Here is a 55526-nt window from a genome sequence, read left to right as displayed (position 1 = left end):
GAACACCAGTCCGCCGCGGAGGCTGCCCAGGCACAGGGCGTACGCGGCGGCTTTGAACAGGAGGACGGCCAGGAGGGCACCGACCCGACGAGGAACCAGCAGGCGGCCAGGGAGATCGGAACGCCGATGAGCGCGCTGAAGAACAGGACTTTGCGGTAACCGGGCGTCCGCAGGAGATCTCGCAGTCGGTCGGCCTCGGTGGGCTCCTCGGGCTCTTCGGAGGTGGCCGGGCGGGCTTTCGGCGCGGTCATGGATCCTGTCGTTCCGGTCGGCCCGCTTGCCGCGCCCGTAGCGCGCCGATCGCCGGCACTACGGCCGGCGAGCGCAGGAGCGGCAGGCGTGACGGCCCATGGCGCCACTGGTGCACACGGGTCTTCGCACCACCCTCTGGCTCCGCGATACGGCGCTGGAGAACTGCCAGGTCGGTGCGGCGCCCATCCGCGGGCGACTCGTCGTGTGAAGGATCCGGCAGGCCTGAGTGGGGTTCCATACGGATCTCCTGCAGAACACTCCGCGGGCGGCCGCGAGCGGCGGAGCATCCGCCGCCCGTCCAGCAGACGCTCCTGTGGGGCCTCGCTACCTGGGCCCGGCGACGCCGTCACGGCCGCCGCGACGGCCACAAGCCGGAATCCGGAACGCCGTCACCACGTGCGGCTCCCTCGTCAGGACGGTTTGACGTCGGCCGCCTACGCTGATCGGGGCCGCCCAGTCCACTTCATCCGCGGCGTGACAGTGCCCTGAGTGTGGTCGGCCGGGCTGAAAGGGGTCTGCAAATGGACGACTATCCTCTGATCGAGGACCATGGCCTGATCGGTGACCTGCAGACCGCGGCCCTGGTGACAACCGATGCGACGATCGACTGGTTCTGTTGTCCGCGGTTCGATTCGCCCAGCGTCTTCGGCGCTCTGCTCGACCGGAGCAGGGGCGGCCACTTCACCGTGCGGCCGACCGCGGGGACGTACACCACCAAGCAGCTCTACCACCCGGACACCGCAGTTCTGGTGACGCGCTTCATGACCGAGGCCGGGGCGGGGGAGGTCGTCGACTTCATGCCGGTGACCGGAAAGACCGCGACCGACCGGCACCGTATCGTCCGCATGCTGCGCTGTGTCCGCGGCAGCATGACGTTCGAAGGAGAGATCGCTCCGCGCTTCGACTACGGCCGTAAGCCGCACGAGCTGCACCGCACGGAGCACGGTGCTCTGTTCACCTCGGAGGACCTGGACCTCGCCGTCCATCCCGTCCGTGAGCCGCAGGACGAACGGCTGTTGAACGTCCTCACGGCCGACAAGAACGACTTGCGCTTCTCCCTGACCCTGCGTGCGGGGCAGCAGCGCGGCCTGGTCCTGGAATCGTCGCCCGGGGGGCCTCCGCACGAGGTCCGCGTGGAGGAGTTCGAGCGACTCTTCGACGAGACGGTTCGTTTCTGGCGTTCCTGGCTGGGGCAGTCCACCTACTCAGGCCGCTGGCGGGAGGCGGTGGAACGTTCGGCTGTGACGCTCAAGCTCATGACGTACGCGCCGACCGGCGCCATGGTCGCCGCCCCCACTACGGGACTGCCCGAGCAACTGGGCGGAGAGCGCAACTGGGACTACCGGTTCACCTGGATCCGCGACGCCTCGTTCTCGGTGTACGCCCTGCTGGGCCTGGGATTCAGGGAAGAGGCGGCCGCGTTCATCAACTGGCTGCACGCCCGCGTGAAGCACGAAGCCGGCCAGGGGGACGGCACCGGGCCGCTGAACATCATGTACAGGGTCGACGGCTCCGCCGACCTGGTCGAGGAGACACTCGAGCACTGGGAGGGGTACCGCGGCTCCGCCCCGGTCCGCATCGGCAACGGGGCGGCGAGCCAGCTTCAGCTGGACATCTACGGCGAGGCGCTCGACAGCATCTACTTCGCGCATCAGCACGGCATGCATCTCGACAACGGGGGCTGGAAGGCCCTGCACACACTGCTCGACTGGCTGGTCGATCACTGGGACCAGCCCGGCGAAGGGTTGTGGGAGACCCGCGGCGGCCGGAAGGACTTCACCTACGGTCGTGTGATGTCCTGGGTGGCCTTCGACCGTGCCCTGCGGATCGCTTACGACGACGGCCGTCCCGCGGCCGGAGGACGCTGGGTCGACGCGCGGGACGAGATCTATGCGCAAGTGCTCGACCGTGGTTGGGACGCCGGGAAGCAGGCCTTCGTGCAGCACTACGGCGACGATGTGCTCGACTCGTCGCTGCTGCGCATGCCGACGGTCGGCTTCATCATGCCGGACGACCCGATGTGGAAGTCCACCTTGGACGCGATGGAAGGCGAGCTGGTCAGCGACAGCCTGGTCTACCGCTACAACCCGGAGGCGTCCCCCGACGGGCTGCGCGGCTCCGAGGGAACCTTCTCCCTGTGCACGTTCATGTACGTCGACGCGCTGGCACGGGCCGGACGTACGGACATGGCCAGGTTGGTGTTGGAGAAGATGCTCACGTACGCGAACCATCTGGGCCTGTACTCCGAGGAGATCGACCTGACGGGGCGGCAGTTGGGTAACTTCCCACAGGCCTTCACGCACCTGGCACTGATCGACGCGGCGATCACCCTGGACTCGATGCTGCAGGGCGCGCGGAGGGATCAGCCGTAGGCGGCAGCGCCACCCGTGTGTCTCAGTGCGGTGCGTGGGTGGGTGCGGGCCCGAGGAGTACGAGGACCAGCCCGACGGCCAGGCTGAGGAAGAACTGGCCCAACTGGTACCCCCGGCCGGCGTCGACCTGGTGCAACGTGGCCACCGCGTGGAAGGTCAAGGCACCGAGGGCGGAGAACACGGTCTGGAACAGGACGGGGAAGCCGGTCCACATGATGATGAGAACGAAGATCAGCCAGACGTTGTTCACCTCCCATACGGGGGCCATGGCGTGGTCGATGAGCCACCGGGGACGCCGACCGCGTTCCGTGCCTCCGGCCGTCAGGTCCCAGAAGCCGGCTCCGTAGTCCGTGCCGCCCGCGCACGCGTACGCGGTGACGGCCAGGAGCAGCACCACGGCGATGAGGTCGGCGGTCACGGGCCATCACCGCCGGATCGGCCGGCTCCGGGGCCGGCGGCGGGCGCGTCACCCGCGGGAACCGAAGCCCGCGGCCCGTAAGGGATGTCGGCCTCCGGCGTGTGGGTACCTGCCACGGCCTGCAGCTCATCGGCGAGCCGCCAGCGCGTGCGCATCTTCAACAAGACGGCGAGGAACGAGCCGAAGAGGAACACGTACACCACCATCACCGCACCGAGCATGATCCACAGGCTGGTGGAGCGAGTCGAGGTCACGGCCTCGGCGACCCGCATGTTCTGGTAGACGATCCAGGGCTGGCGCCCCACCTCGGTGGCGATCCAGCCGCACTCGACGGCCACGACGGACCCGGCACCGGCACAGGCCGCGGAGCGGTAGAACCACTTCGAGGCGGGCAGGCGGCGGTGCCGCAGCCAGACGAGCCCGTACCAGAGGGCGAGCAGTACCAGCACGGACCCGATGAGGACCATGATGTCGAAGGCCCAGTGGGCGATGGTCGCCTGCGTCGCCGTGGGGCGCTGGTCCGCCGGGACGGAGGTGAGCCCCACCACCTCGGTGTGCGGACTGAATCCGGCCAGTACCGAGTCGAGCAGCGGGATCTTGATGCCGCCCGAGACGGTGCCGTCCTCGTTCAGCCGCCCGAAGAGGTATTCCGGCACGCGGGTGTCGGTTTTCCGGACGATCTCCATCGCGGCGAACTTCACCGGCTGCTTGTGGAACACCGACCGGGCGATGGAATCGCCGAGGATGAACTGCACCGGTGCGGCGACAGCGGCGCTGGTGAACGGTACGGCGAAGCCGAGACGGTGGAGTGGTCCCGGCGGCCGCGCAGCCAGCCCGTGGCATAGACACCGGCCACGATGAAGCCCGCGGTGAGAATCGTCGCTACGACGCCACACCGAGGGGCACCAGGATGATGTGGGAGGCCAGAGTGAAGGCCATGAGTTCCCGGGCCGGCAGGAGTTGGGCCGGGGCATCAGCCAGCAGGTGGAGCGAGGTGGCCATTCGTGCCATCGCCGTTCGTGGATGTGAAGGCCCGGGAGAGGGTCATCCGCCGGTGGCGAAGCCCGGGAAGAGGGTCATGCCGCCGTCGACGTACAGGGTCGTTCCCACCACGTAGTCCATGAGGTCGGAGGCGAGGGCGACGACGGCGTGGGAGATGTCGTCGGGGTCCCCGATCCGGTCGTACGGGATGAGCCTCAGGAGGTCCTTCTGTGCCTCGGGCGTCTCCCAGGCGGCGCGGTTGATCGGCGTCTTGATCGCTCCCGGGGCGACTGCGTTGACGCGGATCTTCTCCGGCGCGAGTTCCTGGGCCAGGGTCTGCATCATCATCTGCACGCCGCCCTTGGAGGACGCGTAGTTCACGTGACCCGACCAGGGGATGATCTGGTGTACGGAACTCATGCAGACGATCTTTCCGGCGGAGCGGGAGACCTCGGGGACCACACCTCGACGCCGGAACTCCTTGGCGGCCTCCCGTGCACACAGGAACTGACCGGTGAGGTTGACGTCGAGGACCTTCTGCCACTGAGCGAGGGTCATCTCCGTGAACCGGGCGTCACGTTGCAGTCCCGCGTTGGCCACGAGAACGTCGATGGTGCCGAACTCCTTGACCATCCGGTCCATCATGGCGACGACCTGGTCCTCCCGGGACACGTCAGCCTCGTAGGCCGCCGAGCGCACCCCGAACGAGGCGATCTCCTCGGCCACCTCTTCGGCGGCCTCCCGACCCGCCACGTAGTTCACGACCACGTCGGCGCCGGCGCGACCCAAGCCGATGGCCGTGGCCTTGCCGATGCCCGAATTGGCGCCGGTGACCAGAGCCTTCTGGCCGTGCAGCAAACGGGCCGGGATCACACCTTGCGGCGCTCCCACGGGGGAATCCATGCCGTCCTGCCTCCTCGCTGCGCGGTTGCGCTGAGTCCGGCGCCAGCTGTGCCGGGCGGCATCACGCAATCACCCGGTGGGACGGTAGGCATCTCCTCGGAATCGCCTCTAGGCCGTTGGGTCCAGCATCTTCGTCCAGACGGACCAGCGGACCAGCGGCCGGTCGTCGTTCTCAACCCAGTTCTCAGCCCAGCCGGGCCAAGAGGTGGTCGCCGACCCGGAGAGCATTGGCGATGGCGGTCAGGGACGGGTTGACCGCGCCGATGCTCGGGAAGAAGCTCGTGTCGACGACGTACAGGTTGTCGAGATCGTGGGCCTTGCAGTTCACGTCCAGCGCGGAGTCGGCGGGATCGGTTCCGAAGCGTACGGTGCCCGCCTGGTGCGCCGTCGCTCCGATCGGCATGCCTTTGTGCAGGTAGATGCTGCGGGACAGCAGATGGTGCTCGTGCATGCCCAAGTGGCCGAGCATTCCCTGGAGTTTGTGCCTCAGGCGCTTCAGGCCTTCGATGTTGTTCTTCTCGTCGAGAGCGAGCCGGATACGGGCGTCACGGTCGAGGGTGACCCGGCTGTCCGCCAGTGGCAGGTCCTCACCGCAGAGCCAGAAGTCGACGGCATGATGTGCCAGTACCTCGAACGGCATGTCGGGTGCCACCGCACCGGCCCAGCGGGGGGCCTCGCCGTGGATCTGTTCGGCGTCCGACTTGCCCAGCATCTGGATGCCGCCCAGCGGGAAGTCCCAGTCGTCCGCGCCGAGGTACCAGTCGTGCAGGGCCAGGGTCTTCTGGAACTGGGTGTCGTTGGGTTCCTTCGACACCGCCATCAGGGCCAGGTTGTTGTGCCGCATGTAGAACCGGCCGACCACGTCGGAGCTGTTCGCGAGACCACGGGGGTGGTGCTCGTTCGCCGAAGCCAGCAGCAGCGCCGCGGAGTTGACCGCCCCGCAGGAGACGACCACCACGTCCGCCGTGAACCGGACCTCCGAGCCGTCGGGGAGCCGGCCGACGACTGCGGTGACACTGCGTCCACGGGCATCGGTCTCCAGGCGCACCACCTGCGTGTGCGTGACCATCTCGACTTCGGGGTGTTCCAGAGCCGGCGCGACACAGATCACCTCGGCGTCGGACTTGCCGCGCACCAGACACGGAAAGCCGTCGACCCGGTTGCACCGGATGCAGACACTGGAGTGGGTGGGCCGACCCCCGTTCTCCTGGCTCAGATTGACGCCGATCGGCAGGTGGAACGGGTGCAGGCCACGCTTCTCGAGGTCGTCGCTCAGCTGCTGGATGCGCGGCTCGTGCTCCACGGGCGGATGGGCGTACTGTGCGCTCACGGGCCCCTCACCGGGATCCTCACCGTGCCGTCCGTGGACGAGATACAGGTGCTCGGCCTGCGTGTAGTACGGCTCCAGATCCTCGTACCGGATCGGCCAGGCGGGAGAGACACCGCTGTGATGACGGAGCTCGCCGAAGTCCTCGGGCCGCAGCCGGAAGAGGGCTGCCCCGTAGAACTTGGTGTTTCCGCCGACGTAGTAGTTGACCTCGGGCGGGAACTCGGTGCCGTCCTTGTCGAGCCAGAACTCCGGGGCTCGGTACTTGCCCCTGACGAACACGGCGTTCGAGTCCCAGTTGTCCCGCTCACGCGGCAGGTAGCCGCCACGTTCGACGAGGAGGACGCGTTTGCCCGACGGCGCGAGACGATGCGCGAGGGTCCCCCCGCCGGCACCGGTGCCGATGATGATGACGTCGTAGTGAGGGGCGTCACCCACGGCGACCACCGTCCTTGGGATCACGGCCCCGACCTGGTGTCAGGTACCTGGCGCGCCCCGATGGGCGAGGGTCGAGCGGCCCCACCTCCTTCGAAAATATCCACCTTCCCCATGGACGGCGACCGGAGCGGCGTCCCCGGTGAGGGCCCTCACAGCACCGCGATCGGGTTCACAGGCGACCCTGTGGCTCCGGTCAGCCGCAGAGGGGCGACCACACACAGGAAACTCCAGCGGCCGGCCCGCGCGCAGGCCGGGAGGAGGTCCTCGAACCGCAGGTAGTCCATGAGGTGGATGCCCATGGCGTGGATGGCCAGGACATGAACCGGGAACGCGACGCCTTCCACCGCGCTGGGCGCGGTGTCGTTGTTGCCGTCTCCGCCCAGGGCCGTGACCTGTCGATCGGCCAGGAATTCCACGGCGGTCGGGTGAAGGCCCACCCGTGCCTCGGCCGCGTTCCACGGCCCGAGTTCGGTGCGCCGAAGCCGATGCCCCACTCTGACGAACAGCAGGTCGCCCGGTCCGACGCGGACCCCCTGCGTGGCTTCAGCAGCCGTCAGATCGCCCGAGGTCACATGGTCGCCCGGTTCCAGCCAAGGGACGCCGCGCAGCCGTGGAATGTCCAGCAGTACACCCCGGCCGACGATGCCGTTTTCGAGCAGGTCCACTGAGAGCCTACGGGCGCCCGCGGCCGTCACGCTGCTCGCGGGCACGCCGCCGTAGAGCTCTCCGTCGAAGATGACGTGACAGAGGGCATCGAGATGGCTGTCCGCGTCGCCGTGCACGTTCATGGCGAAGCGGTCCGTGGCGAAGTGCAGCGCGGCCGAGCCGATATCGCTCGGGCTCGGTCCGGTCATCCGGTGCACCGCCGGCTCGGGATCGTCGGGGCCCTGAACGGTTTCGATCGGAGCTGCCAGCGACACCGTGCGTCCTATGCGGACTTGCGCAGCAGCCGCTGTCACGCGCGCGGGAGTCAGATGGCGGAGGGCGCCACACCGGCCGTCCACCGTCGGCTGCGCCGCCTGGCCCCGTAGGCGCTCGTAGAGCTCCCGGAAATCGTGCGCTGTCATATCGCCGGCTGGGGTCGGCTCCGCGGACGGTGTCACGAGAACGCCCATGGGCTCAGGCCCCACTGGAGCACGTGGGTCGCTCCGGGCTGCAGGACGGTGAGGTCCGTGCCGCTGCGGAGGGCGTCCGGTGGACAGGACATCGCTTCCACGGCGACCCCCCGCCGCCGTTCGGGTTCGGCCAAAGTGTCGCCCGTGTAGACCTGCACGTAGCGGGTCCCCTCGCCGAGCCAGAGATCGACGCCTTGAAGTCCGGAAGGGTGCGCCAGCCGCACGATCGCCCGCCCGTCAGGGCCGCGGTCGAGTCCGGTGAAGGCGGTGTCCAGTCGCAGATCGTTGATGGGGCGCGCGGCGCGGAAGTCGTACGGGGTGCCGTCGACCGGCTCCCGGCCGATGGGCAGGCCTCTGTCGTCGGTACGCAGCAGGTACCGGGCGGGAACGGTCAGTACGGCGCTGTCGACGAGGTCGGTGCCGACCGTCAGATAGGGATGCTGCCCCACTCCGTAAGGTGCGGGCTCTGTACCGGTGTTGGTGGCGTGGACGGCGGTCCTGAGCCCGTCCGGGCCCAGCCGGTACTCGACACGGACATCGAGGAGGAACGGATATCCCGGCTGGGGGCAGAGCGTCGTGCCGAGCAACACCGAGTCATCGGTGCGGGCGAGCAGCTGCCACAGGGTCCAGCGAAGCAGTCCGTGGATCGCGTTGCCCTTCTCCACTTCGCTCAGGGGGAGTTGCAGGCTCCTGCCGTCGAAGCGGTAGCGTCCGCCGCCCACGCGGTTCGGCCAGGGGACGAGCAGTTGCCCCCGCCCGCCCGTGATGGCGGACCCCGTGGAGAACCCGTCAAGCACCGGTCGGCCGTTCACGAGGTATTCACGCAGGGCGCCGCCCAGCTGGACCACCACCGCGCTCTGGTCTCCCCGGACCAACCGCCACGACGCGCCCGTGGGGCTGGGGGACGAGGAAGGGCCGTCGGGCGCAACGGCGTGAAGGGCCCGCTCCGTGTCCGACTCGGGCGCCGGTGTCCCGGCAGCGGATTCGCGTGGCATCAGCGACAGCACCGCTGCGACGACCGCCTCCGGAGGCTGGTCGATCTCCACCACCAACGGGTGCTCGTCGGGCTCAGGTTCCTGGAGAACCGCGAGCTGGCTGTCCAACAGGCCCGCAGGGAAGAAGTGACCGTGCCGCGCGGCCAGCCGGGCCTCCAGCAGCTCGTGCGAGCCATGCAGATACACCAGAAGAACTTCGGGGCGCCCTGCCAGGAGCGTGTCCCGGTAGACCCGCTTGAGAGCTGAACAGGTCACGACGGCCTGCAGCCCGGCCGCGATCTCCCGGTCCATCCACTCACCGATCGCTTCGAGCCACGGCGCCCGGTCGCTGTCGGTGAGGGCATGACCCGCGGCCATCTTGGCGTGGTTGGCCTCGGAGTGGAACTCGTCCGCGTCCCGGTACTCCCAGCCCAGTCGCTCGGCGAGGAGACGCCCCACCGTCGACTTGCCTGACCCGGCGACGCCGACGACGAGCACCATCTGCGGCGGCTCCCCCGTCGCTGTTTCGAGTGCCATGAGTCCCGGTCCCGGACGTCAGTCCCTCGTCGTCCGGGGAGCAACGCAAATCCCCCGGACGACGAGTGCGTCGATGGTGATGATGACGGCGGCGAACACCGGCAAACCGCTGCCGTGTGTTTCCTCTCGCCGACCAGGTGCTCTCGTCTGGGTCGTCATGACAGCCTCTTCTGTCGTCTGCCCGCCGAGGTGTCTTCGTCCGGTGGGTCGGATACTTCCAATCTGACCCCCGTCGTCCCCCGACGCATGTCGGCGAGACGTAAAGGCGGGTCGCCAGGCCCACGTGTGCACGGTGCCATTCCGCCCTGAATCGCGCGGTTCACGGCTGACAAGCCTTTGCCATGGCGAGGACTTGCCATCATGAGGCCTTCACGCCGCCGTCACCGGGTCGACAGACCCATCGCATGCTCTCGCCCCGTCACTCATCAGCCTTCCGCCGCAGGCGCTGGCAGCTGGTCACGGGCGTCGATGCCATCCGTCATCGATTCCTCCAGGTGCAGCAGGCGGCCCGGACGCAGGTCCGCTCCTTCATCACCGCACCGTTCGTCGCCCTGCCTCCCGACGAGAACACGGCCGAGCCCATGGCGCTCAACCGTGGAGTGCTCTTCCGAGCCGTCCTGGACCGTGCCGTGCCGGCAGAGCCGGGCATCGTCCAGGACGCGATCGATTCCGTGCGCAACGGGGTGCAGTTGCGCGTCGCGGACCACCTGCCGATGAAACTCGTGCTGGCCGACGCCGAACTCGGCCTGGTCCCGCTCGCGGTCACACCGGCGGGAGAGCCCGGCGCCGTGCTGCTGCGCCGCAGTGGCCTTCTGGACGCCCTGGACGCGCTGTTCGAGACCGTATGGCGCACGGCCCATCCGCTCGAGTTGTCGGGCACGGGAGGCGGCTGGACGGACCCGCTGTGAACGTGGCCGGAGTGACGGCGCGGCCGTCCCGGCACCTCTTCAGGCGAGGACGTTGACGGCCCGGGCGACCACGAGCCCGAGAATGAGCAGGGACACAAGGGACTGAATGCCCATGGCGATCTTGGCCCAGGGCGCCAGGGGCATCACGTCGGTGGGGCTGAAGGCGGTGGCGTTGGTGAGCCCGAGGTAGAGGTAGTCGATGAAGCGGGGCCGCCAGTCTTCGCTCGCCAAACCGGGGGAGAGCTGCTGGGGAAAGGCGAGCGCGGGCGTGGGGGGCATGTGGTGACCACGGGCCGCGGGCCCGCCGCTGTCGAGTTCGAAGTACAGCAGGGCGAAGGCCAGAACGGTGCAGGCCCACACCGTGCCGCCGGTCTGCAGCAGGCTGGTGGCGGAGCTGGTCTCCTTGCCGTTCCGGATGATGTCGTCGACCAGCTGGAAGGTCGACCAGACGGCGCTGAGCGCGAGAACCCCCACCAGGGCGATCGACGCGGTACGCAGGACGGCCGAGCGCCGGCTGATGAGGCCCGGGTCTCCGGCGATGAGCGTGAGCAGCAGCAGTCCCTCGATGGCCGGGAGCACCCAGCGAGGCGCCAGACGGAGGTCGTCGGGGAGCAGGATGGTCAGCACCATGGCGGCCATGACGGCCGCGGCCATCGGCCACCGGGCCTCACCGACGGGCTCGTGCGGACGCGGACTCTCGGTTGGCTTGGGGACGCGTCCGGTCACGGTGGCGGGCCTTTACGGTCGAGTACGGAGTGGGTGTCGCCGTCCTGCTCTCGGAAGATATAGCGGGCCGGTGCGCGGGCGGCGGACCTCACGCCTGTGTGCCGTGACCCACGACGCGACATCACCGACCCCGCCTGGCGCACCCAGGTGTGCCGGTCTGTGCCAGTGGCCGCGTTTCCTGGCGGGGGAGTGGCTGGGGCGGTCAGGGCGATCGGCTCCCACGCCGAGTCGCTGAAGCAGCCCCGAGACAGCGTCTGTCAGTCGGCCCGTTTCGATTGCGAAGTCCCGGGCGAACGCGAGGCCTTGGCGCAGGCAGCCCACAAGCAGGTGCCGGCCCCCGTCCGTGCCGGTGCCACTGCGCTTCGAGCGCGGCAAGAGCTCGCCCGGCGGCCTGCTGCCAGTCGCCCGGGCTCCGGCGGCCGTCATCGGTGTGATCGTGGCGGTGCGTAGTGTGGCGCGGATCAAGGCGTGCAGCCGGTGCGGCCAGATGTTGAAGGGGAGTGGCGTACGAAGGGTCGCTGGAAGGCCAGGCGTCGCGCCGGGAACATCCGGTCCTCCCGGCACGGTTGCATCGACCGAGGGACCGGCGCCGCACGGGCGGGGAACGCGGAGGCCAGAAGGTCGTCCGCCCCACCAGGATCCGGGCCCCCGATCGCGGTACGCCGCCGCGCACTCGGACCGAGACGTATTTCTGCAGGAGGACTGTTTCATGACCGACCGGCCTTTGACGCTGATGGCAGTGCACGCCCACCCCGACGATGAGGCCACCGGAACCGGAGGGGTCCTCGCGCGGTACGCGGCGGAGGGCATGCGCACGGTTCTCGTGACGTGTACCGACGGCGGTTGCGGTGACGGGCCGGGGGGTGTCAAGCCGGGCGGTCCCGGGCACGATCCGGCAGCCGTCGCCTTGATGCGCCGTCAAGAACTCGAGGCGAGCTGTGAGGTGCTGAAGGTCAGCGATCTGGAGATGCTGGACTATGCCGACTCCGGGATGATGGGCTGGCCGAGCAACGACGCCCCCGGATCCTTCTGGCAGACCCCGGTGGAGGAAGGCGCCGCCCGACTCGCGGAACTCATGCGGCACTACCGGCCCGATGTCGTTGTCACTTACGACGAGAACGGCTTCTACGGCCACCCCGACCACATCCAGGCCCACCGCATCACGATGGCGGCGCTGGAGATGACCGCGCTGACACCGAAGGTGTACTGGACGACGATGCCCCGCTCGGGGATGCAGCGGTTCGGGGAGATCATGCGCGAGTTTCATCCGGACATGCCGGAGCCGGATCCTGCCGAGGCCGCCGCGATGGCCGAGATCGGCCTCCCCGACGATGAGATCACCACGTGGGTGGACACCACCGCGTTCAGCGGTCAGAAGTTCGACGCGCTGGCCGCACACGCCAGTCAGGGCGAGAACATCTTCTTCCTCAAGATGGGCAAGGAGAGGTTCGGCGAGTTGATGGGCATGGAGACCTTCGTACGTGTCAAGGACGCCACCGGCGCGGACGTACCCGAGAACGACCTCTTCGCCGGACTGCGCTGATCCGCAACAGGCCCCCCGGCCCTTGACAACGGGCAGGGCCGGTGAAGGAGCCCGTCCACTCCCGGACGGCGTGGACGTCCACGAGCTGTCCAGCACGGACCGTGCCGGGCCCGCGCCGCCGGGATGAACTGCCAGGTATCCGGCGGTGGTCGACGAGCGCTCGACGTCTCGGGTACGTCCGCTCGGCGATCTCGACGTCCCTCTCGTAAGCGGGTCGTTGCCGGTGCCTGACTTTCGTTGTCGGGCTGCTTGTCCGACGAACCGCGCGGCCGAAGGGACAGGCCGGTGCAGGATGGGCTCACATTTCGACCAGCTGGTTCGTCGAACGGGAGAAGGACAACGGAGAAGGACAACTGCGACCAGGAGAAGCGGGCACCATGGACATTCGCTCCGAACAAGCCGAACCAGGTCGCGACGCCGCCGCCGCGCGGCGGTACACGATCGTGAACGAGCAGGGGCCGCTGATCAATCTCGCCTACCGCCTCCTGGGTTCTCTCGCCGACGCGGAGGACGCGGTCCAGGAGGGCTACGCCCGGTGGTATGCCCTCGCACCAGAGCAGCAAGACGCCATCGGTTCGCCGGGTGCGTGGCTGAGCACCGTCGTGAGCCGCGTGTGCCTCGACGTGCTGGGCTCGGCTCGGGTCAGGCGCGAGCACTATGTCGGCGAGTGGCTCCCCGAACCGGTGCCCGACGCGAGGGAGTGGTCTGGCAGGCGGCCCGGCGCCGAGATCGACCCGGCGGACCGGATCACGCTCGATGAGTCCGTCGACATGGCCTTCCTCGTCGTGCTCGACTCGATGACCCCCGCCGAGCGGGTGGCGTTCCTCCTCCACGATGTGTTCCGCTACCCGTTCACCGAGGTCGCGGAGATCGTCGGACGCACGCCGGCGGCCTGCCGCCAGCTCGCGTCGTCGGCGCGCCGCCGCATCGGCGACGCACGGCCGATCGAGACGTCGGGCACCCGCGCGCGGGTCGTCCGCGATTTCAAGCGGGCCTGGGAAGCCCAGGACATCCGGGGCCTCATCGAACTTCTCGATCCGTCGGCGACCGCGACAGCCGACGGTGGCGGGCGGGTCGCTGCGTCACTCACCCCGATCGAAGGCGGCGCCGAGATCGCCCGGTTCCTCATCGATCTCGCGCGACAGGCGGGCACCTTGAATCTGCTGGAGCGAACCGTCAACGGCCAGGCAGGACTGGTTGCCACCGACCAGGGAAAGACGGTCGCGGTGTACGCATTCGAGATCACCGGCGATCACATTCAGCGGCTCTGGGTCGTGCGCAACCCCGTGAAGCTCCGTGTCTGGATGCAGCGCTGAATGTCCTCACCGGCACTGCTTTGGGGCGCCCGGCGTCGCCCCTGACATTCCCGGCCGCTGTGTCGTCGTACTCGTGAGATGCCTGAGCCCGACCTGGAGGAAAATGTGGACGCATCAACCAAGGCCGTCCCCTACTTCGCGTTGCACCTCATCGTCGACGACGTCGATCGCAGCATCACCTGGTACGAGGAGGCACTGGGCGCCACGGTGACCCGCATCCTGCGACTGCCGGATAAGTCCATCGCCACTGCTGACCTGGACGTTCACGGTCTGCCCGTCGCCATGGCTGCACCCGTACCTGGCACCGCGCCGGCCAGCCCCTCCTCGAGCGGTACCTCAGTGGCCGCCTACCGGCTCAGGGTCCAGGACGCCGATGCGGCGATGAGGCAGGCCCTCGCTGCCGGCGCCGCCGTGAGCGCTGAGGTCCACGACGCGTTCTGGGGTGTGCGTACGGGAGAGGTGCTGGACCCTTCCGGCCACCGCTGGGCATTCGACCAGCATGTCCATGATGTGCCGGTGGAGGAAATCGAAAGCCGCCTGGCTGAGCTCCTCTCGGGCCAATGACGGAACAGGTCACGTTCGGCGGACCTGCATGCGGGTGCAGGCCGGCTCCGTGCCCCTGTAGTAGCTGGTGGTGCGCGTACTCGGCCCGCCCGAGTTGGCCGTCGCGCAGCGAGGTGTGGCGCAGGCGCACATGCTCGAGCCCCAGCGCGGTATAGAGGGTGGTGAGGGCGGGGGAGCCGGCGCTTGGTCCGGGCAGGGCGCGGCCACGGGCGGAGCCGGTGCGGTCGGCGTAGCGCACCGGTGGCGTCAGTGCCCGGCACACCTGACCCGCTTGGCATGACGAGACATGTCGCGCTGTCAGCGGCGCTCCTGCCGACCCACGTCGACCATCCGGTCGGCGGTCCGGTCGACCAGCCACGCGGTCGCCGGTGTCACCGCCAGCGCGGTGCACCAGCCGCCGAGGGCGTCGGTCGGATAGTGCGCGCCCAGGGCGACCTGCGCCCAGCCCATGGCGGCACCGGCAACCAGCGCCGCGGAGAGCAGGAGTATCGTGCCGGCCGCCCTGCCGACGCCGAACCGGCCGGTCGCCAGCAGCGCCATCACGAGGGCGAACGCGGTGGCGAAGGCGGTGTGCCCGCTCGGGTAGGACAGGTTGCCGTCACCGTGGATGGTGCGCCCCACCAGGGGCTTGAGCCACCTCGTCGTTCCCACGGTGGTGCTGACCGCGGCAACGACGAACACCGCGGCGCGACGACGCCGAAGCAGCAGGCAGACCATCACGGCGGCGACCACCAGCGCGGCTGCTCCCGCGGGTGCCCCCAGGAAGTCCATGGCCAGAGCGACGCGCCGCCACGGCGGCCGCACACTGTCCGCCGTCGGTTGGATGATCCTCATGTCCACCCTGCCAGGCTCACTGTGGCCGGCGTACAAGACCCCGAGCACGACGACGACCAGCGCGGCAAGAGCCGCGATCAGCCCGAGCCACGCGCGCAGCGACGGGGGCAGCACGGCGGGCTCCGGCCGACCGGTTACTTCCAGGTCCGCTCCTGCCAGGCGATCCAACGCGAGCCTCCCGTCGTGTAGCTTCCCTGAGATCAGATCAGATCTACCATCTTGACGTACGAAGATGTACGAGCCGTGCCAGAACAACTCCGCATGGAAATAACGGAGTTAAAGGGTAGGGGCGCCTGGCGGGTAGGACGGGCGACAGCGGGGGTCCCTGCGCTCAGAGCTGGCCATGGGCTAGCGCTCGGCACCACCTGTGCGCCCTGTGTACTCCGATTCGCCGCTGTCGATGCAGCGGAAAGGGTCGAGATGGCGACCGGGTGGATGAATCCAGTGCACTGACCGGGAAGGTTCACCGGTTGGCGTGCACACCGGAGCCTCCCTCCGTGGACGAGGGAGAGGTTCGGGTCGTCGTGCGCAAGTTCGACGGCAGTCTGCCCCAGCGGCCAGCGCCACTACCCCGAGAGCGCGGTCGACCGGGTCCAGCTGATCCAGCAGCTGTACGCCGCCGGGCTGTCCGGCAAGACAATCGTCGAGCTCATGCCGTGCATCATCGACGGCCGCGCAACTCCCACCCTGCTCAAGCGATTGGCGGCCGCGCGTGAGCATGTCGACCAGCGCATCACCGATCTCGTACACGCCCGTGACCGGCTCGACTCGGTCATCACCGCCGCCACCAGCAACATGCTCACCGGCGCTTCCTGCCGGCAGGAAGCAACCGCCTCGGTCCAAGACTGACGGACGCTGTTGATGACGGTTGGGTCTATCGATCCAGGAGACCAGCATGATGACCGCTGTCGGCCTCTCATGTTCGTTCTCACTGCCGGACAGGCAGGTGATGCACGCGCCTCCACCGATGTCATGGCCTGCCTGCGCGTTCCAAGCTCCCCCCGTGAACGGGATCATCCAGGAAGGCTCTGACGCCGTGATCACACCAGACACCACAAGATCGTTTCATGCCTGGTCAGCGGCCCCGGGGGCGAACTCCCCGGTTCGCGATCTTGGCTACTCTCCCTTCATGACAGACCAACCACTGGGCATCCCTCCGCACGACACGGCCGTAGTGATCGCCCATGAGATCTACGGTGTCAACGACCACATCACCGGCGTTGCCAAGGCCCTTGAGCCGTACCAGTGTGATGTCTTCACGCCGAGTTTCCTGCCGTCAGGCGCCGTGTATCCCCGGGAGGAGGAGTCCAGGGCATACAGCGAGTTCATGCGGGCTCCTGGTGTGACGAGGATGAGCGAGGCGCTCACAGAGTTCACCGAGGGGCTGCGCGAGCGCTATCGGAGAGTGCTCTGCATCGGCTTCAGCGTCGGAGCCACCAGCGCCTGGCTCACTTCCGGAACAGGTGCGGTGGACAAGGCCGTGTGCATCTACGGATCTCGGATCCGTGACCACCTGGATGTCCAGCCGGCAGCCCCGTGCCTCGTCGTCTTCGCCGAGCAGGAGCCGAGCTACTCGGTGCCGGCAGTGGCCGAACGTCTGGCGGCCCACGCGGATGTGGCGACAGAGATCTATCCGTGCAGCCATGGCTTCTGCGACCCTGGCAGTCCCAACTACTCCGCCGGGCACAGCCATCAGGCGTGGAACTCGACCACCCGTTTCCTGGGGCTGTCCCAGCGGAATGGGGAGCTGTCCGGCTGAGACAGACGAGCCGTGCGACCTGATGAGGATCTCCGAAATTCACCAGGACCGCTCATTGTCCCCAGTTGATTGCGCCATGAACGAACGCAGCATGGTCGCAGCCAGTTGCCCGGCTCGGGGCACGGACCCCGAGCGGGAGGTCCGCTACAGGCAGGGCGTCCGGCCACGGCAGCGACTACTCCAGCCAAGCACCGTCACGCATGATGACCCTGCCGCTCAACTCCGGCTCTCCGCGCCAAGCGCGTACCACCTTCGGCGCTATGCGTAGATACACAAAGGGGCCGTCCTCCATGCGCGGGTCCCAGCCGAACTTGCCGGCGAATGCGTCCGCTGCGCCCGTCGGCACGTCCTGATCCGTGAAGCACTGCGCCTCCCCGTGGAGCAGTACGACATCGAAGGTGTCCGGTAGTGACAGGCGCACCCGAGGGTCCGTGCGTACGTTCCGCACCGTCGCGGACGTCGCGCTCGTGCACACCCATACCGCTTTCCCGTCCCATGCGAACCACAAGGGAACCTGATGGGGGCCGTGATCGGGATGAGCTGTCGCCACCCAGGCATCCCGCTCCGTGGCAAGGCGGTCGAAAGTCTCGCGCCTACGTTCGGCCATCGAGCGGTGAACGACTCTTCTGTTCTGCATAGCCGCCGACGCTAGTCAGCAAGATCGGAAAGCACATGGGGCTGTGGCCCTACATCCCTTGGCCGATATCCACGTCCGTCTCGGATGGGAACGAAGGTGGGCGGGGTGGCCTTGCCGATGAGTTCACCGTCCTCGAACGGTCTACCCAGCGACACGACCGTTCTCGACAGGAGTGCCATGTCCACCATCCAGCCAGTGATCGTGACTGCCGACCAGGACGTTCTGCTCGGCTTCTATACGAAATTGTTCGGCGCTGAGGAGATCTTCCGGGTACCGGCGGAAGGCCCGGCCTTCTACCGCGGCTTGCGCATCGGTGACACCGACCTCGGGCTGGTGGCCAAGGAGAACCCGGGGACTGGGGCGGCGTCGCGGATCCTGCTCAGCATCGGTGTCGACGACGTCGACGAGACGCTCGGCCGGGTGGCGGCACTGGGCGGCTCGGTCCGCGGTGGCCCCAACGACATGCCGTGGGGACAGCGCGTCGCCCACATCCAGGACCCCGACGGCAACCCGGTGAACCTCACTCAGCCGATCCCTGCCCGGTGAGGCTGTTCCGGGGCGTGTGCTGATCGTGGGCGACCTGCGGTAGAGATCAATTGTCGGTAGTGGCCTCGATGTTCGTCGGGACGAGCAGCGCGAAACAGGTGGGTGGCGCGGGGCAGGGTCAGTACGGAGCTTGGTGAGGTTCGGCCAGACACCTCACGTTGCCAACGCGTCGAGCGGCGATGGCGAGTCGCCAACGGCCGACCGCCGGCACAGCAGGTACCCGGAATGCGGTGCGCTTGTCGATCCGCCGGGTGATGGCCCAGGCGGGTCACTCGTCGTGGCCGGCATCGTCCTGCAGCGCCGGACTCAGGCCGGCCTGTCCGAGGATGGCTCGTGCTCTCGGGTGGGCGTGGGTGACGACGAGTCTGGTGTCGACCGAGCGGGCCACGACGGCCGCCGCGTGCAGGGCGCTGCAGCCGTCCGCGTTGAGGTAGGTCACCTGCGAGAGGTCGACCTCCAGGACGTCCGGGCCCTTGGCGAGCGCGCCGAGCAGACGCAGCCGAACGGCTTTGACCGTGACGGCGACGAGCTCTCCGTGGGGCCGGACCACCAGCCGCACTTCGGGTGTCACCGGGTCAGGCCTTCTTGACCACGCTGGACTTGAGCTGCATGGGGCCGAAGCCGTCGATTCTGCAGTCGATGTCGTGGCCGTCGACGCCGTCCTCGATGAGGCGGATGTTGCGGACCTTTGTGCCTGCCTTGATGCCGTTCGGGCTGCCCTTGACCTTGAGGGTCTTGACGACGGTCACGGTGTCGCCGTCGGCGAGGGTGTTGCCGACCGCGTCCTTGATGACACGGGCACCCGCTTCGGCGTGGGCTGCCGTGTCGTCGGACGCCGCGGACCACTCGTGGCCGCACTCGGGGCAGACGAGGAGCGCGCCCATCTCGTAGGTGTAGGCGCTGGAGCACTGGGGGCAGGGGGGAAGCATTTCGGTCACCGGCCGAGTGTACGGAGTGACTAGCGGAATTGCGAAATTTAGCAATTCATTAGAAGGTACGAGGTCGTGTCCGTGGTTGCCGCAGGGGGCCTCGGGCACGGCCGCCTGTCGTGTGCGCGCCTCGCAGAGGGGCGAAGGTCGGGGAGAGGGTTTCGTGTCTGTTCCGCTGTACCAGGCCAAGGCCGAGTTCTTCCGGATGCTCGGTCATCCCGTACGGATACGCGCTCTGGAACTGCTCCAGGACGGCCCGATGCCGGTGCGCGACCTGCTCGCGGCGATCGAGGTGGAGCCCTCCACGCTGTCTCAGCAGCTTGCCGTTCTGCGCCGCTCGGGCATCGTGACGTCCCAGCGCGACGGCTCCACGGTCGTCTACGCGCTCGCCGGCGGCGACGTCGCCGACCTGATGCGGGCCGCGCGCCGCATCCTCACCGAGATGCTCTCCGGGCGGAACGAACTCCTCGCTGAACTGCGCGACGCTGACCAGGATCAGGCTGTGGAGGTCGCAGCCCGGTGAGATCGGTCATCGGCTACCGGCTCCTGAGCCCGGTCCGCTCCCTGCTGCCCTCCCGCTCCGACCTGGCCCAGATGGGCCGAGACCCCCGCCGTGACCTGCTCGCCGGGCTCACGGTCGCCATCGTCGCGCTGCCGCTCGCGCTTGGCTTCGGCGTCTCCTCCGGTCTCGGAGCGGAGGCCGGTCTGGCCACCGCCGTCGTGGCCGGTGCGCTTGCCGCTGTCTTCGGCGGATCGAATCTGCAGGTGTCCGGCCCGACCGGCGCCATGACCGTCGTCCTCGTCCCGATCGTGGCTCAGTACGGCCCCGGGGGTGTGCTCGCCGTCGGGCTGATCGCGGGCTTCATCCTCGTCGGGCTCGCGGTGCTGCGCACCGGGAAGTACATGCAGTACGTTCCGGCCCCCGTCGTCGAGGGCTTCACGCTCGGCATCGCCTGCGTCATCGCACTGCAGCAGGTGCCGAACGCGCTGGGCGTCGCCGAGCCGGACGGCGACAAAGTCATCGCCGTCACCTGGCGGGCCGTTGCAGAATTCGCCAAGAGCCCGAACTGGACTGCAGTGGGCTTCGCCGTCGCGGTCGCCGTGATCATGCTGGCCGGCGCGCGCGTGCGCCCCACGGTCCCCTTCTCGATCGTCGGCGTCATCGCCGCGACCGCCGTCGCCCAGGTCTTCCACCTCGACGCGGCCAAGCCGATCGGTGACCTGCCCGCCGGACTTCCCGCTCCCTCGCTCGGATTCCTCGACCTCGGCGCGCTCGGCTCCCTCCTCGCCCCCGCCATCGCCGTGGCCGCACTCGCGGCCCTGGAGTCCCTCCTCTCGGCATCCGTAGCCGACGGCATGACGGTCGGCCAGAAGCACGACCCGGACAGGGAACTGTTCGGCCAGGGCCTGGCCAACATCGCCGCCCCGCTGTTCGGTGGCGTCCCGGCCACCGGCGCCATCGCCCGCACCGCGGTCAACGTACGTACCGGCGCCACCTCCCGCCTCGCCGCACTCACCCACGCCGCGGTCCTCGCGGTCATCGTCTTCGCCGCCGCCCCGCTGGCGTCGAGGATCCCCTTGGCGGCGCTGGCGGGTGTACTCATCGCGACCGCGATCCGTATGGTCGAGGTCGGCTCGCTCCGCGCGATGGCCAAGGCCACCCACTCCGACGCGATCATCCTCGCCCTGACCGCCGTGGCCACCGTCTGTCTCGACCTCGTCCACGCCGTCATCATCGGCCTCGTCGTCGCCGGTGTCCTCGCCCTGCGCGCGATCGCACAGCAGGCCCGCATGGACCAGGTGCCCCTCGACAAGGCAGACCACAGCGCCGAGGAACATGCACTGCTCGCCGAGCACATCGTCGCCTACCGCCTCGACGGACCGTTGTTCTTCGCCGCCGCGCACCGCTTCCTGCTCGAACTGAGTGAAGTGGCCGACGTCCGCGTCGTCATCCTGCGGATGTCCCGGGTCACGACCATGGACGCCACTGGCGCCCTCGTCCTCAAGGACGCGGTGGAGAAACTGAGCCGGCGCGGCATCGCGGTCATGACCTCGGGCGTACGGCCCGGCCATCGCCAGGTCCTCGACTCGGTCGGCGCGCTCGCCCTGCTGCGCCGCGAGGACGGCGAATACGCCACCCCACCCGAAGCAATCGCCGGCGCCCGCACCTTCCTGGAGTGCGTCGGAGTGCTCTCCGCCATCGCCGGCCAGAGCGCCCGAACTGCCCGCGAGGAATCCGCCTGATGACGGCAAGTCCCGCCCCGCGCCGCCTCGTCGAGGTCTCCGGAGCCGAGGCCCTCCACCTCTTTGAGGGGAGCCGAACCGGACGCGTCGTCCACGTCTCCAAGGATGTGCCCGCGATCCGCCCGGCCTCGCATGTGTTCGAGTACGGCCGCCTCATGGTGCGCACTCCGGTGCCGGAGGCCGCCCTGCACGGCGTGGCCGCCATCACGTATCACGTGGACGACATCCGTGCCGCGATCGGCACCGGCTGGAGCGTTACGGCCACCGGCCCCGTCGAGGTGATCGACGACCCGGGCCGGGCGGCGCACTACCGACGTACGCTGCCCGGCTGGACGTACGGCCCGCGCGACACCCTCATGCGGATCCACCCGCAGTCGGTGAGCGGCTTCCGGCTCGCCCGCGCCGAGGAGGTCCAGTTGTGATGGCATCGGAACTGGGCGAGCTGCCCTGCCGGCATGTGCTGACCCTGCCCGCCATGCCCGCGGCAGTACGGATAGCCCGCGAAACCACCGAACAAGTACTGGCCGAATGGGGCGTCAACCACCGCCATCCGGCCGTCGACCCCGCGCTGCTGATTCTCTCCGAGCTGGTCACCAACAGCGTCCGGCACGCCGCCGAGATCTCCCCACAGCTCACGGTCCTGTACGCCGCGAGCGCAGACACCTTCGCCTTCGGCGTCCATGACCGGCACCCCTACCAGCCCGCCCTCTACGGCGTTCTCACACAGACGGGAGGCGGGCTCGCCACCGTCGTCGAGCTCACCCTCGGCCTCGGCGGCAGCGCGGTTGTACGACCGGACGCGGACCGCGGCGGCAAGAGCATCTGGATCACCCTGCCCCTGTGACCCGCACAGGGACTGGGACCAGGCAGTACTCGAAAGGCAGTTGACGACGTGACCATTGAATGGCGCTACCGCATCGAGCAGGACCTCGGCGTCCTCTCCGTGGCCGGACATCTCGGCCCTGACGCCACCCATCGCTTCAACGGCGCGGTCGGCTGGGTCCTCGCCCGCGGCACAGGACCGGTCGTCGTCGACCTCACCGAGCTGCGCGGCTGGTCCACCGAGGGCCAGCTCGCGATCATCGACGCCGCCCGGCAGCTGGCCGGCAGCGGCCGCTCGCTGGAACTGGCCGCGATCCCGGCCGACGGCTCCCTCGTCCCCAACGGCGACTGCCCCGCCATCCCCGTCCACAGCGACCTGCTCACAGCCCTCGCCGCACACGCGTCCCTCGGTACCGGGAACGAGGATGCGCAGGAGTGGCGTACCGAGGGCTGGTCCACCTGAGGGCCGTGCCCGCCGTCGGCCGGCTCAACTGCCGTACAAAGGGGCCCATTTGGCTGTCTCGGCCTAACAGCGGTCCCCCCGGGGCGCGCCTCTGCCGACAGCTGGAGAGTAGGCCGACTGCCGCGCAGGCTGTCCAGCCCTACCAGGTCGGTGTGACCTCAGCGCGGGCAGGCCCTGTCGGGTCCGACAGCGGCCCGGAAGCACTTGAGACGGCAGACACCACTCGAGCTGCGTGCCCTTCGCGCCACGCCGACGTGGGACTCGTACGGAAAACACCCCTGCTATCATTAGTAATTGCTAATGATAGCAATTATCGAGTTCATCAGCCTGGCCGTCACAGGCGAGGATGGCCCCATGCAGACGATTTCTGGGCGGACACGATGGACGCAGCGCTCACGGCGCCGAGCCGTATGGCAGCCGCGCATCGACGAGGGCAACAGGAGGCGCTTCGGGTGAGCACGCCCCTGTACCAACTCAAGGCCGAGTTCTTCAAAACGCTCGGGCACCCCGCCCGGATCCGGGTCCTGGAACTGCTGAGCGAGCGAGAGCACGCGGTCGCCGAGATGCTGCCCGAGGTGGGGATCGAGCCCGCCCACCTGTCCCAACAGCTGGCCGTACTGCGCCGGGCGAACCTCGTGGCCACCCGCAAGGAGGGCTCGAACGTCTACTACCGGCTGACCAGCCCGCACGTGGCGGAACTACTGCGGGTCGCCCGCACCATCCTGTCCGGGGTCCTGACCAACCAGGCTGAACTCCTCGCCGACCTCAAGGCGGCGTCGAGCGAGCCGAACCAGCCGTCCTAGACGGCACCTGATCGGCGACCGCCTCTCTACGCGATGGACAGTGCACAGGCGGCGAGAGGCGGCCGCCTTCACGTGCGCGGCAGTGCAGCGTTCATGGTCATGGCGGGACGTGAACACGGCGGCGACCGTTTCCCGGACGGATACGCCATCGAGCACCCAGACTTGCCTTGTCACTTATCGTCGGGCGGGCGTCAGTTCGAGAATCAACTCCATGGCGTCGTCGAGAAGTTGTGTCTCGCTCTCGCTCATGGCCGGGTCTGCTGCCCGTCTCTTCCTGGCTTCCGTGAGGCATCCGGCGTCAGTGTCCGCCAGAACGACTGCGGGGCCGAGGTGGGTGAGCAGTGCCCCGAGCACGGCGCCGGCCAGCGTCGTCGGGCCCGTGGGGGCGACGGCGGCCTGCGCCAGGATCAGTGACGACATTCCCCGGTCCAGTCCGGGTGGCCCTTCCTCGGTGTTGCGCCAGTCGATCACCACTGGCCCTTCCGGGGTGAGCATCACGTTGTCAGGGTGCAGGTCGAGGTGGAGAACGCGGTGGACGGGATCGGCGGAGGCCCGTGCGCGAACGGAGTGCAGGCGGTGCAGCAGCTCGGCGAGCGTCGCCCCTGCTTCCTCGGCCGTGATCGTGTCCTGCAGTAATGCCTGCAGCATGGACGGCCCCCGCAGGCGCTGCATCACCAGGTCGGTGTGCGGTGCCGTGCCGGGTCCGGCGCCTGCCGGATCCCGGAGGCGGGGCACCGGATACCCGTGCTCCGCGAGATGGGCCATCACGGCTGCTTCGGTGGTGGCGTCGGCGCCATCGCGGTATCGGCGAAGGACCCAGTGGTCATCAATGGCGAATACGTCCGCGCTGCGGCCGGAGCCGAGTAACTCACCCGTCTGCATGCCCAGACCTTACCCGTCTGCGAGAACGCCTACTTTCTCAGTGCGCCGTGGCTTGATGCTCTTCTTGTGGGCGGGAGGCCGTCCCCGCCAACTCAGCCCTGACGACGGGGACGGGACCGGTCGGGCTGTTCGCGGGGAGGGACGTCACTCCGCCCACGGAAGCGGGATCTTGTTGTCGCTGCCCGGCATCATGGCCTTACCCCGGACGACCATGGCGACCAGCGCCTCCGCGGGGCCGCCGAAGGCTTTGAGCTGCCGCACCGCACCTGCGGAAAGGATGAGCGCCTGGCCGGCCTTGACCTGTTCGGTCTTGCCGTCCACCTCGACCTCGAACTCGCCTGACAGGGGCATCCACACCTGCTCGCGGTCGATGATGTGCACCGGGGTGGATGCGTCCGCGCCGAGCCGCACACGCCAGGTGCTCACCTCGGCACTGCCTTGGCTTGGACCCGCCAGGCCGGACATCGAGCCGGCTGGCGTAGTGGTCGTCCGCTGCTCGCTCTCGCTGATCACGTACATGGATCCTCCTGAGTCAAGCTCCTTTACTTGCGGCGAGTAAAGCTACTTTATATGTGTGTGTCAAGATGAACCGATGGAGACCCGCGATCCACTCGAGCCCGCCGAACTCACCTTCCTGCTCGGGATGGCCTTCCAACTGCTCCTCTCCGAGTTCGTGAGCCGTCTGGACGCCGTCGGCTACGCCGAACTCCGCCCCGTGCACGGCCTGGTCTTCCAGGCACTCCACGGTGCCGGTGCCACGAGCAGCGAACTCGCCGAGCGCCTCGGGGTCACCAAGCAGGCCGCCGGCCAGATCATCGACGACCTGGAGAAGCGGGGGTACGTCGAGCGTCAGCCGCACCCCGCAGGCGGTCGGCGCAAGCTCGTCGTGCTGACGGACAAGGCGTTGAAGCACCTGGCCGTAGCCGGAAGGACCCTGCGCGAGCTGGAGGCGCAGCTGACCAAGCAGCTTCACGAGGTCGGCCTGGAAGTTCCACGAGCTGAACTCGCGGCCATCATCCGAACCTTCGCAGGAGAGTCGATCCCGCCGTTGCGCCCCGTTTGGTGATCAGGAGCGGCGCACACACTCTGCCTTGGGAAAGTCGACTCCGGTCACTCAGGCACTGGCCGCCTCCGGAGCCGACCGGCTCAGCTGGGCAGTGACCAGACCGGGCAATCTCCCACAGGCGCCGCCGCGCTCGCCCGTCAGCATCGGCATGACCGGCGGCGGCCGCCTGCGTCCGCCTCCCGCAGCGCGGATCCAGTCCCCGTGCCCCGTTGCCCTGCCTGAGGAACCGATAACTCGTAGAGTTGTACGCCGAGTTCGGGACGGTTCGGGTTCTTGCCATGCCCGCCGGTCAGCCTTGCCGGGACAGGGGCTCAACAGCCTTATGCCCCGGCAGGCGCCCGCTGCCGTCGCCAGGCTGTGCACTACTGCTCGGGGGAGTCTTGTACGACGCGTTCATTTCCTACAGCCCCAGTGCAGAACGACGCCGCCGTCCGCACGTATGACCTGGCTTTCGCCCCTGACGGCAAGTCACTGGCTGCGCTCACCACGAGCGGGATTTCCCTGTGGGACGTGAGCGATGGCGGCCGCCCTCGTCTGTTGGGACAACCCGTCGCGGTGAGCGCGGTGGGCCAGATCGTGCCGAGGATGGCCATCTCTTCGGACTGGACCACAGCCGCCGTCACGACAAAGGCGGAGGAATTCGTCGCCCTGTGGGACTGGAGCAACCTCGGCAACACCCGCACCCTGGGCGAGCCCCTGGCAGACACCGCTCGCGCACAGGCGTTGGCGTTCTCTCCGGACGGGCGCACCCTGGCTGTGACAGGCGACAATCGACTCGCACTGTGGAACATGGACCCGGTCCAGAACATTCGCCGGCACATGGTGCGCGAGGCCTGCACCCGCGCCGACGGCGGACTCACCCCCGAGCAATGGAACTTCTACGCGCCCGGACTCGCCTACCAGGACACCTGTGCCCACCATTGACGCGCCCATCCAGGCCGAAGCCCTGGCTGTGCCGTCCCGCACCGGAACAGTGCCTAGGCGAATGTCAGCGTGACCGCGCCGGAGATCCACGTGAGCCCGGTGGGCGTGCCGCAGGCGGCGAGGTCGGTGTTGAGCAGCGTCACCGTCTGCACGGCGGCGGAGCCTGCCCCGACCCCGCTCGTCACTGTGCCTGTCCGAAAGTCCACGGTCCCGAAATCAGGGTGTGCCTGACGGTCGGTCAAGGCTGGTGCTCGGTGGTCAGGGGCGGAAGCCGTCGATGGCCAGTTCCATGAGCCGTTCGGCCTGGGCTGTGCCGTCCGGGGTGTCGGGGGTGCGCCACAGGCAGCTCACAGGGCATCTCCGACGCCCGCGAACTCGATCGGATCAAGGCAAGCATCCCCGGCTACGCCAACCTCTGACCTGATGCCGGCGCCACCGGGACGCTCGGCTTCTGGCGCGGGGCCAGCAGATGCTGTCCCTTTCATCGGTGATGGCCTGCGGATCGCCGGCCGTCACAAGGCCCAATCGGCGGTGTATCCGGGGCTATTGACGTTGCTGACGTCTCCGAGTGTCGGTTCTCTGTCGACGTTCGCGCCGCCGGAGCGTACAAACGGGATCTAGGGCACGCACCATCCACAAGGGCCGGTGAAGGCACGCTAACGAGGCATCAAGTCGCTGGTCATGAGCGATACTTGACCGTGGCGCGGCGCGCATCGGCCGCGCGCCCGGGAGAGGGGGAGGTGCCGGCTCGTGACAGTGATCAAGGCGGGAGTGCACAAGCCGGAGGTCCGGTTGCGCTGGGACCCCAGCCCTCTGGGGGAGGCGCCGAGACACCTCGACATCGTGGCCGCCACGTACGCGACGCATGCCCCCTACGGGGCGCCGGTGTACGTGGTCCACTCGGAGAGCAGGTCCCCCGACGGCACGATCAACATGACCCGCCACAGCGAGACCGGCCAAGGGTTCGGATTCGTCGAGGTGATGGTCCTGGAACTGGACCGCCTGGCATCGTCCTACGGACGGGTCGTCGTCGGTGTGGTGATCCACCAGGACGGCGGACGGCGCACGTTCGGCGACATCGCACACGCCGGTGCCGTGATCGTCGAGAAGTACTCCGAGCTGATGCTCGATGACTTCACCGGGGTGTCGGCGGCCACCGCCGCGACCCTGGGGGAATTCACGCGCGACGCGACGGGGCAGTGGGAACTGCACGCACGGGTCCAGGGGTTCGACAGTGACCCCATCGAATTTCCCCGGCAGATGGGCGCGTCGGGCCGGGGATAGGCAGCGGCGGCATCGCTCGATGGGGCGGGTTCGCCGGTGACCCCGGAAGGAAATTCCCGTCCCTGATCAGGTAGCGAGTCCGGCAGCCGGCGTCTTCGAGGTCCATGACGAGATTTTTCGCGGCCTGGACAAAGCCGCCGCCCACTGCCGCCGAATCTCTGGCTCAGGCCTACGACGCCTCAGCCGTGGATGTCTTGGGTCGGGACGTTGCCCGGTCGGTGGCCGTCGGGAGCGTGAGGACCATGGTGAGGCCGCCGCCGGGCGTGTCTTCGGCGGTGAGGGTGCCGCCGATGGCTTCGGCGAACCCTCGTGCGACCGCGAGTCCCAGGCCGACGCCGGCCCCGCTCGGGGCGTCTCCGTAGCGCTGGAAGGGTTCGAATATGTGGTCCTTGTCGCTGTCCGGGATGCCGGGGCCGCGGTCCACGACGCGGAGTTCCACCCGGTGAGAGAGGGCGCTCGCGGAGACGAGGACCGGTACGCCTGTGGGGCTGTGTTTCACCGCGTTCTCGACGATGTTGGCGACCGTGCGCTCGAGCAGCCCCTTGTCGATGGTGACCACGGGGAGCGTCTCGGGGATGTCCAGGACGACCGTCGTTTCGGGGTCGGGGATGCCGCCCAGGGCCATCGGGACCACCTCGTCGAGGTCCACCTCGCGGATGAGCGGGGTGACCGTGCCGGTCTGGAGGCGGGACATGTCGAGAAGGTTGCCGACCAGGTGGTCGAGACGGTCGGCCCCCGCTTCGATCGCCTCCAGGAGCTCGGCCTGGTCCTCCTCCGACCACTCCACGTCGTCGGAGCGAAGAGAGGAGACCGATGCCTTGATGCCGGCCAACGGTGTGCGCAGGTCGTGGCTGACGGCGGCCAGGAGCGCGGTACGGATGCGGTTGCCTTCGGCCAGTTCCTTGGCTTGACCGGCCTCCGTCCGCAGTCGTTGGCGGTCCAGGACGACAGCGGCCTGTGCGGCGAACGCCGCCAGAACCCGGCGGTCCTCGGCGGGCAGCACGCGGCCGGACAGGGCGAGCGTCATGTGGTCGCCGACGGGCATGTCCACGTCGGCGTCCTCGGGCCGTTCCAGTACGGCCCGAGGGCCGATGCTGCCCGCACACGTCCACGGATCGACGTCGCTCGTGCGCTCCAGCAGTGCCACCGACTCCATGGCGAACGTCTCGCGGACGCGTTCCAGGAGGGCCTCCAGACTGGTTTCGCCGCGCAGCACACTGCCGGCGAGGAAGGAGAGGATCTCCGACTCTGCCCGCAGGCGGGCCGCTTGGTGAGTTCGGCGGGCCGCGAGGTCGACGACCGAGGCGACCGACACGGCCACGCCCACGAAGATCGCAAGGGCGAGGATGTTCTCCGGGTCGGCGATGGTGATCCGGTGCACCGGCGGGGTGAAGTACCAGTTCAGCAAGAGGGAGCCGAAGGCGGCCGAGGCAAGTGCCGGGAACAGTCCGCCGAGCAGCGCCGCGGCGACGGTCAGCGACAGGAACAGCAGCACGTCGTTGGCGAATCCGAGACCCGGCGCGGTGGCACTGAGCAAGAGAGACAGCAGCGCGGGGCCGCACATACCCGTAAGCCAGCCCCACATGGTCCGGGCGCGGCCGAGCCGGGCACGTGGCACGGCGGACAGGCCGCGCCCCTTGCCCGCCTCGTCGTGGGTGATCAGGTGTACGTCGAGGTCGGGGCCGGACTCCCGGGCTACCGTGGCGCCGACGCCGGGGCCGAAGACGTACTGCCACCCCTGGCGGCGGGACACTCCGAGGACGATCTGCGTGGCGTTCACGCCCCGCGCGAAGTCCAGCAGGGCCGACGGGATGTCGTCCCCCACGACGTGGTGGAACGTGCCGCCCAGGTCCTCGACCAGAGTGCGCTGGAGAACGAGTTCCTTGGGCGAGGCGGAGGCCAGTCCGTCGCTGCGCGAGATGTACACGGCCAGGACCTCACCGCCCGCGCCCTTCTCCGCGAGCCGGGCAGCACGGCGGATCAGGGTGCTGCCCTCGGGGCCTCCGGTCAGCCCGATCACGATCCGCTCCCGCGAACCCCAGATCCTGGAGACCCGGTGCTCGCTGCGGTACTCCGTCAGGTACTCGTCGACCCGGTCCGCGACCCAGAGCAGGGCCAGTTCGCGCAGGGCGGTGAGGTTGCCGGGCCGGAAGTAGTTGGAAAGGGCCGCGTCGACCCTGTCGGGCCGGTAGATGTTGCCGTGGGCCATCCGCCGGCGCAGCGCCTGGGGCGACATGTCGACCAGCTCGACCTGGTCCGCGCGCCGAACGACCTCGTCGGGCACCGTTTCCTGCTGTCGGACTCCTGTGATCGACTCGACGATGTCGCCGAGCGACTCCAGGTGCTGGATGTTGACGGTCGACACGACGTCGATGCCCGCCGCGAGCAGCTCCTGCACGTCCTGCCAGCGCTTGGCGTTGCGGGAACCGGGGATGTTCGTATGGGGCAACTCGTCCACCATGGCCACTTGGGGGCTTCTGGCGAGTACCGCGTCCACGTCCATCTCGGTGAAGACGGCGCCGCGGTATTCGAGTTCCTTGCGTGGGATCTGTTCCAGGCCGTGGAGCATCACCTCGGTGCGTGGCCGGTCGTGATGCTCCACGAAGGCGACGACGCAGTCGGTGCCCCGCTCCATGCGGCGGTGTGCCTCCGAGAGCATCGAGTAGGTTTTGCCGACGCCCGGAGCGGCACCGAGATAGATGCGTAGTCTGCCGCGTGCCATCTTCACCGGATTCCTCCGAGGATGCCCCGGCCTTCAGGCCGGGAAGGAATCGGACTCCTGCGGAGCAGGGCAGGAGAAGCCGATTCGCCGGCAGGGCGGATCGGCGTGTACCCGCCGGGGTGGTGAGGCAGCCCCCGTTGGATCAGAGCTCTCAACTGTCAGTCCTCCCAGACAGGTTGTTGTTCATGACGAACGCGGCGCAGGAGACGGCAGGTGTCGGGCATGCCCGCTACACCTTCCGCCTTCGCGTGTCGTCCGCCGCAACTGGCGCTCTCGAAGCGGAATGGGCGCGGTGCCGGTGGCTGTGGAACGAGTGCTGCGCCCGCTCGAAGAAGGCGCACGCCGAGAACGAGAAGTGCGGTCCGGCCCGGCTGGACAAGATGCTGACCGAGGCGCGTGCCTGCATGGGCTGGCTGCGTGAAGGCTCCAGCGTTCCTCAGCAGCGGGTGATACGCGATTTCGCGAAGTCGCGGGCGAAGGCGCTGAAGGACATCGAGGCCGCTTTGCCGATGCGGCAGCGGGCCGGGATGCCCAAGTACAAGAAGAAGCACCAGGACGACCTGTCGCTGATCTACACCCAGCGGGGTTGTCGGCTCATGGACGGCCGCCTGCACCTGGCAGGCGGCCTCGCCGTGACGGTCGTGTGGTCGCGTGCTCTTCCCCAGCCTCCCTCCAGCGTCCGTGTCTACCGCGACAGCACCGGAGTTTGGTACGCGTCTTTCGTCGTGGCGAGGATGACCGAGACACTGCCGGGAACCGGCCGGGTGATCGGGATCGACTGGGGTGTGAAGGAGATGGCGACCACCACCAGCGACGACCACGACCTTTCGCACCCGCAGCACGGGAAGAGTGCTGCCCAGCGCTTGGTGCATTATCAGCGGATGATGTCCCGGCGTAAGCCGAAGCGTGGATGCGCCGGGTCGAAGGGCTATCGCGAGGCGAAGGGGCAGACGGCGAAGCTGCACAAGAAGGTGGCCCGGCAGCGTCAGGACACCGCCCGCAAGTGGGCCAAGAAGGTCGTCCGCGACCATGACGCCCTGGCCGTGGAGGACTTCCGGCCGAAGTTCCTTGCGAAGTCCACCATGGCGAAGAAGGCCGCTGACGCGGCGATCGGCGCGACCAAGACAGCCCTGGTCGAGATGGGCCGTAAGCACGGCCGGTCCGTGCACCTGGTACACCCGGCGCACACCACGATGGAATGCGCAGACTGCGGAGCGAGAACCAAGCACGCGCTGCCTCTCTCAGAACGAACGTATACGTGCACCACGTGCGGGGTGTCCCGGCCTCGGGACAAAAACTCAGCCCGTGTGATGCTCGTCCGGGCTGGTCTCTGTCCCGGCTAGTGCTGATCGTGTAAGACCTGCATCCCCGCCGGGGATCAGGCCGCGTGAGCTAGGAATCCCCCTGATCTAGCTGGGGGAGGTTTCAAGTCTCTCGTCTCTACGTCTCTGTGCCGTTACGTCGGGGGTGGGGCGCGCGGGGATGAGTGGGGTCAGTTCTCGAAGCGATATCCCATGCCGGGCTCCGTGATGAGATAGCGGGGGTGGGAGGGGTCCGACTCCAGTTTCCGGCGCAGTTGGGCCATGTAGACCCGCAGGTAGTTGGTCTTGGTGCTCTGGGAGGCGCCCCAGACTTCCTGGAGGAGCTGTTTCTGCGTGACGAGGCGGCCGGGGCTGGAGACCAGGATCTCCAGCAGCTGCCACTCCGTGGGAGTCAGGCGTACGTCGCGGCCGGCACGGGTGGCCTTCTTGGCGAGCAGGTCGACGGAGAAGTCGTCCGTGGTGACCAGGATGGTGCCGTTGGCGACGGGCACGTTCTCCGTTCGGCGGACAGCGGCCCGCAGCCGGGCGAGGAGTTCGTCCATGCTGAACGGTTTGGTGATGTAGTCGTCGGCCCCGGCGTCCAGCGCGGCGACCTTCTCGTCGGAGTCGCGGCGCGCGGACAGCACCAGGATCGGAACGCGGGTCCAGCCGCGCAGAGCCCTGATGACGTCCACGCCGTCCATGTCCGGCAGCCCCAGGTCGAGGATCACGACATCCGGTTGCCGGGTGGCGGCGAGTCGGAGCGCGGTGGCGCCGTCCGGCGCGGCGTCCACGCCGTACCGGCGTGCCTGCATGTTGATTACGAGCGCCCGTACGAGCTGTGCGTCGTCCTCCACCACCAGTACCCGCGTCATCGGTGTGCGCCTTTCCAGTCGGCGGTGGTCGTGTGTCGGGTCGTGCACGCTGGATGCCGGTGTGCCGGTGTGCCGGTGTCGGTTCGTGGCCGTGGGAGCCGGCGGATTCGGGCGGTTTCCCCGGTCGCCGACTCCCACGTGATGGGCGTAAGACCATCAGCTCTTCGCCACGAGTTCCTTGAGCGCGATGTTGAGTTCGAGGACGTTGACGGTGGGTTCACCCATGAAGCCGAGGGTGCGGCCGTCGGTGTGCTCGTCGACGAGCTTGTTGACCTGGGCCACGGACAGCCCGTTCTTCTGGGCGACGCGGTGGACCTGGAGGCCGGCGTACTCGGGGGAGATGGCCGGGTCGAGTCCGGAGCCCGACGATGTGACGGCGTCCGCGGGGATGTCGGACTTCTTGACCTTGTAGTCGCCGACGGAGTTGTCCTTGATCACGGCGTTCTGGGCGGAGAGGACCTGGGCGCAGAGCGTGCCCTCCTCGGACTTCTCCGTGCACTTGCCGTTGATCGCGCCGTTGTCGCCGGACAGGTTGGTGGCGCCGGACAGGATCAGCTTGTAATGGGTGTTGACGCTGTTGGTGCCCAGACCGTTGGACGGACGCGGCTGGAACCACTTGAGGTCCGGCTCCGCGGTCTCCTGGCCCTTCTTCAGCGGCAGGTCGTAACGCTGGCCGATGAGGGACGAACCGACCACCTTGCCCTCGGACTTGATCTCCGAGCCGTTGGCCTTGTCGTGGAAGAGGGCCTGCGCCACGCCGGTGACGGCGAGCGGGTAGATGACGCCGCAGACGACTGTGAGGACGAGGAGGGCGCGCAGTCCCGCTCCCAGCAACCGGGCTGTGTTCGTAACCGAGTTGTTCATGGGGATCAGCCGATTCCGGGGATGAGGGAGATGAGCAGGTCGATGATCTTGATGCCGATGAACGGGGCGATCAGGCCGCCGAGTCCGTAGATTCCGAGGTTGCGGCGCAGCATCCGGTCGGCGCTCATCGGCCGGTACCGGACCCCCTTCAGGGCGAGGGGTACCAGCGCGATGATGATGAGCGCGTTGAAAATGACCGCGGACAGGATCGCGGAGTTGGGCGAGGACAGCTGCATGATGTTGAGCTTGTCCAGGCCCGGGTAGACCGCCGCGAACAGCGCCGGGATGATCGCGAAGTACTTCGCGACGTCGTTGGCGATGGAGAACGTCGTCAACGCGCCCCGGGTGATGAGGAGTTGCTTGCCGATCTCGACGATCTCGATGAGCTTGGTCGGGTTGGAGTCGAGGTCGACCATGTTGCCGGCCTCCTTGGCGGCCGACGTGCCCGTGTTCATCGCCACGCCGACATCGGCCTGGGCGAGGGCGGGGGCGTCGTTGGTGCCGTCGCCGGTCATCGCGACCAGCTTGCCGCCCGCCTGCTCCCGCTTGATGAGCGCCATCTTGTCCTCGGGAGTGGCCTCCGCGAGGAAGTCGTCGACGCCTGCCTCCTCGGCGATCGCCTTGGCCGTCAGCGGGTTGTCACCGGTGATCATGACGGTCTTGATGCCCATGCGGCGCAGCTCGTCGAACCGCTCGCGCATGCCTTCCTTGACGACGTCCTTGAGGTGGATGACGCCGAGCACGCGGGCGCCGTGGGAGTCCTCGACCGCCACGAGCAGCGGCGTTCCGCCCGCCTCCGAGACGGAGTTGGCGAGGGTGTCCGCGTCCGGGGCGACCTGGCCACCGCGCTCCCTGACCCAGGTGATGACGGAACCGGCGGCTCCCTTACGGGTCTTGCGGCCGTCGACGTCCACGCCGGACATGCGGGTCTGGGCGGTGAAGGCGATCCATTCGGCGCCGGCCAGCTCGCCCTGGTGGCGTTCGCGCAGCCCGTACTTCTCCTTGGCGAGGACCACGATGGAGCGGCCCTCGGGGGTCTCGTCGGACAGCGAGGACAGCTGGGCGGCGTCGGCGAGTTCGGCCGCGGTCACGCCCTTGACGGGCGCGAACTCGGCGGCCTGGCGGTTGCCGAGGGTGATGGTGCCCGTCTTGTCGAGGAGCAGGGTCGACACGTCGCCTGCGGCCTCGACGGCCCTGCCGGACATGGCGAGGACGTTGCGCTGGACGAGGCGGTCCATGCCCGCGATACCGATCGCGGAGAGCAGTGCGCCGATCGTCGTCGGGATGAGGCAGACGAGCAGGGCCACCAGCACGACCATGCTGAGGTGCTTGCCGGCGTAGTCCGCGAACGGCGGCAGGGTCACCACCGCGAGCAGGAAGACGATGGTGAGGGACGCCAGGAGGATGTTGAGGGCGATCTCGTTGGGGGTCTTCTGGCGGGCCGCGCCCTCGACCAGGTTGATCATCCGGTCGATGAAGGTCTCGCCGGGCTTCGTCGTGATCTTGATGACGATGCGGTCGGAGAGAACCTTCGTGCCGCCGGTGACGGCGCTGCGGTCGCCGCCCGACTCCCGGATGACGGGGGCCGATTCACCGGTGATGGCCGACTCGTCGACGGACGCGACACCCTCGACGACGTCTCCGTCGCCGGGGATGATGTCGCCCGCCTCGCACACCACCAGGTCACCGATGGTCAGGGCGGTGCCCGGCACCTGCTCCTCGCTGGTGCCGTCCTTGGACAGCCGGCGCGCGATGGTGTCGGTCTTGGCCTTGCGCAGGGTGTCCGCCTGCGCCTTGCCGCGGCCCTCGGCCACCGCCTCCGCCAGGTTCGCGAAGATCACGGTGAGCCAGAGCCAGGCGCTGATCGTCCAGCCGAACCAGTCGGACGGGTCCTTGAAGGAGAACACGGTCGTCAGGACCGAGCCGACGAGCACCACGAACATCACGGGCGACTTGACCATGACGCGCGGGTCGAGCTTGCGCAAGGCGTCCGGCAGCGACTTCAGCAGTTGCTTGGGATCGAAGAGACCCGCGCCGACCCGGCCCTCGCCGGGCTTGTGGCCGGTGGGCACGTCGCTGTGCGGCGCCCGGGTCGGAGTGGCTGTGGACATCGCGCCCTCTTGGCTTTCTGTACGGGACTCTTCTGTGCGCGTGGTCATGACGCCAGCCCCTCGGCGAGCGGACCCAGCGCCAGGGCCGGGAAGTAGGTCAGGCCGGCGATGATCAGGATCGTGCCGACGAGGAGGCCCGTGAACAGGGGCTTCTCCGTGCGCAGGGTGCCGGCCGTGGCGGGGATGGGCTTCTGCTCGGCGAGCGAGCCCGCCAGAGCGAGGACGAACACCATCGGCAGGAACCGGCCGAGCAGCATCGCGAGGCCGATCGTGGTGTTGAACCAGTTGGTGTCCGCGCTCAGACCGGCGAACGCGGAACCGTTGTTGTTCGCGCCGGACGTGAACGCGTAGAGGATCTCGGAGAATCCGTGCGCGCCGGAGTTGAGCATGGAGTTCGGCGGGGTGGGCAGAGCCATCGAGATCGCAGTGAAGACGAGCACGAGCGCCGGGGTGATGAGGATGTAGCAGGCCGCGAACTTGATCTCGCGGGTGCCGATCTTCTTGCCCAGGTACTCGGGGGTGCGGCCGACCATCAGACCCGCGATGAACACCGCGATGATCGCCATGATCAGCATGCCGTAGAGCCCGGAACCGGTGCCGCCGGGTGCGATCTCGCCGAGCTGCATGCCGAGCATCGTGATGCCGCCGCCGAACCCGGTGAACGAGGAATGGAACGAGTCCACCGCACCGGTCGACGTCAACGTCGTCGACACCGCGAAGATCGACGAGGCACCGACCCCGAAGCGGTTCTCCTTGCCCTCCATCGCGCCGCCCGCGACGTCGAACGCCGGGCCGCCGTGGTGGAACTCGGTCCACATCATCAGCGCGACGAACCCGACCCAGATGGTGGCCATCGTCGCGAGGATCGCGTATCCCTGCTTCAGCGAGCCGACCATACGGCCGAAGGTGCGGGTGAGCGCGAACGGGATGACGAGGATCAGGAAGATCTCGAACAGGTTCGTGAACGGGCCCGGGTTCTCGAAGGGGTGGGCGCTGTTGGCGTTGAAGTAACCGCCGCCGTTCGTGCCCAGCTCCTTGATGGCCTCCTGCGAGGCGACCGCGCCCCCGTTCCACTGCTGCGAGCCGCCCATGAACTGGCCCACGGAGTGAATTCCGGAGAAGTTCTGGATCGCGCCGCACGCCACGAGGACGATCGCGCCGATCACGGAGATCGGGATCAGGATGCGGATGACGCCACGCACCAGGTCCGCCCAGAAGTTGCCGAGCTCACCGGTGCGGGAGCGGGCGAAGCCCCGGACGAGGGCGACCGCGACGGCGATGCCGACGGCCGCGGAGACGAAGTTCTGCACGGCGAGGCCGGCGGTCTGTACGACGTGGCCCATGGCCTGCTCGCCGTAGTACGACTGCCAGTTGGTGTTCGACACGAACGAGGCGGCCGTGTTGAACGCCTGGTCCGGGTCGATCGAGGAGAAGCCCAGCGATCCGGGCAGTGAGCCCTGCAGCCGCTGCAGGAGGTAGAGGAACAGGACGCTCACGGCGGAGAAGGCCAGGACACCGCGCAGATAGGCGGGCCAGCGCATCTCGGCGCTGGGGTTGGCGCCGATGCCCTTGTAGATCCACTTCTCGACACGCAGGTGCTTGTCGGAGGAGTAGACCCCGGCCATGTAGTCGCCGAGCGGCCGGTAGGCGAGTGCCAGGGCCGCTATCAGCGCGAGGAGCTGGAGCACACCAGCGAGTACGGGGCTCATATCGGTGCTCAGAACCTCTCCGGGTAGATGAGGGCGAGGACCAGGTAGCCCAGGAGGGCGACGGCCACGATCAGGCCGACGATGTTCTCGGCAGTCACAGCTTCGTCACCCCCTTGGCGACGAGAGCCACCAGCGCGAACACCGCGATCGTGGTGATGACGAAGGCCACGTCGGCCATCGCGAGCTCCTAGATATGAGGTAAGGAAATGAGCTGACGAGATAGAGGAAAGCTCGTTCCTGGCCGGATTCGGCCGCCGTTGACGCCTCCCATACGACAACCCGTGTGCCTTTGACGCGTCTCTTACGGGGCGTCGCGCGCCGGTGGGAATCCGGAGCCGTTGAGCAGGGCCATGCCCTGCCGGCGTGGGCCTCGCTCTGCGCGCCTGTGCCTGATCATGCCGACGTGCGCCATGGTGAAGCCGACGAAGTCGCCGATGGCGAAGAGCGGTACGAGGGTGTTCGTGTCGCCGCCCGAGAAGACCAGTAGCGCGGCGGAGACCAGCGCGAGCGCGAGGGCGCCGCGGCGGTGGACCTGGCGGTCGGCCTTCAGCGCGCACACGTGCGGCAGGTGGTTGTCCCGGGCGAGCGGCTTGAGCAGCACCGGGGGCCCGCCGAACGACGTGTTCGCGGACAGGACGAGCAGGATCATCGTCGCGAACTGGACGACGTAGAAGGCCCAGTTGTGGCCGAGCGAGGCATCCGCGAGCTCGACCGAAGCGCTCGCCACGGCGTTCGGCAGCCCCGAGTTCCAGCGCATGGCGGCCGAGTTCCCCGACGACATCGTGTCGTACCCGCACATCTTCGAGCAGATCGACGTATGACACGGCAGCTGTAGCCGCGTGACGGGGGTGATGTCCTCGTGCTCAGCCCTGCGGGCGGGCGATCAGTATCCAGTTCCGGATCTCCTGCGGCACCTCGCGCAAGCCCAGCCCCTGAGCTGGTTCTTTGTCTTCGGCCGTCACGTAGAGTGACCGTGGCGCTTTGGGTGCCGGTGCGGTGGCCTCGAACAGGGTTCGCACTCGCTGTGAGGGTGCGGCGTTCACCGGTCGCTATGGCGGCCTTCGCGCGATCGTGTGCCGTGTCGAGTCAGGCACGCCGGACGGTCTGTTCCTCGCGTCCCTGACCGGGCTGAGGCGAGTGCAACGGTGAACCCACCGGAGCCGATCACGCAGACCCTTCGGTCTCGAGCCGGCAGCGCACGTCGACGACGCCTTCCACGGCATGGGTGAGACGTGCTGCGACCGGAATCAGATCGCCGTCCCGTACCTGCCCCGTCAGTGTCGCAGTGCCATGGGTGACGGTGACCTTGACGCGTTTGCGGGACACCGGAAACAGATGGTTCACCACCGTGCGGCGAATCTCGTCGGCGAGTTCGTCGTCGGAGCGGAGGAACACCTTGAGGAGGTCGGCGCGGCTGACGATGCCCTGGAGCGTCCCGTTGGCGTCGACGACGGGAAGGCGCTTGATGCGGTGGTTGGCCATGAGCCGGGCGGCTTGGGGGAGGGGCGTGTCCGGGTGGACGGTGATCGCGGGGGCTGTCATCAGGTCTTCGGCGGGTGTGGATCCCGCCTTGGCCGTTTCGTTGAGATGGCGCATTTGTTCGATAAGGCCGGGGCGATGCTCGTGGAGCTCCTCCTTGGGGAGCAGATCTGCCTCGGAGACCACACCGATGACGCGGCCTTCCCCCTTGATGACCGGCAAGGCGGTGATCTTCCACCGTTCCATGGCGGCCACGATCTCTTCGAACGCGGCGTCGGGGGCGACGGCGATGATCCTCTTGGTCATGACGTCGTTGACGGTGTACGGGGTGGAGGGCATGGCTCGGTCCTCAGAGTGCGTCGGCGAGCGGCCGGACGCTGCTGTAGGGGCCGAACATGTCCAGCAGCCGACTGCGGGCCGCCGACAGCCGGTGGGCGATCACCGCGGCGACACCTGTCGATACGGAGCGCCCGATGTCAGGGTCCACGGCACACAGTTCGCGGACGGCCCGGGCATCGAATTCCACCGCGCGGACGGAGTGGGTGGCTGTGGCGCCGAGGTGCCAGGTATAGGGCGGGAGCATTCAGGACCAGCCGAGCAGGTCGCCGGCTCCGAGGACCGCGACGACGGCCGGCTTGTGCCCGGGGACATGCATGTCGAGTTCGACGGTGCCGTACTCGGTGATCCAGAACCGGTCGGCGCGCCTGTGCTCCTCGATGAGGCGGCTTCCTGCGGGGAAGTTCACGCGGTGGGAGTGGGCGAGCAGAGCCTCGCGCACTTCCGGTGAAATCTCGGTCAGCGGATTCCTCATCGTGCTCATGATTTCCTTCAGCCCTTACCCCTAAGGCGGGGCCTGCGGCGGCGGCTTCGGGAGGGCCTTGCGGTACCTGTCGGGGACCGTTCGGCCCCGGTCGGCGGACCAGGACGCCTTCGCCGGGCGGGGTACGACGGCGGTCCAGCCCAGTTCCCGGTCGGCGCGCTGGGCCGCCTCAGTCCGCGGCTTCTCCCAGTTGCGGCAGCGCAGATCGGCGAAACCCTGGAAGGGGCATCTCCACCGGTCCCATGCGGCCGCGCTCTGGGCATGGGCTCGAGCGGCCCAGGTGGGGACCCGTCCGGCCCATGCGTATCGGCCTGCAGGAAGTCAGGCTGGCTATAACCCGTACTGGGCGGGGCGAAGAGGCCCGTACCGGACGCGGAGAGCGGGCCCGTACTGCACGAGGAGCGCAGGAAGGGAAGGGCGACGTCATGAGGGCACTCGTCTTCCACGGCCCGGGAAAGACCTCCTGGCAGGACGTTCCGGACCCGGGTATCAAGGATGGCGCCGACGCGATGGTCCGCCTGGACGCCGTCACCATCTGCGGTACTGACCTGTACATCGTCAAAGGCGACGTGCCCGAGGTGACCCCGGGCCGGATCCTGGATCATGAGGCGGTCGGCACGCTTGTCGAGACCGGTGACGACGTGCGTCGCGTCCGTCCCGGCGAACGGGTGCTGATTTCCTGCATCTCCTCCGGTGGCCGCTGCCGGCATGCTGCGTCCTGGCGGCCGCGTCGCCAACATCGGTGTCCACGGCAAGCCGGCGACCCTCCACCTCGAAGATCTGTGGATCAAGGACGTCACCCTCACTACCGGACTCGTCGACACCTACTCGACCCCGATGCTGCTCAAGATGATGGAGGCCGAACGGCTCCTGGCCGCTTCGCTGATCACCCACCGTTTCGAACTCGGACACATGGAGGAGGCGTACGACGTCTTCTCCCGCGCCGCCGAAACCGGAGCCCTCAAAGTGGCGTTGGGCGGTCCCCAGCACAACACCGTGACCCTGCTGAACGAGGGGATCTGAACACCATGCCCAGCACGACACCCAAACCGGTCCGTGCCACTGCCCAAGAAGCCGGACAGACCGACCTGGGCCGCCGGATCGCGGCCCGGCGCCAGGAACTCGGACTCACCCGCGAGCAGGTCGGCAACCGCTGTGGAGTGGACGCCGGCTACATCGCTTACCTGGAGGAGCGGGCCGCCGCGCCCAGCAGCGGGTCGCTCGTTCATATCGCCGACGCCCTCGGAACCACCGTCGCCGAACTCTCCGGAGCGACCACCGAGCAGCCGCCCGGCCAGGGGGCAGCTCAGCGCGACTCCGAGCTCGTCGCACTCAGCGAGGCGGAGTGCCGTCATCTGCTGTCCACGCATGGCATCGGTCGTGTGGCGGTGTTCACCCGTGACGGTCCCGTCATCTTTCCGGTCAACTACGTCGTCTCCGGGAGCGAGATCGCGTTCCGTACTTCGTGGGAATCGCTGCTGGCCGGTGCGGCCGGCGCCCGTGTGGCCTTCGAGGTCGACCACATCGATGACGCGATGAAACAGGGCTGGAGCGTTCTTGTCGTCGGTGAGGCCGCCGGCGTCACCGACGGCGAATCGATCCGGCGGCTGGACGCGGTGGCGCGTTCCCTGCCCTGGGCGGGTGGTGACCGCAAGTACTGGATGTCGGTCATTCCCGTCCAGATCACCGGCCGCCGTGTGGTGCATGGATGAGTCCGATGCGGGCCGCGGTCTTCGATACCGACGGGGTCCTGCTCGACTCGACGGTGCTGCACGCGGAGGCCTGGAAAGCCGCCTTCGACGGCTGACTCGACGCCTGGGCTTCGCACGGCGCGAGACAGCGGCCCTTCGACACCGATCGTGAATACCCCGTACTGGTCGACGGCAAGCCCCGATTCGACGGCGCGCTCGCCTTCCTGAATGCTCGCGGGGTGGAGCTCCCCTGGGGCACACCCGATGACTGGCCGGCTTCGACACGGTGTGGGCGGTCGCCGCCTACAAGGATCAGCTCTTCACCCAGACGATCCGCGGCCGGGCCGTTGCCCCCTTTCCCGAGGTCGCCCCAGCGCTGAACGAGCTGCGGCACAAGGGCATCCGGTGTGCGGCCGTGTCCGCCTCCCGGCACGCCCGGGCCCTACTGAAAGCGGCCCGGCTTGACGGTCTCTTCGATACGTCGGTGGACGGCGAGGACGCCGCTCGGCTCGCTCTGGCCGGCAGACCGGATCCAGCCCTCTTCCTCGAAGCGGCGGCGCGGCTGGGCCCGGCCAACCATCACGTCGGTGTGGAGCCGGAAGCCGTCGCGTGGTCGCGACGCTACCGGATCCGCGGAGCCCTGGGGCCGGACGAGTACCACGATGCCTACCCACAGGCCGCCGTCCCGGGCATCGACGACAACGCCTGCGTGAACGTGGCGGCCGCGTGGGTCCTCACCCGGGCACTCCAACTCGCAGCTGAACTCCCCGGTGCCCGCCGCGCTGAACTACTCGGGCAGCTCGGCATCGACGCCGAGGGCCTGGAGCACTGGCGGGACATCACCCGCCGTCTCTACGTGCCCTTCCACAGCGGTGTCATCATCCGCGGCAGACGGTGACTGCGCAGCGGGCATCGGCCGCCCCGGTGGGGGCGGCCGTGCGGCTGCGGCGGGCGCGTTTGCTCACGTCGTTTCCTTGGCCGGGCGGGGCCAGGCGGCCTCGCGCAGCAGGCGCAGGCCGTTGAGGCCGACGATGACGGTGGAGCCCTCGTGGCCGGCGACACCCAGCGGCAGGGGCAGCGTGGCGATGAGGTCCCAGGCCACCAGTGCGGTGATGAAGATCCCGGCGATGACCAGGTTCTGCACGACGAGGCTGCGGGCACGACGGGAGAGGGCGACGACTGCCGGGATCGTGGCGAGTTCGTCGCGGACCACGACGGCGTCGGCCGTCTCCAGGGCGAGGTCGGATCCGGCCTTGCCCATCGCGATGCCGGTGTGGGCGGCGGCCAGGGCGGGGGCATCGTTGACGCCGTCGCCGACCACCAGCACCCGGCGGCCCTTCGTCTCCCACTCCTTGACCGCAGCGACCTTGTTCTCGGGGAGGAGTCCGGCGCGTACGTCGGTGATGCCGACCTCGGCGGCCAGTTGGCGGGCGGCGCGCTCGTTGTCGCCGGTCAGCAGAACCGGGGTGCGGCCGGTCAGGGCGGTGAGTGCGGCGACGGTGGCCTCGGCGTCCGGTCGCAGTTGGTCGGCGATGCCCAGCACTCCGACGGGCGTGCCGTCGCGCAGGACGAGGACAGCAGTACGGCCCTCATCTTCGAGCGCCCGGATCACGCCATCCGTGTCCAGGCCGCGGGAAGGGGCGAGGCGGGCCGGGGAGCCGACCTGGACGGTGTGTTCGCCGACGGTAGCGGTGACGCCGGCGCCGGGCGTGGAGGTGAAGCCGGTCGCCTCCGGGAGAGCGAGGCCATGTTCACGGGCGGCCTGTACGACGGCACGGGCGAGCGGGTGCTCGCTCGGGTGCTCGACCGCCGCCGCCAGCGCCAGCACAGCGTCCGCGTCCAGGCCGCTGCCGGACAGGGGGCGGATGTCGATGACTCGGGGGGTGCCCTCGGTCAGCGTGCCGGTCTTGTCCAGGGCGACCGCGTCGACCTGGCCCAGGCGTTCCATGACGACGGCGGACTTCGCCAGGACGCCATGGCGGCCCGCGTTGGCGATCGCGGACAACAGCGGCGGCATCGTGGAGAGGACCACCGCGCACGGCGAAGCGACGATCATGAAGGTCATCGCGCGGAGCAGGGCAGGCTGGAGGGCGGAGCCGAAGGCGAGGGGGAGCACGAAAACGGCGACGGTGGCAATCACCATGCCGATCGAGTACCGCTGTTCGACCTTCTCGATGAACAGCTGGGTGGGGGCTTTGGTCTCGGAGGCTTCCTCGACCATCTTCACGATCCGGGCGATCACCGAGTCGGCGGGGTCCCGCTCGACCCGCACGCGCAGGGCGCCCGTGCCGTTGACCGTGCCGGCGAACACCTCGTCCCCGACCTGCTTGGCCACGGGCAGGGGCTCACCGGTGATGGTGGCCTGGTCGACGTCGCTGACCCCGTCCAGGACCTGGCCGTCGGCGCCGATCCGCTCGCCGGGCCGCACCAGGATGATGTCGCCCACGGCCAGGGCGTCCGCCGCGACATTCTCCTCCCCGCCGCCCGGTAGCAGGCGGGTCGCGGTGGTCGGCGCGAGGTCGAGCAGCCCGCGTACCGAATCGGCGGTGCGGGCGGTCGCAACGGCCTCCAGGGCGCCGGAGGTCGCGAAGATGACGATCAGCAGTGCCCCGTCCAGGACCTGGCCGATGGCCGCGGCACCGAGCGCGGCGACCACCATCAGCAGATCCACGTCCAAGGTCTTGTCCTTGAGGGCCTTCCATCCCTCCCATCCCGGCTCCCAGCCGCCAGTGATGTAGGTGGCGGTGAACAACGGCGCCCATGCCCATACCGGGGCGTCGAGCAGCTTGAGCGGGAGGGCGGCCAGGAACAGGACCAGCGAGGCCAGCGCCCACCGGGCCTGCGGCAGCGCCAGCACCCGCGTACGCCGCCGGGGCGGTGCCGAACGCGGCCCGGCGGCGGTCAGCGGGGGCCGCTGATCCAGGACAGAAGACATGACGAAACAACCCTTCACGGGCGGATGGGGCAACAGCTCCCACCATACAGGAACGTATGAACAGGTCTTCATGTGTCATGAGTATGCTGTCCCTATGGGCCACGGAACCGACACCGCCAGCAGCGCCACCAGCCGCGAACGCCTCGACGCCGTCGGCACCGCCGACGTCGCCGCCACCCTCCAGGCCCTGGCCACGCCCTCACGGCTGTACATCCTGGCCCGCCTCCAGGAGGGCGCGTGCTCGGTCGGTGAACTCGCCGACGCCGTGGGCATGGAACATTCGGCCTGCTCCCACCAACTGCGCCTGCTGCGCAACCTCGGACTGGTCACTGGCGAGCGCCACGGGCGCTCGATCGTCTACGCCCTGTACGACAACCACGTCGCCGAACTCCTCGACCAGGCCCTGTACCACGTCGAACACCTGCGCCTAGGAGTCCGGGACACACTCCCGGCCTCGACCGAAGCGGCGCCGACAGGCCTGTAGGCGCAGCTTTCGTAGGGCCTGTCCTGTGCCCCGTCAGCTTGGGATGCCACCGGGCACTCTCTCCGGAGCCACTCCACGCATGCGCCTCTGGTCAACGCATGCGCATCTGGCTTGGTGTTGGTGACAACGTGCTGACGCGAGGCTACGAGAAGGGACGCTGCGAGCTGAGTGCGGGTCAGCGGTCTCGCCCTGTTGTGCAGCGGGCGGCGATCCTTGCGGTCGTGATGAGGGCGGGTGCTGCGACGAGCAAGGCGAGTGTGGCGTAGCCGCTGGTGAGGGAAGCCGCAGCGGCGACGGTGGCAACGATCAACGGGCCGCCGGCGTCGCCGAGTTCGCGGCCGAGTTCGGCTGCGCCCATGGTCTGCCCGAGACGTTCGGTTGGAGTCGCCGCGGCCAGGGAGGCGAAGCCGAGCGGGGTGATCAGTCCGGTGCCGGTTCCGATCAGGGCGGCGGCCAGGAGGACGCCGGTCAGGCCCGGAAGGATGGCGGCGGCCAGTCCGGCGGCGGTGATGAGCAGGCCCAGGGTCAGGCCGGTCCGGGAGGTCAGTCTTCCTGCGTCCAGTGCCCGGCCGGCGCGGGGTTGGACGAGTGCGGCGCAGGCCGCGAGGACGGATACGGCGGCGCCGGTGGCGAGTGGACCCAGACCGGCGGCGGCTCCGGAGACGGGCAGGAAACCCACGCCGACGGACAGGGCGGCGGTGGCGGCGGCCAGCGCCATGGTGGGCCGCAGGAAGGCGCGATCGGCCAGGCGTCGGGCCAGGTCGAGGACGGTCTGGCGGGCGCGGGGCAGGGGCGGTACGGACGGGACCGCGAGGGCCGCCCACCCTGCGACTGTGGCCGCGAGCGCCGCCAGTACAGCGAACAGCAGCGTCAGGCCGCCGGTCCAGACCAGGAGGCCGCCCAGCAGGGGTCCGGTGGTGTAGCCGAGGCTCTTGTAGAAGCCGTAGGTGCCGAACGCGCGGCCGTGCTTCGCCTGCGGGTTGAGCCTGGCGACCAGGGCGGAGGCGGCCGGGGAGAACGCGGATGCGGCCGCTCCCTGGCCCAGTCGGGCGGCCCACAGCCAGCCCGGATCCCGCACGATCACAAAGACCGCGGAGGCGGCGGCGAATGCGGCCAGTCCACCGAGCAGGACCGGCCGGGCGCCGATACGGTCGGCCAGCGAGCCGAACACCGGTTTGAGGATCACCTCCGCCCCGTCGTACAGGGCCAGCAGCAGCCCCAGGTACAGCAGCGACCGGGTCAGGCCGGCGTCCGCCTGGCCGAGGCTGGCAGCGATCCCGTGGGCTCCGAAAGCAGTGGTGAACCCGGCCGCGTACAGCGGCCACATCTTCCGCGATGCCTCAGTCGCGGGTATCTCTCCGCTGTCCCTGCTCGTTGAGGGCGCGGTCATGGCCGGCCGCCGTCCGTGCCCGGCCCGAAGGCGTGCAGGGCCGTGAAGACCCGCTCGGTGTAGTCCTCGAACCGCCGGGCACACTCGGCGAGCCGCTGCTCGGCAGCGGCGGCGCCGGGGGCCCCGAACACGTCGCGGGCCTTGAGGTCGCGGTGCCAGCGCCGCAGCCGCTCCAGGCTCTGCTCCTCCTCTTCGAGTTCGGCGAGGGTGAACTTGGCGGTGCGGATCTCCTTGTCGATCTCCGCCTCGTACTTGCCGCAGTCCGCCACGAACTCCGCCCAGTCCTCCTCGCGGGCGGTGGTGAACAGCGCCTGGAAACGGGCTGCATCACCTGCCTCACGTCCACTGGCCCGCAGCACGATGGCCTCGCCGTCCGCGCGTTCGGCCAGTTCCAGCGCCCGCTGCACTCCGTCGGCGAATACCGGCACCTCGGGCACGGCCCACACACCCTGACCCAGCGAGAGCGCGCCGACCCGGCGCAGCTCCCGCCACACCGCGACCCGATGCCGGGAGGGCTGCGAGGGAAGCCGCAGCACCAGCACCACCCACTGCGTCATCGATTCGGCATCCACCAGATAAAAGTAACACCCGTTACATCGCGTGAGGGTATGTCTGTCACCTGGGGGAGAGGGCGGGACGGCTGTACAGAGGACCTGTGCGTGGATGTGGCTGCCCTGGGGTCAGCAGGGGATGTCGAGGCTGACGGCGGCACCGTTTGGGGTGTTCTCGGCGCGGGCTGTGCCGCCGTGGGAGGAGGCGACGGCGGCGACGAAGGCGAGGCCGAGTCCGGATCCGGGGCTGGTGCGGCTGGCCTCGGCACGGGTGAAGCGTTCGAAGGCTTTGGGCAGGAAGTCGGCCGGGAACCCTGGGCCTTCGTCGGTGACGGTGAGGCGCAGGTGTCTGTCGTGGGTGGCCGCGGTGATGTGGACGTCGCCGCGGCTGTGACGCAGGGCGTTGTCGACGAGGTTGCCGATGGCCGGACGGATCCATGAGGCGTCCACCTCGACGGTCGCGGGTGCGGCGTCGACTGTGATGGTGCGGTGGTCGCGTGCGGCGGCTGCCTTGTGCGGATTGACGGCGGAGGCGATGAGTTCGGGCAGGTCCACCGGGGCGCGGGTGACGTCGTCGGTGGCGCCGAGCTGTTCGAGGTCGAGCAGGGCGTTGGTGAGGTCGATGAGGCGCTGGACCTCGGTGTCCACTGAGCGGAGGGTCCCGGTGAGTTCGGTGGCGGAGCGGGGGCGGTGCAGGGCCACGTCGAGTTCGGCGCGCAGCAGGGAGAGCGGGGTGCGCAGTTCGTGGCTGGCGTCGGCGAGGAAGCGGCGTTCGCGTTCGGCGGCGGCTTCGAGGCTTGCGAGCATGTGGTTCAGGGTGTGGCCGAGCCGCGTGAGTTCGTCGTCGCGGTCCTCGGGAACGGGAAGTCGTAGGCCGGAGGCGCCGTCGGCCAGGCTTGCGGCGCGCCGGCGGTAGCGCTCTACCGGGTCCAGGGCCGCACGGGCGGTGCGGTAGCCGACGTAGGAGGCGGCGATCAGGGTGAGGCCCGCCGCGACGGCCAGCTGGGCGAGCAGTTCGCGCAGGGCTTCGTCGCGGTGCCCGCGGCGCAACGCGGCCACCGCGATCACGGTGCGGTGGTCGGGGAGTTGGACCTGCTGGGCTTTGATCCGCAGTGTGTGCGGGTCGAGCGGCAACAGCCCTCCGATGTCGCGGCGGATCGTGGCGCCGTCCGTGACGGAGGTGATGTCGGCGGGGGAGAGCAGTTGCTTCGTACGGACGAGGCTGCTGGCCTCGACGACCCGCCCACGGCTGTCCAGGATCTGGTAGGCGCTGCCGTCCGGGCCGCCGAGTTTCCGCCCCGCATGGAGGTCGTTGAGGAGGTCGTGGTTGTAGGTGGCCAGGTCCGCGTCGAGCTGCTCGTCCAGGGCGTGCTGGACCCGCCAGTACACCAATCCGGTCGCCCCGCCCAGGACGACGGACATGGTGACGGCGACAGCCAGGACCAGGCGCTGCACGATGGGCAGCCGCTGCCAGCGCCGCAGGCCTCGCGGCCGGCCGGTCGGGGCGGCATCCACGTGCGGTGTCGCAGGCGGCGGCGCGCTCACGTCCGGGTCTCCAGGCGGTAGCCGGTGCCGCGCAGGGTGGTGATGCTGTCCCTGCCGAACGGCTTGTCGATCTTCGCGCGGAGTTTGGAGATGTGTACGTCGACGGAATTGCTGGTCAGGTCTGCCTCGCCGTCCCATGCCTCTTCCAGCAGGCGTGTCTGGCTGACCACCCAGCCGGCGTTCTCCATGAGGATTTCCAGGACGGCGAACTCGTGCCGGGACAGATCCAGCTCGGTGCCGGCCCGCCACGCGCGGCGTTCATCGGGGTCGAGGACCAGGTCGCCGACCTCGAGCCGGGCGCCGAGGGCCGGCCGACGGCGGGAGATCGCTCGCAGCCGCGCGCTCAGTTCCTCCAAGGCGAAGGGTTTGACGAGATAGTCGTCGGCTCCGGCGTCCAGTCCTGCGACGCGTTCGGTGATCGCGCTGCGGGCCGTCAGGAGTACCAGGGGGACGTCGTTGGCCTCTCGGCGCAGGGTGCGGCAGACCTCGACGCCGTCCATGCCGGGCAGCATCACGTCCATGACGACCGCGTCCACCCGAGGATCGCGCGCCGCGTCGAGCCCGCTGGGCCCGTCGTAACATCCCTCGGCGGTATGCCCGGATTCACGCAGGTATTGGACGATCAGGTCGGCCAGCCGAACCTCGTCCTCGACGACCAGAAAGTGCACGTCGGAGGGTAACCCGGCGGGCGTGAGCCGCCGCGCGCCCCTCGGCACTCCGGGGCACCGCCAAGGCTTCATGGTCTGTTAATGCGTCTTCTCTAGCGTGCGTCGCCTTACGGCAGTAGCCGGTTTCGACCGCCATCAGGGCGGCCACTGCCAGGAACGGAGACCACGATCATGCACGCCGCGACACTTCTGCTCGCAGACAAGTCCCTCGCCTCGGCACTCACGCCGGGAGACCTGATGGCCCGCGCCGGCCTGGATGTCCTGGTGCTGCTGGTGCTGGTCGGCTGGCTCTACCGGCGCCGCCGCTCGGTGCCGGAGATGCCGCTGGCCCTGGCCGCGCTCAACCTCGGTCTGTTCGCCGCGATGACCGCGATCAGCGCCGGCAAGTTCCCCTCCGGTGTCGGGTTCGGTCTGTTCGGGATTCTCTCCCTGGTCCGGCTGCGCAGCGCCGCCTTCACGGTCCGCGACGTCGCCTACGCCTTCATCGCACTGGTGATCGCGCTGAGCAACGGGCTGCCGCAGCGCGAGACCTGGATGATCATCGGCATCGACGTCGTCCTGCTCCTCGCGGTCCTGGTGATCGACGCCCCGGCCTCACACCAGCCCACCCGCGTCACGAAGGTCACCCTCGACCGGGTCTACCGCAACCCCGAGGACATCCGGGCCGGCCTGACGGCCAGGCTCGGCACCGCGCCACTCGCCGTCGAGGTCGACGAGATCGACTACGTACGGGAGACGACCCGCGTCTCCGCCCGCTACGTCGTGGACGACAGCGCGCGCGTGTTCGTCCCCGGGCAGCGGGACGGGCAGGATGCCTCGCTGGTCCCGGTCGATCCGGCGGCCGGTGAGGGGAAGTCGCTGTGACCATCACGCCCACCGCAGCACCCGATACCGGGGTGGCGGCCCTGCCCCGTGCACGGATCACCGAGCTGCTGCACCTGGACGGGTTGCGATCCGCCTCTCTCGCCGAGATCGATGGCGCGGCCGCCCTCCAGCACCGGGTGGACCGCAAGTACCTGATACCGGCCTACTCGGCGGACCAGCTGATGTCCCAACTGGCCGAGACGCACCACGTCCTGGACATCCAAGGACGCCGTACCACCGCTTACCGCACCACCTATTTCGACACCGAGCACCTGGCCGCGTGGCGCGCCCACACACAGGGGCGCCGCCGCCGGTGGAAGGTGCGCACCCGGCTGTACGCCGAGGACCTGCTGTGCCGCATGGAGGTCAAGACCAAGGACGGCCGCGGCGCCACCGTCAAGCACGCCCACACCGTCGACGCTGATGCCTATGGGCGCCTGGAAGCCGGCACCGAGGCTGCCGCCTTCGTCGACCGCGTGCTCTGCGACAGCGGGATAGAGGCCACCGCCGCCGACCTCACCCCGGCCGGCGAGATCCGCTACGTGAGGGCCGCCCTCGCCGACCTCGAAGCCGGCACCCGCCTCACTGTGGACGGCGCTCTCACCTGCCACCGCGACGGCCGCACCGCCGAGCTGGACCCCGGCTACCTCCTGGTCGAGACCAAGGGCACCGCCCGTCCCGCCCGCGCCGACCGCCTCCTGCTGGGCCTGGGCGCCAGGCCGGTGTCCATCAGCAAGTACATCGTCGGCCTGTCTCTGCTCGTACCGGGACTGCCCGACAACAATGTCCGCCGCCTCGCCCGCACCCGCTTCCACACCCTCCCGCACACCGAAGCGCCCCGCGCCGGAAGGAACACCCCCGCATGAACAGCCCCCGCCGACTGAAGTGGCAGTACCCCCTGATCGCCGTCGTCGCCGCCGCCGCCTTCGGCCTGGTCCACACCACCGACGCAGCCCCGACTGCCTCCTCCGCCACGGCGAAGAAGAAGCCCGGCGCGACCGACCTGATCAAGGCCGACCCGCCGCCCGTGCTCTTCACCGACGCCCAGGTCGCCGATGTCGCCAAGCAGCAGGCGGCGCAGAAGCACACCGCGGACGCCCTGTTCGCCAAGTGGAAGGCCGCGCACGGCTCCACCCGCGACGACAAAGCGTTCCTGACCTGGGCCGCACAGCAGGTCCCGGCCCCTCCGGGCAAGGCCGCCCGCACCGCCGAACTGCACCAGGTGCAAAGCCTCGCCAAGACCCGCACCGCCGCCGGCAAGAAGGCAGCGACCTGGCTCGAAACCCACGGCAAGAGCGACATCTGGAAGCTCTACGGGCACGACCAGCGTGAACTGCTCCCCAAGGAGCAAGGGGCCGCAGACAAGACCGAGCTGAAGACCGCCCTCAAGCTTGCCAAGGCGATCACCGAGAAGGTGGCCGCCCGCGACAGGCAGCCCGCGCCTTACGTCCTCGACCCGTCCCTGCGCCCCGACAAGCACGTGACGGCAGGGCAGAAGGGCCCCTACTCCTACCCCTCGCGGCACGCCGCCAAGTCCGCCGCTGCCGTCACCCTTCTCGGCGACTGGGCTCCGCATCGCGTACAGGACTACAAGGCGATGGCCGCCCAGGTCCTCTACTCCCGCCTCTACATGGCCGGTCACGTGAACAGTGACATCACTGCCGGCACCCTGGTCGGCGACCTCGTCGGCGACTACTTCCGCAACGCCGCCGCGGCGTCCGCCGCCGGGAAGTAGCCTCCGCCGCGCTCTCGGACGTGCCGGTACGGCCGCGACCCCGCCCCACCCGGAGGGGTTCGCGGCCGGCAGCGCTCTGCCGCCGGCGGCGGTCGCACTCGCCTTCACTCTGGCCCAACTGCTGTTCGTGGCCCCCGGATTGCATCTGGCCTGGGACGAGTCGGGTGTACGTCAGTCAGGTCGCCGCGCAAGGTTCCCTCCGCGTATTTCAGCGCGCCGCGCGCCTGCGGCGGGCCCGTGCTGACCGCACCGCTCACCTCTTCGCAGTTGAGGGTGGAGTCGGGGGTGTTGGCGGGTGGGCGTCGAGGTCTACCGTCCGAAAGACCTCGACATGCTCCACGCTATCTTCGCCGCGCCCTGTCGGACCACGTTCTGCGTTCTCGATGAGCTCAGTCCGGAAGCCGTCGGGCAACGCCTTGAGCCGGATCAGGCGGTCATCGAGTGCCGGCACCCAGCCGCCTTCACCGATTCGCGGCCAGCACGGCCGCGAGGCCCTCTTGCAGATCTTTGACGAAATACTCGGGAACCTCCAGGGACGGGAAATGACCCCCGATTTCCGCCGACCTCCATTGGACGATCTGCCGGTACCGCTCCTGTGCCCAGGGGCGCGGGCACTTCTCGATGTCGTGGGGGTACACAATGATCGCCGACGGGACGTCGACCCGAAGTTCGGGGTCGAGCGAGAGATGGCTTTCGTAGTAGATGCGTGCCGCCGATGCGCCGGTCCGCGTCAGCCAATACAGGGTGACGTTGTCAAGAATCCTGTCTATGGAAATCGTCTCGAACGGGCTGTCTTCCGTATCCGTCCACTCGGCGAACTTGTCGAGGATCCAGGCAAGAAGCCCGACCGGCGAGTCGACGAGCGAGTAGCCGATGGTCTGCGGTCGGGCCGCCTGCAGCTTCGCGAACGCCGCGCGGGGGCCGTACCAGAAATCGCGGGTTTCCTCGGTCCACTTGCGCTCGGCCGCCGTCAGCCCGTCCGTTGTCAGCCCGGGCGGTGCCTGCGCGGTCGTTGTGTGGATGCCGAGAACGTGCTCCGGGAACCTGCCGCCGAGGACCGTGGTGATCGGACCTCCCCAGTCGCCGCCGTGGGCCAGGAACTTGCTGTAGCCGAGCCTCCCCATCAGTTCCACCCAGGCGGCCGCGATCTTTTCGAGTCCCCACCCGGTGGTGGCCGGCTTTTCGCTGTGACCAAAGCCCGGTAGCGACGGGACCACGACGTGGAACGCCGGCGCGTCCGCATCTTTCGGATCTGCCAGCTCGTCCACTACATCGATGAACTCGGCAATGCTGCCTGGCCACCCGTGCGTCATGATCAGCGGCGTGGCATCCGCGCGCGCGGATCGGCGGTGCAGGAAGTGGATTCCCAGACCGTCAATGGTCGTGCGGAACTGGCCGATCCGGTCGAGGCGCTTTTCGAACGACCGCCAGTCGTACCCGGTGCGCCAGTAGTTCACGACATCGACGAGGTCGGCGAGAGGAACGCCCTGTGCCCATCGGCGAGGGCCGGGCTCGGCGCGATGGACCGTCTCGGCCTCCGGCAGGCGCGCCGCGGCCAGTCGCGCGCGCAGATCGTCGAGGTCGGCGTCGGTTGCGTGGGCTTCGAATGGTTGCACGTCGCTGGTTGGGCGGGGCATGAGACCTCCTGGCCATCGCGGCACCGGCTACGACCTCCGAACCGGCTAAGACGGTTCTAGCGTGTATTCATGTCAACGCGCAACCAGCTAAGGTGGTTCCATGCGTACTGGGTTCCCTGACTTCCGTCTCGGTAAGGGGCTGGCGACCAGCTTCACGGGGACTCTGTCGGAGCGTCATGGCGACGCTGTGGAGCGCATTCCCACACCGCACCGACTCGTCGACTGGCTGGCGGTGAGCGGCCTCGCCGTGGACTCCTGCACCGCTGCCCAGCTCGACCTCGCCCGGGAACTGAGGGAGTCGATTCACGCCGCCGCGACAGCGGCCGCGGTCCAGGGCGCTCTCCCTGCATCTGCCGTCCAAGTCATCAATGACCGCAGCGCTCAGGGTCGGGCCGCGGCCATCCTGACGCCCGAGGGTGAGCGGCGATGGCGGCTCAGCTCGGCTTCCTGCGTGGAAGATGCCCTCAGCGTGATCGCCGCCGACGCGATCAGCATCATCGCGGGCGAACGAGACGGAAAATTGGCCTTGTGCGCATCACCCACCTGCCAAGCCGCCTTCTTCGACACCAGTCAAAGTCGCACCCGCAAATGGTGTGACATGAACACGTGCGGGAATCGTCAGAAGAAAGCGCGCTTCCATGCCAACCAGCGCAAAAACCCCAGATCGGCGGAGTGATCGTTATCTCGGTAGCGGCCGTCACGCTACCGGATCGGCTACCCGGCCCTGCAGAGCGTTCTGGCCGGGCTGTAGGCACCCGCATCCTGGGCCAACCCTCTTCTGGCGTGCCGCCACCGGGTGCGGGTGACTGCCGTACACCGGCTGGTCAAGGTCACGCCGACCGGCTCGCGCCCCTCGCTCCCATTTGCCCCCTCTGGCTGGTATCGCCCCGCCAGATCCTCGGCCGGGGACTCGATGCACCCGAGGCGGTTGATACCCCGCCCCGGTATGGTGAGGTGGTGAGTGCAGTCGGCGCGAGGAAGGAAGGGGACGGAACGTGGGCAGCGGACAGGCAGGCAGGCCGGGCATCGCCCGAGTGGTGGCCGTGTGCGCGGTGCTCTTCGGCCTTTTCCTCATGCACGGCTCCCCGGCGAGTGCCGCCGAGGGCTGCCACGGCTCCATGCCCGCACCCGCACCGATGACCGCCGGCCACGATGCCTCCCCGATGACCACGGCTCACGCGCACACCGCGCATCATCCGGGCCCGGCCCTCCAGGCCGCCAGGGCTGCCGGGATGCCCGGGGCACTGTGCGTGGCGACCCCGGCCCACGAGCGGATCCCCCTGCCGGCGCCCGGCCTCCTCGCCGTGGCCGCCGTCACGGCTTGGGCCGCGTGGACGCCGGCCCGACTGTGGGCACTGGGCGGGAACGGGCGGCGCGGACCGCCGGCCGGCGGACGAGATCACCTGCGCCAGGCGTGCATCGCGCGGACGTGACAGGCACACGCCGAACCCCGGCCGCCGGCCGGGACCGGCACCGTGCCCTGCCCTCTCCGCGCGCCACCGGTGTGGTGCGCCCACCCGGAAAGACCCCCCTTCGATGATCTCCTCTGCCCAACTCATCGCCCGCCGCCGCGTGATCGCCGCGAGCGGTGCCGCAGCGGCTCTCGCACTGACCCTGGCCGCCTGCGGCTCTTCCAGCGACTCCGCGTCCATGCCGGGCATGGACCACAGCAGCAAGTCCTCCGCATCGTCCTCGTCCAGCGCGTCGCCCTCGAAGGGCGACATGCCCGGCATGGACCACATGGCTTCCGGCAACGGCCTGGCCGACAGCAAGGACGGCTACCGCCTCACCTCGAAGGACGCCACGCTGCCGTCCGGCAAACAGGCCGCGTATCGGTTTACGGTGACCGGCCCGGACGGCAAGCCGCTCACCGACTTCGCTGTCGACCAGACCAAGCGGATGCACTTCTACGCGATCCGCTCCGACCTGACCGGCTTCCAGCACGTCCACCCGACCATGGCCGCCGACGGCACCTGGAGTGCGGACCTGTCCTCTCTCACCCCGGGCTCCTGGCGCATGTTCGCCTCGCTCACCCCGAACACCGGCACGGGCAAGGGCAAGGACTTCGTGCTCTCGCGCACCGTCACGGTGCCCGGCGACGCCGCGAAGACCCCGCTGCCCGCACCGGCCGCCAGCACGCAGGTCGACGGGTACACCGTCACCGTCAAGGGCGAGCCCATGGCGGGCATGGCACACCCGCTGACCGTCTCGATCGCCAAAGGCGGAAAACCCGTCACCGACCTCGAGCCCTACCTGGACACCTACGCCCACCTGACCGCCTTCCACGAAGGCGACGCCGCGTTCGCCCACCTCCACCCGACCACCAAGGTGAGCGGCGACCACGGCGGACCGGACCTGTCCTTCCACGCCGAGCTGCCCACCTCCGGCAACTGGCGGCTGTTCCTGCAGTTCCAGACCGGCGGCAAGCTCCACACCGCCGCCCTGACCTTGCGCGTCGGCTGAACCCCGGCGGGGGGGGCGCGCCCCCCCCCCCCCCCCCCCCCCCCCCCCCCCCCCCCCCCCCCCCCCCCCGGCGGATTCAAAAACGACGGCGGCCGCGGCCACACCAGGGGGGGTA

The 55526-nt window shown here is 68.9% G+C and carries 52 protein-coding genes and 7 pseudogenes (1 of these 59 only partly in view); 29 read left to right on the top strand and 30 right to left on the bottom strand.

Annotated elements, in window-relative coordinates; genetic code table 11:
* Positions 1 to 99, bottom strand: the 5' end (the start) of a protein-coding gene (locus tag ACWIGU_RS24165; RefSeq protein ID WP_454404013.1) for a chloride channel protein. Its footprint begins 279 nt before the window's first position; only the first 99 of its 378 coding nucleotides appear in the window; its start codon is at positions 97 to 99; its stop codon lies off the left edge, out of view.
* A 674-nt stretch (positions 100 to 773) separates the two neighbouring features.
* Between ACWIGU_RS24165 and ACWIGU_RS24160 the strand changes: the two genes are divergently transcribed.
* Positions 774 to 2624: a glycoside hydrolase family 15 protein gene (locus ACWIGU_RS24160; protein ID WP_454403776.1), complete on the top strand. Its 1851-nt coding sequence runs from the start codon at positions 774 to 776 to the stop codon at positions 2622 to 2624.
* 168 nt (positions 2625 to 2792) lie between these two features.
* Here the strand turns inward: ACWIGU_RS24160 and ACWIGU_RS24155 are convergent.
* From ACWIGU_RS24155 to ACWIGU_RS24130, 6 genes and pseudogenes are all read right to left on the bottom strand, one after another.
* Positions 2793 to 3042 (bottom strand): annotated as a pseudogene (locus ACWIGU_RS24155) (cytochrome d ubiquinol oxidase subunit II); the annotation flags it as partial.
* Positions 3039 to 3797: a cytochrome ubiquinol oxidase subunit I gene (locus ACWIGU_RS24150; RefSeq protein ID WP_454403775.1), complete on the bottom strand. Its 759-nt coding sequence runs from the start codon at positions 3795 to 3797 to the stop codon at positions 3039 to 3041. The pseudogene ACWIGU_RS24155 and the gene ACWIGU_RS24150, both read right to left, overlap by 4 nt.
* A gap of 289 nt (positions 3798 to 4086) precedes the next feature.
* The gene (locus ACWIGU_RS24145; RefSeq protein WP_454403774.1) at positions 4087 to 4926 is read right to left on the bottom strand and encodes an SDR family oxidoreductase; all 840 of its coding nucleotides are present in this window, start codon (positions 4924 to 4926) and stop codon (positions 4087 to 4089) included.
* A 184-nt stretch (positions 4927 to 5110) separates the two neighbouring features.
* Positions 5111 to 6691: a GMC oxidoreductase gene (locus ACWIGU_RS24140; RefSeq protein WP_454403773.1), complete on the bottom strand. Its 1581-nt coding sequence runs from the start codon at positions 6689 to 6691 to the stop codon at positions 5111 to 5113.
* A gap of 149 nt (positions 6692 to 6840) precedes the next feature.
* Positions 6841 to 7758 (bottom strand): cyclase family protein, encoded by a 918-nt coding sequence (locus ACWIGU_RS24135; RefSeq protein ID WP_454403772.1) that lies wholly within the window; start codon positions 7756 to 7758, stop codon positions 6841 to 6843.
* Between the two features lie 32 nt (positions 7759 to 7790).
* On the bottom strand, positions 7791 to 9317 hold the full coding sequence (locus tag ACWIGU_RS24130; protein ID WP_454403771.1) for a gluconokinase, GntK/IdnK-type: 1527 nt from the start codon (positions 9315 to 9317) through the stop codon (positions 7791 to 7793).
* Between the two features lie 404 nt (positions 9318 to 9721).
* Between ACWIGU_RS24130 and ACWIGU_RS24125 the strand changes: the two genes are divergently transcribed.
* Positions 9722 to 10225, top strand: a complete 504-nt coding sequence (locus ACWIGU_RS24125; protein WP_454403770.1) for a hypothetical protein — start codon at positions 9722 to 9724, stop codon at positions 10223 to 10225.
* 39 nt (positions 10226 to 10264) lie between these two features.
* Here ACWIGU_RS24125 and ACWIGU_RS24120 read toward each other — a convergent pair whose 3' ends face one another.
* Entirely contained in the window at positions 10265 to 10951 is a 687-nt protein-coding gene (locus tag ACWIGU_RS24120; protein WP_454403769.1) for a hypothetical protein, read from the bottom strand.
* Between the two features lie 709 nt (positions 10952 to 11660).
* Here ACWIGU_RS24120 and ACWIGU_RS24115 point away from each other — a divergent pair.
* From ACWIGU_RS24115 to ACWIGU_RS24105, 3 genes are all read left to right on the top strand, one after another.
* Positions 11661 to 12494 carry a PIG-L family deacetylase gene (locus ACWIGU_RS24115; RefSeq protein WP_454403768.1) on the top strand — a complete coding sequence of 278 codons (834 nt, stop codon included), beginning with the start codon at positions 11661 to 11663 and terminating at the stop codon, positions 12492 to 12494.
* 377 nt (positions 12495 to 12871) lie between these two features.
* Entirely contained in the window at positions 12872 to 13810 is a 939-nt protein-coding gene (gene sigJ, locus ACWIGU_RS24110; RefSeq protein ID WP_454403767.1) for an RNA polymerase sigma factor SigJ, read from the top strand.
* A 78-nt stretch (positions 13811 to 13888) separates the two neighbouring features.
* Positions 13889 to 14374: a VOC family protein gene (locus ACWIGU_RS24105; RefSeq protein ID WP_454403766.1), complete on the top strand. Its 486-nt coding sequence runs from the start codon at positions 13889 to 13891 to the stop codon at positions 14372 to 14374.
* A gap of 297 nt (positions 14375 to 14671) precedes the next feature.
* Here ACWIGU_RS24105 and ACWIGU_RS24100 read toward each other — a convergent pair whose 3' ends face one another.
* The gene (locus ACWIGU_RS24100; protein WP_454403765.1) at positions 14672 to 15322 is read right to left on the bottom strand and encodes a phosphatase PAP2 family protein; all 651 of its coding nucleotides are present in this window, start codon (positions 15320 to 15322) and stop codon (positions 14672 to 14674) included.
* Between the two features lie 435 nt (positions 15323 to 15757).
* On the opposite strand from ACWIGU_RS24100, the pseudogene ACWIGU_RS24095 reads away from it, so the two are divergent.
* Together ACWIGU_RS24095 and ACWIGU_RS24090 are read left to right on the top strand one after the other, a co-directional pair.
* Positions 15758 to 16057, top strand: a pseudogene (locus tag ACWIGU_RS24095) (MerR family DNA-binding protein); the annotation flags it as partial.
* Between the two features lie 154 nt (positions 16058 to 16211).
* Positions 16212 to 16967, top strand: a complete 756-nt coding sequence (locus tag ACWIGU_RS24090) for a dienelactone hydrolase family protein (RefSeq protein ID WP_454403764.1) — start codon at positions 16212 to 16214, stop codon at positions 16965 to 16967.
* Positions 16968 to 17142: 175 nt separating this feature from the next.
* On the opposite strand, the gene ACWIGU_RS24085 is transcribed toward ACWIGU_RS24090, so the two are convergent.
* Positions 17143 to 17604 (bottom strand): pyridoxamine 5'-phosphate oxidase family protein, encoded by a 462-nt coding sequence (locus ACWIGU_RS24085; RefSeq protein ID WP_454403763.1) that lies wholly within the window; start codon positions 17602 to 17604, stop codon positions 17143 to 17145.
* Positions 17605 to 17781: 177 nt separating this feature from the next.
* On the opposite strand from ACWIGU_RS24085, the gene ACWIGU_RS24080 reads away from it, so the two are divergent.
* Positions 17782 to 18150, top strand: coding sequence for a VOC family protein (locus ACWIGU_RS24080; protein ID WP_454403762.1), 369 nt, complete (start codon positions 17782 to 17784; stop codon positions 18148 to 18150).
* 268 nt (positions 18151 to 18418) lie between these two features.
* On the opposite strand, the gene ACWIGU_RS24075 is transcribed toward ACWIGU_RS24080, so the two are convergent.
* Both ACWIGU_RS24075 and ACWIGU_RS24070 read right to left on the bottom strand, forming a co-directional pair.
* Positions 18419 to 18721 carry an STAS domain-containing protein gene (locus tag ACWIGU_RS24075; RefSeq protein WP_454403761.1) on the bottom strand — a complete coding sequence of 101 codons (303 nt, stop codon included), beginning with the start codon at positions 18719 to 18721 and terminating at the stop codon, positions 18419 to 18421.
* A gap of 4 nt (positions 18722 to 18725) precedes the next feature.
* Entirely contained in the window at positions 18726 to 19088 is a 363-nt protein-coding gene (locus tag ACWIGU_RS24070) for a zinc ribbon domain-containing protein YjdM (RefSeq protein ID WP_454403760.1), read from the bottom strand.
* A 154-nt stretch (positions 19089 to 19242) separates the two neighbouring features.
* Here ACWIGU_RS24070 and ACWIGU_RS24065 point away from each other — a divergent pair, with 154 nt between their 5' ends.
* From ACWIGU_RS24065 to ACWIGU_RS24040, 6 genes are all read left to right on the top strand, one after another.
* Positions 19243 to 19602: an ArsR/SmtB family transcription factor gene (locus ACWIGU_RS24065; protein WP_454403759.1), complete on the top strand. Its 360-nt coding sequence runs from the start codon at positions 19243 to 19245 to the stop codon at positions 19600 to 19602.
* A 71-nt stretch (positions 19603 to 19673) separates the two neighbouring features.
* Complete coding sequence (locus tag ACWIGU_RS24060) at positions 19674 to 21323, top strand: SulP family inorganic anion transporter (protein ID WP_454404012.1); 1650 nt, start codon at positions 19674 to 19676, stop codon at positions 21321 to 21323.
* Entirely contained in the window at positions 21323 to 21745 is a 423-nt protein-coding gene (locus ACWIGU_RS24055; RefSeq protein ID WP_454403758.1) for a pyridoxamine 5'-phosphate oxidase family protein, read from the top strand. The genes ACWIGU_RS24060 and ACWIGU_RS24055 overlap by 1 nt, the downstream gene beginning before the upstream one ends.
* The gene (locus tag ACWIGU_RS24050; protein WP_454403757.1) at positions 21745 to 22167 is read left to right on the top strand and encodes an ATP-binding protein; all 423 of its coding nucleotides are present in this window, start codon (positions 21745 to 21747) and stop codon (positions 22165 to 22167) included. Before ACWIGU_RS24055 ends, ACWIGU_RS24050 begins: the two co-directional genes overlap by 1 nt.
* A 48-nt stretch (positions 22168 to 22215) precedes the next feature.
* Complete coding sequence (locus ACWIGU_RS24045; protein WP_454403756.1) at positions 22216 to 22608, top strand: anti-sigma factor antagonist; 393 nt, start codon at positions 22216 to 22218, stop codon at positions 22606 to 22608.
* Between the two features lie 452 nt (positions 22609 to 23060).
* Positions 23061 to 23411: an ArsR/SmtB family transcription factor gene (locus ACWIGU_RS24040; RefSeq protein WP_454403755.1), complete on the top strand. Its 351-nt coding sequence runs from the start codon at positions 23061 to 23063 to the stop codon at positions 23409 to 23411.
* A gap of 174 nt (positions 23412 to 23585) precedes the next feature.
* Here ACWIGU_RS24040 and ACWIGU_RS24035 read toward each other — a convergent pair whose 3' ends face one another.
* Positions 23586 to 24293, bottom strand: a complete 708-nt coding sequence (locus ACWIGU_RS24035) for a phosphotransferase (RefSeq protein WP_454403754.1) — start codon at positions 24291 to 24293, stop codon at positions 23586 to 23588.
* A gap of 144 nt (positions 24294 to 24437) precedes the next feature.
* On the bottom strand, positions 24438 to 24812 hold the full coding sequence (locus ACWIGU_RS24030) for a cupin domain-containing protein (protein ID WP_454403753.1): 375 nt from the start codon (positions 24810 to 24812) through the stop codon (positions 24438 to 24440).
* A gap of 73 nt (positions 24813 to 24885) precedes the next feature.
* Between ACWIGU_RS24030 and ACWIGU_RS24025 the strand changes: the two genes are divergently transcribed.
* From ACWIGU_RS24025 to ACWIGU_RS24015, 3 genes are all read left to right on the top strand, one after another.
* Positions 24886 to 25359, top strand: a complete 474-nt coding sequence (locus ACWIGU_RS24025) for a MarR family winged helix-turn-helix transcriptional regulator (protein WP_454403752.1) — start codon at positions 24886 to 24888, stop codon at positions 25357 to 25359.
* A 585-nt stretch (positions 25360 to 25944) separates the two neighbouring features.
* Positions 25945 to 26283 (top strand): hypothetical protein, encoded by a 339-nt coding sequence (locus ACWIGU_RS24020; RefSeq protein ID WP_454403751.1) that lies wholly within the window; start codon positions 25945 to 25947, stop codon positions 26281 to 26283.
* 750 nt (positions 26284 to 27033) lie between these two features.
* Positions 27034 to 27567: a TerD family protein gene (locus ACWIGU_RS24015; RefSeq protein ID WP_454403750.1), complete on the top strand. Its 534-nt coding sequence runs from the start codon at positions 27034 to 27036 to the stop codon at positions 27565 to 27567.
* Positions 27568 to 27736: 169 nt separating this feature from the next.
* Here the strand turns inward: ACWIGU_RS24015 and ACWIGU_RS24010 are convergent, their stop codons facing one another.
* Positions 27737 to 30289 (bottom strand): ATP-binding protein, encoded by a 2553-nt coding sequence (locus tag ACWIGU_RS24010; protein WP_454403749.1) that lies wholly within the window; start codon positions 30287 to 30289, stop codon positions 27737 to 27739.
* Between the two features lie 185 nt (positions 30290 to 30474).
* Here ACWIGU_RS24010 and ACWIGU_RS24005 point away from each other — a divergent pair.
* Positions 30475 to 31702, top strand: a pseudogene (locus ACWIGU_RS24005) (RNA-guided endonuclease InsQ/TnpB family protein).
* 79 nt (positions 31703 to 31781) lie between these two features.
* On the opposite strand, the gene ACWIGU_RS24000 reads toward ACWIGU_RS24005, so the two are convergent.
* From ACWIGU_RS24000 to ACWIGU_RS23960, 9 genes and pseudogenes are all read right to left on the bottom strand, one after another.
* The gene (locus ACWIGU_RS24000) at positions 31782 to 32465 is read right to left on the bottom strand and encodes a response regulator (protein WP_454403748.1); all 684 of its coding nucleotides are present in this window, start codon (positions 32463 to 32465) and stop codon (positions 31782 to 31784) included.
* A 156-nt stretch (positions 32466 to 32621) separates the two neighbouring features.
* The gene (locus tag ACWIGU_RS23995) at positions 32622 to 33329 is read right to left on the bottom strand and encodes a potassium-transporting ATPase subunit C (RefSeq protein ID WP_454403747.1); all 708 of its coding nucleotides are present in this window, start codon (positions 33327 to 33329) and stop codon (positions 32622 to 32624) included.
* A 5-nt stretch (positions 33330 to 33334) separates the two neighbouring features.
* Positions 33335 to 35440 (bottom strand): potassium-transporting ATPase subunit KdpB, encoded by a 2106-nt coding sequence (kdpB, locus tag ACWIGU_RS23990; RefSeq protein WP_454403746.1) that lies wholly within the window; start codon positions 35438 to 35440, stop codon positions 33335 to 33337.
* A gap of 44 nt (positions 35441 to 35484) precedes the next feature.
* Positions 35485 to 37149 (bottom strand): potassium-transporting ATPase subunit KdpA, encoded by a 1665-nt coding sequence (gene kdpA / locus ACWIGU_RS23985; RefSeq protein ID WP_454403745.1) that lies wholly within the window; start codon positions 37147 to 37149, stop codon positions 35485 to 35487.
* A gap of 8 nt (positions 37150 to 37157) precedes the next feature.
* On the bottom strand, positions 37158 to 37247 hold the full coding sequence (kdpF, locus tag ACWIGU_RS23980; protein WP_018536030.1) for a K(+)-transporting ATPase subunit F: 90 nt from the start codon (positions 37245 to 37247) through the stop codon (positions 37158 to 37160).
* A gap of 230 nt (positions 37248 to 37477) precedes the next feature.
* Positions 37478 to 37858: pseudogene (locus ACWIGU_RS23975) on the bottom strand (amino acid permease); the annotation flags it as partial.
* 455 nt (positions 37859 to 38313) lie between these two features.
* The gene (locus ACWIGU_RS23970) at positions 38314 to 38967 is read right to left on the bottom strand and encodes a CBS domain-containing protein (RefSeq protein ID WP_454403744.1); all 654 of its coding nucleotides are present in this window, start codon (positions 38965 to 38967) and stop codon (positions 38314 to 38316) included.
* A 10-nt stretch (positions 38968 to 38977) separates the two neighbouring features.
* Positions 38978 to 39211, bottom strand: coding sequence for a hypothetical protein (locus ACWIGU_RS23965; protein ID WP_454403743.1), 234 nt, complete (start codon positions 39209 to 39211; stop codon positions 38978 to 38980).
* Entirely contained in the window at positions 39212 to 39448 is a 237-nt protein-coding gene (locus tag ACWIGU_RS23960; RefSeq protein ID WP_454403742.1) for a cyclic nucleotide-binding domain-containing protein, read from the bottom strand.
* Between the two features lie 425 nt (positions 39449 to 39873).
* On the opposite strand from ACWIGU_RS23960, the pseudogene ACWIGU_RS23955 reads away from it, so the two are divergent.
* From ACWIGU_RS23955 to ACWIGU_RS23940, 4 genes and pseudogenes are all read left to right on the top strand, one after another.
* Positions 39874 to 40471 (top strand): annotated as a pseudogene (locus tag ACWIGU_RS23955) (alcohol dehydrogenase catalytic domain-containing protein).
* A gap of 5 nt (positions 40472 to 40476) precedes the next feature.
* Entirely contained in the window at positions 40477 to 41160 is a 684-nt protein-coding gene (locus tag ACWIGU_RS23950; protein WP_454403741.1) for a helix-turn-helix domain-containing protein, read from the top strand.
* A gap of 265 nt (positions 41161 to 41425) precedes the next feature.
* A pseudogene (locus ACWIGU_RS23945) lies at positions 41426 to 41680 on the top strand (HAD family hydrolase); the annotation flags it as partial.
* A gap of 78 nt (positions 41681 to 41758) precedes the next feature.
* Positions 41759 to 42019: pseudogene (locus ACWIGU_RS23940) on the top strand (glycoside hydrolase family 65 protein); the annotation flags it as partial.
* Between the two features lie 81 nt (positions 42020 to 42100).
* Here the strand turns inward: ACWIGU_RS23940 and ACWIGU_RS23935 are convergent.
* The gene (locus ACWIGU_RS23935; RefSeq protein ID WP_454403740.1) at positions 42101 to 44074 is read right to left on the bottom strand and encodes a heavy metal translocating P-type ATPase; all 1974 of its coding nucleotides are present in this window, start codon (positions 44072 to 44074) and stop codon (positions 42101 to 42103) included.
* 94 nt (positions 44075 to 44168) lie between these two features.
* On the opposite strand from ACWIGU_RS23935, the gene ACWIGU_RS23930 reads away from it, so the two are divergent.
* Entirely contained in the window at positions 44169 to 44558 is a 390-nt protein-coding gene (locus tag ACWIGU_RS23930; protein WP_454403739.1) for an ArsR/SmtB family transcription factor, read from the top strand.
* A 175-nt stretch (positions 44559 to 44733) separates the two neighbouring features.
* Here ACWIGU_RS23930 and ACWIGU_RS23925 read toward each other — a convergent pair whose 3' ends face one another.
* The 4 genes from ACWIGU_RS23925 to ACWIGU_RS23910 form a co-directional block, all read right to left on the bottom strand.
* On the bottom strand, positions 44734 to 45885 hold the full coding sequence (locus ACWIGU_RS23925) for an MFS transporter (protein WP_454404011.1): 1152 nt from the start codon (positions 45883 to 45885) through the stop codon (positions 44734 to 44736).
* A 59-nt stretch (positions 45886 to 45944) separates the two neighbouring features.
* A complete protein-coding gene (locus ACWIGU_RS23920; RefSeq protein ID WP_454403738.1) occupies positions 45945 to 46520 on the bottom strand; it encodes a Chromate resistance protein ChrB in 576 nt (191 codons plus the stop codon).
* A gap of 108 nt (positions 46521 to 46628) precedes the next feature.
* The gene (locus ACWIGU_RS23915; RefSeq protein WP_454403737.1) at positions 46629 to 48044 is read right to left on the bottom strand and encodes an ATP-binding protein; all 1416 of its coding nucleotides are present in this window, start codon (positions 48042 to 48044) and stop codon (positions 46629 to 46631) included.
* Positions 48041 to 48712, bottom strand: coding sequence for a response regulator transcription factor (locus tag ACWIGU_RS23910; RefSeq protein WP_454403736.1), 672 nt, complete (start codon positions 48710 to 48712; stop codon positions 48041 to 48043). The genes ACWIGU_RS23915 and ACWIGU_RS23910 overlap by 4 nt, the downstream gene beginning before the upstream one ends.
* Before the next feature lie 171 nt (positions 48713 to 48883).
* Between ACWIGU_RS23910 and ACWIGU_RS23905 the strand changes: the two genes are divergently transcribed.
* From ACWIGU_RS23905 to ACWIGU_RS23895, 3 genes are read left to right on the top strand one after another with little or no spacing between them, the layout of a single operon-like run.
* Entirely contained in the window at positions 48884 to 49576 is a 693-nt protein-coding gene (locus ACWIGU_RS23905) for a DUF4956 domain-containing protein (RefSeq protein ID WP_454403735.1), read from the top strand.
* Complete coding sequence (locus tag ACWIGU_RS23900; RefSeq protein ID WP_454403734.1) at positions 49573 to 50442, top strand: VTC domain-containing protein; 870 nt, start codon at positions 49573 to 49575, stop codon at positions 50440 to 50442. Before ACWIGU_RS23905 ends, ACWIGU_RS23900 begins: the two co-directional genes overlap by 4 nt.
* Positions 50439 to 51311 (top strand): phosphatase PAP2 family protein, encoded by an 873-nt coding sequence (locus ACWIGU_RS23895; RefSeq protein ID WP_454403733.1) that lies wholly within the window; start codon positions 50439 to 50441, stop codon positions 51309 to 51311. The genes ACWIGU_RS23900 and ACWIGU_RS23895 overlap by 4 nt, the downstream gene beginning before the upstream one ends.
* 461 nt (positions 51312 to 51772) lie before the next feature.
* On the opposite strand, the gene ACWIGU_RS23890 is transcribed toward ACWIGU_RS23895, so the two are convergent.
* Complete coding sequence (locus tag ACWIGU_RS23890; RefSeq protein ID WP_454403732.1) at positions 51773 to 52948, bottom strand: epoxide hydrolase family protein; 1176 nt, start codon at positions 52946 to 52948, stop codon at positions 51773 to 51775.
* A gap of 100 nt (positions 52949 to 53048) precedes the next feature.
* On the opposite strand from ACWIGU_RS23890, the gene ACWIGU_RS23885 reads away from it, so the two are divergent.
* The 3 genes from ACWIGU_RS23885 (at position 53049) to ACWIGU_RS23875 (ending at position 55411) form a co-directional block, all read left to right on the top strand.
* Positions 53049 to 53624, top strand: a complete 576-nt coding sequence (locus ACWIGU_RS23885) for a CGNR zinc finger domain-containing protein (RefSeq protein ID WP_454403731.1) — start codon at positions 53049 to 53051, stop codon at positions 53622 to 53624.
* 319 nt (positions 53625 to 53943) lie between these two features.
* Positions 53944 to 54381, top strand: a complete 438-nt coding sequence (locus ACWIGU_RS23880; RefSeq protein ID WP_454403730.1) for a hypothetical protein — start codon at positions 53944 to 53946, stop codon at positions 54379 to 54381.
* A gap of 103 nt (positions 54382 to 54484) precedes the next feature.
* Positions 54485 to 55411, top strand: coding sequence for a hypothetical protein (locus ACWIGU_RS23875; protein WP_454403729.1), 927 nt, complete (start codon positions 54485 to 54487; stop codon positions 55409 to 55411).
* Positions 55412 to 55526 lie beyond the last annotated feature (115 nt).

This window comes from Streptomyces sp. NPDC055400, assembly GCF_053644375.1.
Note: the sequence above shows the minus strand (reverse complement) of the source record. Positions and strands in the feature narration are given on the sequence as shown.

What these genes read in the sequence shown, in the direction of transcription:
- ACWIGU_RS24010 (WP_454403749.1), bottom strand. Translation starts at nt 30,289, where the DNA reads ATGGCACGCGGCAGACTACGCATCTATCTCGGTGCCGCTCCGGGCGTC.
- ACWIGU_RS24105 (WP_454403766.1), top strand. Translation starts at nt 13,889, where the DNA reads ATGCCTGAGCCCGACCTGGAGGAAAATGTGGACGCATCAACCAAGGCC.
- ACWIGU_RS24085 (WP_454403763.1), bottom strand. Translation starts at nt 17,604, where the DNA reads ATGCAGAACAGAAGAGTCGTTCACCGCTCGATGGCCGAACGTAGGCGC.
- sigJ (WP_454403767.1), top strand. Translation starts at nt 12,872, where the DNA reads ATGGACATTCGCTCCGAACAAGCCGAACCAGGTCGCGACGCCGCCGCC.
- ACWIGU_RS23950 (WP_454403741.1), top strand. Translation starts at nt 40,477, where the DNA reads ATGCCCAGCACGACACCCAAACCGGTCCGTGCCACTGCCCAAGAAGCC.
- ACWIGU_RS23890 (WP_454403732.1), bottom strand. Translation starts at nt 52,948, where the DNA reads ATGCCCCGCCCAACCAGCGACGTGCAACCATTCGAAGCCCACGCAACC.
- kdpA (WP_454403745.1), bottom strand. Translation starts at nt 37,149, where the DNA reads ATGAGCCCCGTACTCGCTGGTGTGCTCCAGCTCCTCGCGCTGATAGCG.
- ACWIGU_RS24035 (WP_454403754.1), bottom strand. Translation starts at nt 24,293, where the DNA reads ATGCAGACGGGTGAGTTACTCGGCTCCGGCCGCAGCGCGGACGTATTC.
- ACWIGU_RS23895 (WP_454403733.1), top strand. Translation starts at nt 50,439, where the DNA reads ATGAACAGCCCCCGCCGACTGAAGTGGCAGTACCCCCTGATCGCCGTC.
- ACWIGU_RS24025 (WP_454403752.1), top strand. Translation starts at nt 24,886, where the DNA reads ATGGAGACCCGCGATCCACTCGAGCCCGCCGAACTCACCTTCCTGCTC.
- ACWIGU_RS24145 (WP_454403774.1), bottom strand. Translation starts at nt 4,926, where the DNA reads ATGGATTCCCCCGTGGGAGCGCCGCAAGGTGTGATCCCGGCCCGTTTG.
- ACWIGU_RS23925 (WP_454404011.1), bottom strand. Translation starts at nt 45,885, where the DNA reads ATGTGGCCGCTGTACGCGGCCGGGTTCACCACTGCTTTCGGAGCCCAC.
- ACWIGU_RS24135 (WP_454403772.1), bottom strand. Translation starts at nt 7,758, where the DNA reads ATGACAGCGCACGATTTCCGGGAGCTCTACGAGCGCCTACGGGGCCAG.
- ACWIGU_RS24125 (WP_454403770.1), top strand. Translation starts at nt 9,722, where the DNA reads ATGCTCTCGCCCCGTCACTCATCAGCCTTCCGCCGCAGGCGCTGGCAG.
- ACWIGU_RS23885 (WP_454403731.1), top strand. Translation starts at nt 53,049, where the DNA reads ATGCGTACTGGGTTCCCTGACTTCCGTCTCGGTAAGGGGCTGGCGACC.
- ACWIGU_RS23930 (WP_454403739.1), top strand. Translation starts at nt 44,169, where the DNA reads ATGGGCCACGGAACCGACACCGCCAGCAGCGCCACCAGCCGCGAACGC.
- ACWIGU_RS24000 (WP_454403748.1), bottom strand. Translation starts at nt 32,465, where the DNA reads ATGACGCGGGTACTGGTGGTGGAGGACGACGCACAGCTCGTACGGGCG.
- ACWIGU_RS24115 (WP_454403768.1), top strand. Translation starts at nt 11,661, where the DNA reads ATGACCGACCGGCCTTTGACGCTGATGGCAGTGCACGCCCACCCCGAC.
- ACWIGU_RS24030 (WP_454403753.1), bottom strand. Translation starts at nt 24,812, where the DNA reads ATGTACGTGATCAGCGAGAGCGAGCAGCGGACGACCACTACGCCAGCC.
- ACWIGU_RS23960 (WP_454403742.1), bottom strand. Translation starts at nt 39,448, where the DNA reads ATGAGCACGATGAGGAATCCGCTGACCGAGATTTCACCGGAAGTGCGC.
- kdpB (WP_454403746.1), bottom strand. Translation starts at nt 35,440, where the DNA reads ATGTCCACAGCCACTCCGACCCGGGCGCCGCACAGCGACGTGCCCACC.
- ACWIGU_RS24060 (WP_454404012.1), top strand. Translation starts at nt 19,674, where the DNA reads ATGGGCCGAGACCCCCGCCGTGACCTGCTCGCCGGGCTCACGGTCGCC.
- ACWIGU_RS23970 (WP_454403744.1), bottom strand. Translation starts at nt 38,967, where the DNA reads ATGCCCTCCACCCCGTACACCGTCAACGACGTCATGACCAAGAGGATC.
- ACWIGU_RS23905 (WP_454403735.1), top strand. Translation starts at nt 48,884, where the DNA reads ATGCACGCCGCGACACTTCTGCTCGCAGACAAGTCCCTCGCCTCGGCA.
- ACWIGU_RS24055 (WP_454403758.1), top strand. Translation starts at nt 21,323, where the DNA reads ATGACGGCAAGTCCCGCCCCGCGCCGCCTCGTCGAGGTCTCCGGAGCC.
- ACWIGU_RS23875 (WP_454403729.1), top strand. Translation starts at nt 54,485, where the DNA reads ATGATCTCCTCTGCCCAACTCATCGCCCGCCGCCGCGTGATCGCCGCG.
- ACWIGU_RS24160 (WP_454403776.1), top strand. Translation starts at nt 774, where the DNA reads ATGGACGACTATCCTCTGATCGAGGACCATGGCCTGATCGGTGACCTG.
- ACWIGU_RS24130 (WP_454403771.1), bottom strand. Translation starts at nt 9,317, where the DNA reads ATGGCACTCGAAACAGCGACGGGGGAGCCGCCGCAGATGGTGCTCGTC.
- ACWIGU_RS24080 (WP_454403762.1), top strand. Translation starts at nt 17,782, where the DNA reads ATGTCCACCATCCAGCCAGTGATCGTGACTGCCGACCAGGACGTTCTG.
- ACWIGU_RS24020 (WP_454403751.1), top strand. Translation starts at nt 25,945, where the DNA reads ATGGCCATCTCTTCGGACTGGACCACAGCCGCCGTCACGACAAAGGCG.
- ACWIGU_RS23965 (WP_454403743.1), bottom strand. Translation starts at nt 39,211, where the DNA reads ATGCTCCCGCCCTATACCTGGCACCTCGGCGCCACAGCCACCCACTCC.
- ACWIGU_RS23995 (WP_454403747.1), bottom strand. Translation starts at nt 33,329, where the DNA reads ATGAACAACTCGGTTACGAACACAGCCCGGTTGCTGGGAGCGGGACTG.
- ACWIGU_RS24050 (WP_454403757.1), top strand. Translation starts at nt 21,745, where the DNA reads ATGGCATCGGAACTGGGCGAGCTGCCCTGCCGGCATGTGCTGACCCTG.
- ACWIGU_RS23935 (WP_454403740.1), bottom strand. Translation starts at nt 44,074, where the DNA reads ATGTCTTCTGTCCTGGATCAGCGGCCCCCGCTGACCGCCGCCGGGCCG.